The sequence below is a fragment of the Pseudomonas morbosilactucae genome, assembly GCF_023241665.1.
In the GTDB taxonomy this organism is placed as follows: Bacteria; Pseudomonadota; Gammaproteobacteria; order Pseudomonadales; family Pseudomonadaceae; genus Aquipseudomonas; species Aquipseudomonas morbosilactucae.
In genome coordinates this window covers 1-55,371 of sequence record NZ_JALQCX010000015.1, presented here as the reverse complement: position 1 = coordinate 55,371, position 55,371 = coordinate 1, and the positions used below count along the sequence as shown (strand labels likewise).

The 55,371-nt window shown below is 62.3% G+C and carries 55 protein-coding genes and 2 pseudogenes (1 of these 57 only partly in view); 26 read left to right on the top strand and 31 right to left on the bottom strand.

Going from position 1 to position 55,371, the window contains the following annotated elements:
* On the bottom strand, positions 1–38 hold the 5' portion of the coding sequence (locus tag M1B35_RS10275; RefSeq protein ID WP_268261860.1) for a beta strand repeat-containing protein. 5,779 nt of this gene lie to the left of the window's left edge; the window shows 38 of its 5,817 coding nt (coding positions 1–38); it begins with the start codon at positions 36–38; the stop codon falls past the left edge of the window.
* A gap of 334 nt (positions 39–372) precedes the next feature.
* On the opposite strand from M1B35_RS10275, the gene M1B35_RS10270 reads away from it, so the two are divergent.
* Positions 373–594 carry a DUF6021 family protein gene (locus M1B35_RS10270; RefSeq protein WP_123331164.1) on the top strand — a complete coding sequence of 74 codons (222 nt, stop codon included), beginning with the start codon at positions 373–375 and terminating at the stop codon, positions 592–594.
* Positions 595–642: 48 nt separating this feature from the next.
* Here the strand turns inward: M1B35_RS10270 and M1B35_RS10265 are convergent, their stop codons facing one another.
* The 5 genes from M1B35_RS10265 to M1B35_RS10245 form a co-directional block, all read right to left on the bottom strand.
* Positions 643–1,254, bottom strand: coding sequence for a hypothetical protein (locus M1B35_RS10265; protein ID WP_268261859.1), 612 nt, complete (start codon positions 1,252–1,254; stop codon positions 643–645).
* Positions 1,255–1,366: 112 nt separating this feature from the next.
* On the bottom strand, positions 1,367–1,981 hold the full coding sequence (locus tag M1B35_RS10260; RefSeq protein WP_123331167.1) for a hypothetical protein: 615 nt from the start codon (positions 1,979–1,981) through the stop codon (positions 1,367–1,369).
* Positions 1,982–2,052: 71 nt separating this feature from the next.
* On the bottom strand, positions 2,053–2,460 hold the full coding sequence (locus tag M1B35_RS10255) for an LIC_13387 family protein (protein ID WP_123331169.1): 408 nt from the start codon (positions 2,458–2,460) through the stop codon (positions 2,053–2,055).
* A gap of 147 nt (positions 2,461–2,607) precedes the next feature.
* Positions 2,608–4,380, bottom strand: coding sequence for an acyl-CoA dehydrogenase C-terminal domain-containing protein (locus tag M1B35_RS10250; protein ID WP_268261858.1), 1,773 nt, complete (start codon positions 4,378–4,380; stop codon positions 2,608–2,610).
* Between the two features lie 188 nt (positions 4,381–4,568).
* A complete protein-coding gene (locus tag M1B35_RS10245; protein WP_268261857.1) occupies positions 4,569–6,191 on the bottom strand; it encodes an acyl-CoA synthetase in 1,623 nt (540 codons plus the stop codon).
* 305 nt (positions 6,192–6,496) lie between these two features.
* Between M1B35_RS10245 and M1B35_RS10240 the strand changes: the two genes are divergently transcribed.
* Together M1B35_RS10240 and M1B35_RS10235 are read left to right on the top strand one after the other, a co-directional pair.
* Positions 6,497–8,386 carry a PAS domain-containing sensor histidine kinase gene (locus M1B35_RS10240; RefSeq protein WP_268261856.1) on the top strand — a complete coding sequence of 630 codons (1,890 nt, stop codon included), beginning with the start codon at positions 6,497–6,499 and terminating at the stop codon, positions 8,384–8,386.
* A complete protein-coding gene (locus M1B35_RS10235; protein WP_123331177.1) occupies positions 8,383–9,018 on the top strand; it encodes a response regulator transcription factor in 636 nt (211 codons plus the stop codon). Before M1B35_RS10240 ends, M1B35_RS10235 begins: the two co-directional genes overlap by 4 nt.
* 3 nt (positions 9,019–9,021) lie before the next feature.
* On the opposite strand, the gene M1B35_RS10230 is transcribed toward M1B35_RS10235, so the two are convergent.
* Both M1B35_RS10230 and M1B35_RS10225 read right to left on the bottom strand, forming a co-directional pair.
* Positions 9,022–9,618, bottom strand: coding sequence for a TetR/AcrR family transcriptional regulator (locus tag M1B35_RS10230; protein ID WP_268261855.1), 597 nt, complete (start codon positions 9,616–9,618; stop codon positions 9,022–9,024).
* Positions 9,611–10,462, bottom strand: a complete 852-nt coding sequence (locus M1B35_RS10225; RefSeq protein WP_268261854.1) for a 3-hydroxybutyryl-CoA dehydrogenase — start codon at positions 10,460–10,462, stop codon at positions 9,611–9,613. The genes M1B35_RS10230 and M1B35_RS10225 overlap by 8 nt, the downstream gene beginning before the upstream one ends.
* Before the next feature lie 173 nt (positions 10,463–10,635).
* On the opposite strand from M1B35_RS10225, the gene M1B35_RS10220 reads away from it, so the two are divergent.
* Entirely contained in the window at positions 10,636–11,652 is a 1,017-nt protein-coding gene (locus M1B35_RS10220; RefSeq protein WP_268261853.1) for an AraC family transcriptional regulator, read from the top strand.
* A 96-nt stretch (positions 11,653–11,748) separates the two neighbouring features.
* Here the strand turns inward: M1B35_RS10220 and M1B35_RS10215 are convergent, their stop codons facing one another.
* Positions 11,749–13,608, bottom strand: coding sequence for a sigma-54-dependent Fis family transcriptional regulator (locus tag M1B35_RS10215; RefSeq protein WP_268261852.1), 1,860 nt, complete (start codon positions 13,606–13,608; stop codon positions 11,749–11,751).
* Positions 13,609–13,967: 359 nt separating this feature from the next.
* Between M1B35_RS10215 and M1B35_RS10210 the strand changes: the two genes are divergently transcribed.
* The 6 genes and pseudogenes from M1B35_RS10210 to M1B35_RS10185 all read left to right on the top strand — a co-directional run bounded on the left by M1B35_RS10210 (position 13,968) and on the right by M1B35_RS10185 (position 20,226).
* Entirely contained in the window at positions 13,968–15,080 is a 1,113-nt protein-coding gene (locus tag M1B35_RS10210; RefSeq protein ID WP_268261851.1) for an ATP-NAD kinase family protein, read from the top strand.
* Positions 15,058–16,034, top strand: a pseudogene (locus tag M1B35_RS10205) (thiamine pyrophosphate-dependent dehydrogenase E1 component subunit alpha). Before M1B35_RS10210 ends, M1B35_RS10205 begins: the two are co-directional and overlap by 23 nt.
* A 33-nt stretch (positions 16,035–16,067) precedes the next feature.
* The gene (locus M1B35_RS10200) at positions 16,068–17,084 is read left to right on the top strand and encodes an alpha-ketoacid dehydrogenase subunit beta (protein ID WP_268261850.1); all 1,017 of its coding nucleotides are present in this window, start codon (positions 16,068–16,070) and stop codon (positions 17,082–17,084) included.
* A complete protein-coding gene (locus M1B35_RS10195; RefSeq protein ID WP_268261849.1) occupies positions 17,084–18,196 on the top strand; it encodes an acetoin dehydrogenase dihydrolipoyllysine-residue acetyltransferase subunit in 1,113 nt (370 codons plus the stop codon). Before M1B35_RS10200 ends, M1B35_RS10195 begins: the two co-directional genes overlap by 1 nt.
* Positions 18,197–18,284: 88 nt before the next feature.
* Complete coding sequence (locus M1B35_RS10190; protein WP_268261908.1) at positions 18,285–19,349, top strand: 2,3-butanediol dehydrogenase; 1,065 nt, start codon at positions 18,285–18,287, stop codon at positions 19,347–19,349.
* Positions 19,350–19,500: 151 nt separating this feature from the next.
* Complete coding sequence (locus tag M1B35_RS10185) at positions 19,501–20,226, top strand: hypothetical protein (RefSeq protein ID WP_185039294.1); 726 nt, start codon at positions 19,501–19,503, stop codon at positions 20,224–20,226.
* Positions 20,227–20,290: 64 nt separating this feature from the next.
* Here M1B35_RS10185 and M1B35_RS10180 read toward each other — a convergent pair whose 3' ends face one another.
* Together M1B35_RS10180 and M1B35_RS10175 are read right to left on the bottom strand one after the other, a co-directional pair.
* Entirely contained in the window at positions 20,291–20,713 is a 423-nt protein-coding gene (locus M1B35_RS10180) for a type II toxin-antitoxin system HicB family antitoxin (RefSeq protein WP_123331197.1), read from the bottom strand.
* A gap of 27 nt (positions 20,714–20,740) precedes the next feature.
* Positions 20,741–20,923, bottom strand: coding sequence for a type II toxin-antitoxin system HicA family toxin (locus M1B35_RS10175; protein ID WP_123331199.1), 183 nt, complete (start codon positions 20,921–20,923; stop codon positions 20,741–20,743).
* Positions 20,924–21,509: 586 nt separating this feature from the next.
* On the opposite strand from M1B35_RS10175, the gene M1B35_RS10170 reads away from it, so the two are divergent.
* The 5 genes from M1B35_RS10170 (at position 21,510) to M1B35_RS10150 (ending at position 27,027) form a co-directional block, all read left to right on the top strand.
* Positions 21,510–21,941 (top strand): hypothetical protein, encoded by a 432-nt coding sequence (locus M1B35_RS10170; RefSeq protein WP_268261848.1) that lies wholly within the window; start codon positions 21,510–21,512, stop codon positions 21,939–21,941.
* A 157-nt stretch (positions 21,942–22,098) separates the two neighbouring features.
* Positions 22,099–22,620 (top strand): sigma-70 family RNA polymerase sigma factor, encoded by a 522-nt coding sequence (locus tag M1B35_RS10165; protein ID WP_123331203.1) that lies wholly within the window; start codon positions 22,099–22,101, stop codon positions 22,618–22,620.
* Positions 22,617–23,579, top strand: a complete 963-nt coding sequence (locus tag M1B35_RS10160) for a FecR family protein (RefSeq protein WP_123331205.1) — start codon at positions 22,617–22,619, stop codon at positions 23,577–23,579. The genes M1B35_RS10165 and M1B35_RS10160 overlap by 4 nt, the downstream gene beginning before the upstream one ends.
* Before the next feature lie 116 nt (positions 23,580–23,695).
* On the top strand, positions 23,696–26,152 hold the full coding sequence (locus M1B35_RS10155) for a TonB-dependent siderophore receptor (protein WP_268261847.1): 2,457 nt from the start codon (positions 23,696–23,698) through the stop codon (positions 26,150–26,152).
* A 320-nt stretch (positions 26,153–26,472) separates the two neighbouring features.
* A complete protein-coding gene (locus tag M1B35_RS10150) occupies positions 26,473–27,027 on the top strand; it encodes a hypothetical protein (RefSeq protein ID WP_268261846.1) in 555 nt (184 codons plus the stop codon).
* A 113-nt stretch (positions 27,028–27,140) separates the two neighbouring features.
* Here M1B35_RS10150 and M1B35_RS10145 read toward each other — a convergent pair whose 3' ends face one another.
* Positions 27,141–27,542, bottom strand: coding sequence for a type II toxin-antitoxin system HicB family antitoxin (locus tag M1B35_RS10145; protein ID WP_268261845.1), 402 nt, complete (start codon positions 27,540–27,542; stop codon positions 27,141–27,143).
* 32 nt (positions 27,543–27,574) lie between these two features.
* Entirely contained in the window at positions 27,575–27,757 is a 183-nt protein-coding gene (locus M1B35_RS10140) for a type II toxin-antitoxin system HicA family toxin (protein ID WP_268261844.1), read from the bottom strand.
* Positions 27,758–28,035: 278 nt separating this feature from the next.
* Between M1B35_RS10140 and M1B35_RS10135 the strand changes: the two genes are divergently transcribed.
* Complete coding sequence (locus M1B35_RS10135) at positions 28,036–28,518, top strand: VOC family protein (protein WP_268261843.1); 483 nt, start codon at positions 28,036–28,038, stop codon at positions 28,516–28,518.
* Positions 28,519–28,954: 436 nt separating this feature from the next.
* On the opposite strand, the gene M1B35_RS10130 is transcribed toward M1B35_RS10135, so the two are convergent.
* From M1B35_RS10130 to M1B35_RS10105, 6 genes are all read right to left on the bottom strand, one after another.
* Positions 28,955–29,236: a hypothetical protein gene (locus M1B35_RS10130; RefSeq protein ID WP_268261842.1), complete on the bottom strand. Its 282-nt coding sequence runs from the start codon at positions 29,234–29,236 to the stop codon at positions 28,955–28,957.
* Between the two features lie 552 nt (positions 29,237–29,788).
* Positions 29,789–30,256 carry a hypothetical protein gene (locus M1B35_RS10125; RefSeq protein WP_268261841.1) on the bottom strand — a complete coding sequence of 156 codons (468 nt, stop codon included), beginning with the start codon at positions 30,254–30,256 and terminating at the stop codon, positions 29,789–29,791.
* 13 nt (positions 30,257–30,269) lie between these two features.
* Positions 30,270–30,995 carry a hypothetical protein gene (locus M1B35_RS10120; protein ID WP_268261840.1) on the bottom strand — a complete coding sequence of 242 codons (726 nt, stop codon included), beginning with the start codon at positions 30,993–30,995 and terminating at the stop codon, positions 30,270–30,272.
* 189 nt (positions 30,996–31,184) lie between these two features.
* Positions 31,185–31,607: a hypothetical protein gene (locus tag M1B35_RS10115; protein WP_268261839.1), complete on the bottom strand. Its 423-nt coding sequence runs from the start codon at positions 31,605–31,607 to the stop codon at positions 31,185–31,187.
* A complete protein-coding gene (locus M1B35_RS10110; protein ID WP_268261838.1) occupies positions 31,558–32,079 on the bottom strand; it encodes a DUF4435 domain-containing protein in 522 nt (173 codons plus the stop codon). Before M1B35_RS10110 ends, M1B35_RS10115 begins: the two co-directional genes overlap by 50 nt.
* Positions 32,076–33,503, bottom strand: a complete 1,428-nt coding sequence (locus tag M1B35_RS10105) for an AAA family ATPase (protein ID WP_268261837.1) — start codon at positions 33,501–33,503, stop codon at positions 32,076–32,078. Before M1B35_RS10105 ends, M1B35_RS10110 begins: the two co-directional genes overlap by 4 nt.
* Positions 33,504–33,975: 472 nt before the next feature.
* On the opposite strand from M1B35_RS10105, the gene M1B35_RS10100 reads away from it, so the two are divergent.
* Positions 33,976–34,530, top strand: coding sequence for a hypothetical protein (locus tag M1B35_RS10100; RefSeq protein WP_268261836.1), 555 nt, complete (start codon positions 33,976–33,978; stop codon positions 34,528–34,530).
* A 448-nt stretch (positions 34,531–34,978) separates the two neighbouring features.
* On the opposite strand, the gene M1B35_RS10095 is transcribed toward M1B35_RS10100, so the two are convergent.
* From M1B35_RS10095 to M1B35_RS10070, 6 genes are all read right to left on the bottom strand, one after another.
* Entirely contained in the window at positions 34,979–35,767 is a 789-nt protein-coding gene (locus M1B35_RS10095) for an amino acid ABC transporter ATP-binding protein (protein WP_279653758.1), read from the bottom strand.
* A 17-nt stretch (positions 35,768–35,784) separates the two neighbouring features.
* Entirely contained in the window at positions 35,785–37,026 is a 1,242-nt protein-coding gene (locus M1B35_RS10090; protein WP_268261835.1) for an NAD(P)/FAD-dependent oxidoreductase, read from the bottom strand.
* Positions 37,027–37,076: 50 nt separating this feature from the next.
* Entirely contained in the window at positions 37,077–37,787 is a 711-nt protein-coding gene (locus tag M1B35_RS10085; RefSeq protein ID WP_268261834.1) for an ABC transporter permease, read from the bottom strand.
* Entirely contained in the window at positions 37,784–38,503 is a 720-nt protein-coding gene (locus tag M1B35_RS10080; RefSeq protein ID WP_123331229.1) for an ABC transporter permease, read from the bottom strand. Before M1B35_RS10080 ends, M1B35_RS10085 begins: the two co-directional genes overlap by 4 nt.
* 107 nt (positions 38,504–38,610) lie before the next feature.
* A complete protein-coding gene (locus tag M1B35_RS10075; protein WP_268261833.1) occupies positions 38,611–39,366 on the bottom strand; it encodes a transporter substrate-binding domain-containing protein in 756 nt (251 codons plus the stop codon).
* 12 nt (positions 39,367–39,378) lie between these two features.
* Entirely contained in the window at positions 39,379–40,254 is an 876-nt protein-coding gene (locus M1B35_RS10070; protein ID WP_123331233.1) for a MurR/RpiR family transcriptional regulator, read from the bottom strand.
* A 133-nt stretch (positions 40,255–40,387) separates the two neighbouring features.
* On the opposite strand from M1B35_RS10070, the gene M1B35_RS10065 reads away from it, so the two are divergent.
* The 4 genes from M1B35_RS10065 (at position 40,388) to nahK (ending at position 47,063) form a co-directional block, all read left to right on the top strand.
* Positions 40,388–41,419: an Ldh family oxidoreductase gene (locus M1B35_RS10065; RefSeq protein ID WP_268261832.1), complete on the top strand. Its 1,032-nt coding sequence runs from the start codon at positions 40,388–40,390 to the stop codon at positions 41,417–41,419.
* 204 nt (positions 41,420–41,623) lie between these two features.
* Positions 41,624–42,808 (top strand): porin, encoded by a 1,185-nt coding sequence (locus tag M1B35_RS10060; RefSeq protein WP_268261831.1) that lies wholly within the window; start codon positions 41,624–41,626, stop codon positions 42,806–42,808.
* Between the two features lie 522 nt (positions 42,809–43,330).
* Positions 43,331–44,494 carry a nitric oxide-sensing protein NosP gene (gene nosP / locus M1B35_RS10055; protein WP_123331239.1) on the top strand — a complete coding sequence of 388 codons (1,164 nt, stop codon included), beginning with the start codon at positions 43,331–43,333 and terminating at the stop codon, positions 44,492–44,494.
* A complete protein-coding gene (gene nahK, locus M1B35_RS10050) occupies positions 44,424–47,063 on the top strand; it encodes a hybrid sensor histidine kinase/response regulator NahK/ErcS' (RefSeq protein WP_268261830.1) in 2,640 nt (879 codons plus the stop codon). Before nosP ends, nahK begins: the two co-directional genes overlap by 71 nt.
* Positions 47,064–47,233: 170 nt before the next feature.
* On the opposite strand, the gene M1B35_RS10045 is transcribed toward nahK, so the two are convergent.
* The 6 genes from M1B35_RS10045 to M1B35_RS10020 all read right to left on the bottom strand — a co-directional run bounded on the left by M1B35_RS10045 (position 47,234) and on the right by M1B35_RS10020 (position 52,358).
* Positions 47,234–47,899 carry a response regulator transcription factor gene (locus M1B35_RS10045; RefSeq protein ID WP_123331243.1) on the bottom strand — a complete coding sequence of 222 codons (666 nt, stop codon included), beginning with the start codon at positions 47,897–47,899 and terminating at the stop codon, positions 47,234–47,236.
* A 56-nt stretch (positions 47,900–47,955) separates the two neighbouring features.
* The gene (locus M1B35_RS10040; RefSeq protein ID WP_123331245.1) at positions 47,956–48,513 is read right to left on the bottom strand and encodes a PQQ-dependent catabolism-associated CXXCW motif protein; all 558 of its coding nucleotides are present in this window, start codon (positions 48,511–48,513) and stop codon (positions 47,956–47,958) included.
* A gap of 142 nt (positions 48,514–48,655) precedes the next feature.
* Positions 48,656–49,447, bottom strand: coding sequence for an ABC transporter permease (locus M1B35_RS10035; protein ID WP_268261829.1), 792 nt, complete (start codon positions 49,445–49,447; stop codon positions 48,656–48,658).
* Positions 49,444–50,187 carry an ABC transporter ATP-binding protein gene (locus M1B35_RS10030; protein WP_268261828.1) on the bottom strand — a complete coding sequence of 248 codons (744 nt, stop codon included), beginning with the start codon at positions 50,185–50,187 and terminating at the stop codon, positions 49,444–49,446. Before M1B35_RS10030 ends, M1B35_RS10035 begins: the two co-directional genes overlap by 4 nt.
* Positions 50,184–51,143, bottom strand: coding sequence for a YVTN family beta-propeller repeat protein (locus M1B35_RS10025; RefSeq protein ID WP_268261827.1), 960 nt, complete (start codon positions 51,141–51,143; stop codon positions 50,184–50,186). The genes M1B35_RS10030 and M1B35_RS10025 overlap by 4 nt, the downstream gene beginning before the upstream one ends.
* Positions 51,144–51,173: 30 nt before the next feature.
* Positions 51,174–52,358 carry an ABC transporter substrate-binding protein gene (locus tag M1B35_RS10020; RefSeq protein ID WP_268261826.1) on the bottom strand — a complete coding sequence of 395 codons (1,185 nt, stop codon included), beginning with the start codon at positions 52,356–52,358 and terminating at the stop codon, positions 51,174–51,176.
* Between the two features lie 158 nt (positions 52,359–52,516).
* Here M1B35_RS10020 and M1B35_RS10015 point away from each other — a divergent pair, with 158 nt between their 5' ends.
* From M1B35_RS10015 to M1B35_RS09995, 5 genes and pseudogenes are all read left to right on the top strand, one after another.
* Positions 52,517–52,639 (top strand): hypothetical protein, encoded by a 123-nt coding sequence (locus M1B35_RS10015; protein WP_268261825.1) that lies wholly within the window; start codon positions 52,517–52,519, stop codon positions 52,637–52,639.
* 2 nt (positions 52,640–52,641) lie between these two features.
* The gene (locus tag M1B35_RS10010) at positions 52,642–53,901 is read left to right on the top strand and encodes a HAMP domain-containing sensor histidine kinase (RefSeq protein ID WP_268261824.1); all 1,260 of its coding nucleotides are present in this window, start codon (positions 52,642–52,644) and stop codon (positions 53,899–53,901) included.
* Positions 53,901–54,539: a response regulator gene (locus tag M1B35_RS10005; RefSeq protein ID WP_123331257.1), complete on the top strand. Its 639-nt coding sequence runs from the start codon at positions 53,901–53,903 to the stop codon at positions 54,537–54,539. The genes M1B35_RS10010 and M1B35_RS10005 overlap by 1 nt, the downstream gene beginning before the upstream one ends.
* 43 nt (positions 54,540–54,582) lie before the next feature.
* Positions 54,583–54,819, top strand: coding sequence for a type II toxin-antitoxin system ParD family antitoxin (locus M1B35_RS10000; RefSeq protein WP_159897652.1), 237 nt, complete (start codon positions 54,583–54,585; stop codon positions 54,817–54,819).
* Positions 54,816–55,146, top strand: a pseudogene (locus M1B35_RS09995) (type II toxin-antitoxin system RelE/ParE family toxin). The gene M1B35_RS10000 and the pseudogene M1B35_RS09995 overlap by 4 nt, the downstream one beginning before the upstream one ends.
* The last annotated feature ends 225 nt before the right edge of the window (positions 55,147–55,371 follow it).

Genomic DNA, 55,371 nt, shown 5'->3' with positions numbered 1-55,371 from the left:
CTGTAGTCCGATTCCGGTCCGTCAAAAGTGGTTTGCATGACCATGGTCCTGTTCCTTGTCTGGGGTAATGAGGCGCGGCGGGTTGGCCGGCTGGAGCATCAATGAGGCGCGCAGATACGGCCGCGCCGGGAATCCGGGCGGCGACTTATCTGATGATCCTTATCAAAAATTTCAATCTTGTAACAAAGCGTACAAATAATGGCAATGCGCCATTTTGCTGGCTTTGAAATATATATTTATCGGGTTGTCGGCCGTCATAGCCGGAGTGTTAATCGGTGTGTGGCCGTTTGTCCGGGCAGTCGCACGCGGGCGCGCAGGAGGGATCTCAGGTGACAGGCCCGCGGCTTTGCGGGAACTGCCCAGGAGGCACCGATGAACAATAAGACACCGAACAGCCAGACACCGAGCGGGCCGAGCTCTTCGGAGCATGCATCCGGCCAGGACGAGCTGGGATTTGATCCGGATTCTCCGGACCTGGCCGATCCCCAGGTCGACCCCATTGGCCCGGCCAAAGCGCCGCTGGACCCGGCCCCGCAACCGGGCAAGACAGAACGGCCGAAGGCCTACGATCCACTGGCCAATCTGCGTCGTTAGCCGCGCAGGGCTGGCCGGTGGCAGGAGAAAAATCGGGATGTTGGAGGGCTAATCGACAATCACCCGCTCATTCAGGCCATCCCCCAGGCAGATCGACAACTGCTGCCCGGCCTTGTTGAACGCGCACGTCGGCAGCGGCGGCTGTAGCAGTTTCAGCATTACGAAGAGGGCGCAGCCGGCGATGCAGGCCGCCAACAGGGTCCTGATGGCCAGCATCAGGCCGGGCACCGGCTTGACCCGGGGCATGGCCCGGCGCCGACGCCAAAGCACCCAGCTGCCGTAGAACAGCGCCGCGCCGATCATCAGCATCAAGTCGATTTCCCGAGGGCTCGGGCTATAGAGCCGGTTGCCGTCGGAGTCGTCCGGATAGAACAGCCGCCAGCCGGCGCTGATGCCCAGCAGCAGCGCTCCGCTGACCAGGCTGCCGAGGGTGGCCCCGGGCAGGCGCAACAGCAGGCACAGCATCAGGCTCGTAAAGACGATGGCCCACCCCATCAATTGCGCCGCGGCGCCCATGCCACCGCCGAACAGGGTGCCGCCGACGTCAATGGGTTTGATCAGGTCCCAGTTGATGTAGCCCAGGCCCAGCACCAGGGCGCAGATTGCCAGTGCGCTGGCGCAGTAATAGAACCCTAACCACAGGGAGAAGTAGCGAGGCATCGGAGTACTCATGTGCTAAAGAAAAGGGCTCGCCGGTCGTCGGCGCCGGAGCGGTTCTGGCCTGCTGCCGACGCTCGTCCAACGGGCTGGAGAGTGCCGGAAGCGACGCGATTCAATCGACGATTATGTGTTCTTCCGAGTCATGCCCGATGCACACGCTCAATTGCTGGCCGGCCTTGTTGAAGGCACAGGTGGGCAGGGTCAGCTCCTTGTAGATCGTCCAGGGCACCAGGGTGAAAACGCTCACCAAGAGGCCCGCGACCAGGGTCCGGAGCAGCAGCAAGAAACCGGCCTTGGGCGGCGCCACGGGCTTTTTCAGCCGGCGTCGGCGCAGGTATTCGCCGCTGAGCAGGAAGGCGGCCCCCACCAGCATCGCCACGCCGATCTCATGTTGTTGCGGGCTGAACATCAGGTGGCCGTCGGCATCGTCCGGGTAGAACAGCAGCCAACCGGCGCCCATGACCAGGGGCATGATGCCGGCGCCGATCCAGGCCAGGGTCGATCCCGGCAGACGAAACACCAGGGTCACGGCCAGGGCAACCGTGGCCACGGCCCAGCCCGACAGGTACATCTGGGTGCCCATGGCGCCGCCGAACAGGGTGCCGCTGACTTCCGAGGGGGTGATCAGGCACCAGTCGAAAAAGCCCAGCAGCAGCAACGGAATCGCGCAAGCGATCCAGCTTAGGGCGGTGAACATCCATAACCACAGGGTCAACGGGCGAGGCATTGTCGTTCTCATCAAAGGGTGAGGGGGAATCACGCCCCGAGGCGGCTCGGAGCGTTGAATAGCGTGCGGCGCTACAGCAGGCTCAGGCCGCTGAGGTACAGCACCAGGGCGCAGCTGATGCCGATCAACGGCACCCTGAACCAGTAGCGGCGGGCGAGCAGCAACAGGCTGGCCAGGAACAGCGCGCCGAGCCCAAGCAAAAAGCTTGAGTGTTGCAGCAGCAGTGGCTGGAACAGTGCCAGGTAGCCGTAGATCAGGCCGAACAGCATGGCCCCCAGGCTATGGCTGGCGTTGAAGCCAACCCAGGCTCGCCACATGCTGGTCTGGTCGGTGATGCGCGGCGAAACGACTTTCATCTGCGCGCCCAAGGCGGTGTCGCGGGGCTGGAAGCGGGTGCTAAAGAAGGTGAAAAACAGGTGCAGGAGCCCCAGTGCGAGCACGATGGCGGCGCTGAGGGCGATCAGAAGTTGGGCTGACACAGGAAGTCCTTTTGCTGGTTCGGGCGGCAGTATGCAGCGAGCGTCGGCCTGCTGCATGGGCTTCTTGTGTGATTTGTGTGGGGTTTCCCCGACTGCGATGGCGCGCCAGGCGTCGCCATCGTCGGTAGAGGAGAGGCCGCAGGCGCCTCAGAACTGCTCGGCGTCCAGCTCGAACAACGGGTCACTGCCCGCGCGGATGCTTTGTTCCAGGCTGAGGATGCGCGGCAGCAAACGGCTGAAGTAGAAGCGCGCGGTGGCCTGCTTGGCGCGGTAAAACGCCGGGTCGGCACTTTGCTGTTGCTCGGCGACCTGGGCCATGCGCGCCCACAGGTAGGCATAGGCCACGTAGCCGAACAGGTGCAGGTATTCCACACAGGCGCTGCCAATGGCGTGGGGATTGAGGCGTGCCTGTTCCTGCAGCCAGTCGCTGAGGCTTTCCAGGCGCTGCACCGCATCCAGCAGCTCGGTGCTGTAGGCCGCGCCGGCCTGCTGGGCGTAGTCGCGGATTTCCCCGGTGAACAGGCGCAGGGCCACGCCGCCGTTGCCCACCACTTTGCGCCCCAGCAAATCCAGGGCCTGGATGCCGTTGGTGCCTTCGTAGATCTGCGCGATGCGCACGTCGCGCACCAGTTGTTCCTGGCCCCATTCGCGGATGTAGCCGTGGCCGCCGAACACTTGCTGGCCGTGCACGCAGCTGTCCAGGCCGGTGTCGGTGAAAAACGCCTTGGCCACCGGGGTCAACAGCGCCACCAGGGCTTCGGCGTTGTGCCGCTCCTGAGGCTGGTCGGCGAATTTGGCCAGGTCCAGTTGTTGCCCCACGTAGCTGGCAAAGGCGCGGCCGCCTTCGGTCATGGCTTTCATGCTGAGCAGCATGCGCCGCACATCGGGGTGGACGATGATCGGGTCGGCCACCTTGTCCTTGGCCACGGCGCCGGCCGGGGAGCGGCTTTGCAGCCGTTCCCGGGCGTAGGTGCGGGCGTTCTGGTAAGAGGTTTCGGCGCAACCGATGCCCTGGATGCCGATCGACAGGCGCTCGTAATTCATCATGGTGAACATCGCCGCCAGGCCCTTGTTGGCCTCGCCGATCAGCCAGCCGGTGGCGCCGTCGAAGTTCATCACGCAGGTGGCCGAGGCCTTGATGCCCATCTTGTGTTCGATGGAACCGCAGCCTACGGCGTTGGCCGCACCCAGGGCGCCGTTCTGGTCCACCAGGATTTTCGGCACCAGGAACAGCGAGATGCCTTTGGGCCCGGCGGGGGCGTCCGGCAGCTTGGCCAGCACCAGGTGGATGATGTTTTCGGTCAGGTCCTGGTCGCCGCCGGTGATGAAGATCTTGCTGCCGCTGATGCGGTAGCTGCCGTCGGCCTGGGGTTCGGCGCGGGTGCGGATAATCCCCAGGTCGGTGCCGGCGTGGGCCTCGGTCAGGCACATGGAGCCGGCCCAGCGGCCTTCGTACATCGGCGGCAGGTACAGCGCCTTGAGGGTTTCACTGGCGTGGGCGTCGATGGCCAGGCAGGCCCCGGAACTCAGGGCCGAGTACAGGGCGAAGCTGGAGTTGGCGGCGTAGAGCATTTCTTCGAACTGCACCGCGAGCATCTTCGGCATGCCCATGCCGCCGTAGGCCGGGTTGCCGCTGAGGCCGACCCAGCCGCCTTGGATGTAGGTGCTGTAGGCCTCTTTGAAACCTTGCGGCGTGCTGACCTGGCCAGCCTGCCACTGCGCGCCTTCCTCGTCGCCGCTGCGGTTGAGCGGGGCGATCAGGTTGGCGGTGACCTTGGCCGCCTCTTCGAGAATCGCATCGGCGGTGTCGGCGTCCACGGTGTCGGCCAGGGCCGGCAAACGGGCCCAGAGCTTGGGCGCGTTGAACACTTCATGCAGAACGAAGCGCATATCGCGCAGCGGAGCATTGAATTCGGGCATTGCAGGAACCTCGGGCAAAAGGGGAGGTTGAACGGCCGTGGCCGCGTGAATAAAAACGCAGACCCCGCCACCTGGTAGGAGCCGGCCGGGCGGCGCTCCGCTTGTCGGCGAAGGGGCCCATAAGCCTGGCGTCGCACGGGTGGACGCCATCGCCGGCAAGCCAGCTCCTACAGGGGCGTGTATGCAGGCTAGAGGTTTTTCGCCATGTCGCGCAGGACGAATTTCTGGATCTTGCCGGTGGAGGTCTTGGGTAATTGGCTGAACACCACGGTGCGCGGCACTTTGAAGCCCGCCAAGTGCTCGCGGCAGAAGGCGATGATGTCTGCTTCGCGCACGTCCTGGTGATCGGCCTTGAGGGTAATGAAGGCGCAGGGTGTCTCGCCCCATTTTTCGTCGGGCCGGGCCACCACGGCCGCTTCCAGCACCGCCGGGTGGCGATAGAGCACGCCTTCCAACTCGATGGTGGAGATGTTCTCGCCGCCGGAAATGATGATGTCCTTGAGCCGGTCGCGGATCTCAATGTAGCCGTCCGGGTGGGTCACCCCCAGGTCGCCGGTGTGGAACCAGCCGCCCTCGAAGGCCTCGGCGGTGGCGCTGGGGTTCTTCAGGTAACCCTTCATCACGGTGTTGCCGCGCATGAAGATCTCGCCGATGGTCTGGCCGTCCCGCGGTGTCGGTTCAAGGGTTTTCGGGTCGGCCACCATCACCCCTTCCAGTGTGGGGTAGCGCACGCCCTGGCGTGACTTGATCTGGGCCCGCTGCTCCAGGGGCAACTCGTCCCAGGCCGCGTGCCAGGCGCACAGGGTGACCGGGCCATAGACCTCGGTCAGGCCGTAGACGTGGGTCACCTTGATGCCCATTTCTTCCACCGCACCGATCACCTTGGCCGGTGGCGCGGCGCCGGCCACCATGGCGTTGACCGGGTGGTCGATGGCGGCCTTAGCCGACTCCGGCATGTTCACCAGGGCATTGAGCACAATGGGCGCGCCGCACAGGTGGGTGACCTGATGCTCGCGAATCAGGTTGAGGATCTTCTGCGGATCGACCCGGCGCAAAAACACATGCACCCCGGCCAGGGCGGTGACGGTCCAGGGGTAGCACCAGCCGTTGCAGTGGAACATCGGCAGGGTCCACAGGTACACGGGGTGGTTGCCCATGGCCCAGGTCATTTGGTTGCCCAGGGCATTGAGGTAGGCGCCGCGGTGGTGGTAGACCACGCCCTTGGGGTTGCCGGTGGTGCCCGAGGTGTAGTTGAGGGCGATGGCTTGCCACTCGTCATCCGGCCACTGCCAGGCAAATTCGGGATCGCCCTCGGCAAGAAAGGCCTCGTAGTCCAGGTCGCTGACTGGCTGGCCTTCGCCGTATTCCGGGTCGTCCAGGTCGATCACCAGGGGCGGGTGGTCGAGCATGGCCACGGCAGCGTGGATCACCTCGGAGAATTCGCGATCGGCGATCAGCACCTTGGCTTCGCCGTGGGCCAGCATAAAGGCGATGGCCTCGGCGTCCAGGCGCACGTTGAGGGCATTGAGCACGGCGCCGATCATCGGCACGCCGAAGTGCGCTTCGAGCATCGCCGGGATGTTCGGCAGCATCACCGCCACGGTGTCGTTCTTGCCGATGCCGCGTCCGGCCAGGGCCGAGGCCAGGCGCCGGCAGCGGCGGTAGGTCTGGGCCCAGGTGCGACGGATCGAACCGTGGATCACCGCCGGGTAATCGGGGTAAACCGCAGCGGTACGTTCGATGAAGCTCAAGGGGGAGAGGGCGATATGGTTGACGGCAGTCGGCGCCAGGCCTTGCTCGTAGATGGACATGGTTCGGGTACCCGGTGGCTGATTATTAGCTCTATTGGCCGAGTCGTTCGTTGCGTGTTCTGCATACGCTGAAAACGGCCCTATCAATCCCCGTGTAGGAGCCGGCTTGCCGGCGATGGCGATCGCAAGGGCGCCATTTCCCATAGGGCGTAGGTCCAGGTACGCAGCACACCCAGCGAAAGCTCGGTGACTTATCCGGGGTCTTTTATATACTGTTTGTCGATTGATATGGAAGTACTACCTGAGTTGTATGGTATTTATACTATAAAAATAATTCGCTGCTTTGGCCCACAGGTTGACCGACCATGCCCAGCTCCACCCACTTGAGCCGCTGGCTGCACCTGCAGCGCGAAGGCCGCTTGCCGGACTCACCCTGGCTTGGCCATGACCCGCAACCCAGCCTGTTGCTGGACGCCGAAGCGCGGCCGCTGGACCTCAATCCAGCCTTGCGCCAATGGCTGGACGGCGTGGCCAGCGGCGAGGTCGCGGCGCTGTTGCCGGTCAATCACCCAGCCCTGGTCCGGGCCTGCCTGGAGCAGCAGCGGGCCATCGAACAAGTGGAGGCCCAGTGGGGCGAGCGGATCCTGCTCTGGACCTTTATCCCTGACCCGCACCGGCAGCGGGTATTGGCCCGCTGCCAAGAGGCCACGACCCAGGTCCTGGCCGAGCGTGAGTCAGCCAAGGCGCGGCGCCTGTACCGGCTGATCACCGAAAACACCACCGACCTGATTTCCCGGCACACCCCGGACGGCAGCTTTCTCGACGCCTCGCCGGCCTCCTGGACCCTGCTCGGCTACTGGCCCGAAGAACTGCGCGGCCTGCTGGCCCGCAGCCTGTTCCACAGCCAGGACCTGGCCGGGCTGATGCAGCGCACCCAGGATGCCCTGGAGCAGGACGGTTACCACACCATGACGTACCGCATCCGCCACCGCGACGGCCATTACCTGTGGTTCGAGACCGCCTGCCGGGGGATTCGCGACACCTACACCGGCACCGTGGTGGAAGTGGTGGCGGTGTCCCGGGACATCACCGCCCGGGTCCAGGCTGAAGAGAACAAACGGCGGCTGGCGGAAGTGGTGGAGGCCAACCCCGACCCGGTGCTGTTTATCCAGCCCGGCGGCGCGGTGACTTACCTCAACCCGGCCGCCCGGCACACCCTGGGCCTGGGGGCCGAGCAGCCGATGCCCGAGTTGGTCGCGATCCTCAGCCAAGAGGTGCTGGGCCGCTTGCAACGGGAGGGTTGGGAGCGCGCTGAGCGCAGCGGCCGCTGGAGCATCGAGGCGCGCCTGCAACCCCCGGCCGGCGGCGCCTCGGTGCCGGTGTCGCTGATGCTCCTGGCCCATCGCGCCGCCAGTGGCGAGCGCTTCTATTCCCTGGTGGCCCATGACCAGAGCGAGCGCGAATTGCGCGAAGCCCAGCAGCGCCATCACCAGGACGAACTGGCCCACACCGCGCGCCTGGTGACCCTGGGTGAACTGGCCTCGGGCATCGCCCATGAGATCAACCAGCCGTTGGCGGCGGTGGTCAATTACGCCAACGCCAGCCAGCGCTATTTGCAGAACCTGGACACTCAGCCTGAGGCGGTCCGCAAGGTCGCCCAGGGCCTGGAGCGGATTGCCGAACAGGCGACCCACGCCGCCGAAGTGATCAAGCGTTTGCGCGCTTTTCTGCGCAAGGGCAGGCGCCAGGTCCAGGCCCTGGACATGGCCGACGTGGCCCGGGAAACCGTGCGCCTGTGTGCCTGGGAGGCCCAGGCCTGCCAGGTGACGATCGAGCTGCGCCTGGCGGATAATCTGCCGCCGGTGTACGCCGACCGGGTGCTGCTGGAGCAGGTGTTGCTGAACCTGCTGCGCAACGCCATCGAGGCCAATCGTGAGGTGCATCCGCAGCAGGCCTCCCACATTGTCCTGGGGGCCGAAGCGGCTGCCGGGGGCGGGGTGCAGGTCAGCGTCAGCGACCAGGGCCCCGGGGTGTCTGTCGAGCAGTTGCCGCAGTTGTTCACCCCGTTCTTCACCAGCAAGGCCAACGGCCTGGGGTTGGGGCTGTCCATGAGTCGCAGCATCGTCGAAGGTTTCGGCGGCGACTTGCAGGCCCAGCCCCAGGACCGTGGCTTGACGATGTGCTGTCGGCTACCGGCCAGCGCCCCGGCCGACCCCGATTCAACGTCCCACCCAACAACAGGAGCAAGGCAATGACCCCCATGGCGCAGCAGGTGGTGTACGTGGTCGACGACGACCCGGGCATGCTCGACTCCACCGTCTGGCTGCTGGAGTCGGTGGGCCTCAAGGCGCTGCCTTTCACCAGTGGCCGGGCGTTTCTCGAACACTGCGATCCCAGCCTCAATGCCTGCGTGCTGCTGGATGTGCGCATGCCCGGCATGGGCGGCTTGAATGTCCAGGAGGAACTGCGCCAGCGCGATATCCAGTTGCCGCTGATCTTTGTCAGCGGCCACGCCGACGTGCCCATCGTGGTCCGGGCGTTCAAGGCCGGGGCAGTGGACTTCATCGAAAAGCCCTACAACGAACAGCTGTTGCTGGACAGCGTGCAGCAGGCCTTGAGCCGCGCCGACCGCCACCAGAGCCAGAGCGCCGGGCAGGCCCGGGTGCACGGTTTGCTGGAGAGCCTGACGCCACGGGAGAAGGACGTATTGCTGCCGCTGGTGCAGGGCTACACCAATCGGGACATTGCCGAGCAGTTGGGGGTCAGCGTCAAGACCATCGACCTGTATCGCTCACGGGTGATGAAGCGCATGCAGGCCGAACACCTGCCGGAACTGGTGGGCATGGCCATCGCCGCCGGCCTGGTGGACCCGCTGCAACTGCGCTGAGGCTCAGGCCACCGCACTGCGCACTGGAGCGCCGGCCAACAGGCGCTCGATGGCCCCGGTCAGCAGGTTTTCCAGCAGGGTTTCCCGCTCCCGCTCGGCCAGGGATTGCCCATTGAACCAACTGGGGGCGCTGTTCAACAGGTTGGCCAGTGCATGGCCGGTGGCCCGTCGTGCGCCTTCGCCAAGGTCGGGCGGGGTGTGCAGAAGGTCCAGCAGTTGCTGTTCGTAGCTTTGGCGCAACTGCTCGACCCGCGCTTGCTGGTCGGGGTTCAGGCAGCCGCTGTCGCGCTCCACCAAACGGAAATGCCGCGGCAGTTCCCGGTGCAGCTTGAGGTGGGCGCGGATCAGCGCCGGCAGGCAGTCGCCTTGCCGCTTGCGCCGCTGCAGGCGCTTGAGGGTGCTGTGCAGTTCGTCGTAGAACTCTTCGATCAGGTCCAGCAACAGGTGCTGTTTGCTCGGGTAATGGTGGTACAGCGAACCCGGGGTCAGGCCCAGGTGGCTGGCCAGCTCACGCATGCCGACCTGGCCAAAGCCCTTGCTGGCGAACAGCTCCAGGGCCTTGTCGCGGCTTTCGGCGAAGCGTGAGCAGCGCTCAGCCATAGGTATGGAAGCCTCGCCCGGTCTTGCGGCCCAGGTAGCCGGCGGCGACCATTTCCTTGAGCAGCGGCGCGGGGCGGTATTTGCTGTCGTTGAAGCCGTCGTAGAAGGCTTGGAGGATCGCCAGCAGGGTGTCGAGGCCGATCAGGTCGGCCAGGGCCAGGGGGCCGATGGGCTGGTTGCAGCCCAGGCGCATGCCGGCGTCGATGTCCTCGGCGCTGGCAAGGCCTTCCTGAAACACCAGGATCGCCTCGTTGATCATCGGCACCAGGATGCGGTTAACCACGAAGCCCGGGCGGTTGCCGGCGGTGATTGCGGTTTTGCCCAGGCGTTGGGCCAGGTCCAGGGCCAGGGCGTGTGTCCCGTCGCTGGTCTGCAGGCCGCGGATCACTTCAATCAGGCCCATCACCGGCACCGGGTTGAAGAAGTGCAGGCCGATAAAACGCTCGGGCTGGCTGACGCTGGCGGCCAATTGGGTGATCGACAGCGACGAGGTGTTGGAGGCGATCACGCACTCCGGGCTGACCTGGGCGGCGATCTGTTGCAGCACCCGCAGCTTGAGGTCGAGGTTTTCGGTGGCGGCTTCGATCACCAGTTGCACGTCACGCAGGGCGCTGTAATCGGTGCTGGTGCGGATCAGCGCCAGGGCGGCGTTTTTTTGCGCCTCGCTCAGGGTGTCCTTGGCCACTTGGCGGTCGAGGTTTTTGGCCACGGTGGCCAGGGCCTTGTCCAGGGCACCTTCGGAGATGTCCAGCAGGGTCACGTTGATGCCCGCTTGGGCACAGACCTGGGCGATGCCGTTGCCCATGGTGCCGGCCCCGATAACCGCGATAGTGTGCAGATTCATCTTCAACGCTCTTCCTTTGTTCGACGCCTTCGCAGAGCATGGCGCTTTCGCCAGGCAATGCGCTGTATGGGGGCCGAGTCTAGAGCCCGTCGGCGCTTGGCGCCTATGCCGAAAGCGGTCAACCGCGCTGGCGTTTTTTGCCATGTCCACAGCCACTAGAGGGCCCAACCTTGATGCGGGAAAAGGATTCGGTCGCGGTCTATTTCGTCCAGGTGATGACCCACGCCATGCGCGATCAGCCCGAGCGCCTGGCGGCGGTGCTGGCCGAGGCGGGCATCGAACCGGCACTGCTGCAGGACCCGTTGGCGCGGGTGCCGGCCAGCGCCTTTGCAGCGTTGTGGCTGATCCAGATTCGGCAGTTGCAGGACGAGTTTTTCCAGCTCGATTCCCATGGCATGCCGCCGGGCAGTTTCGCCCTGATCTGCCGAGGGCTGATCCAGGAACCCACCCTGGAAAAAGCCCTGCGCCAGTGCCTGGCCAATTTCAGCCTGTTCCTGCGTGACTTTAGCGGCAGCTTCAGTGTGCGCGGCAAGCGCGCGGTGATCAGCCTCGACAGCCGGGCCGGCGACCCGGACAGCGGGCGCTATGGCGAAGAAACTTTCCTGGTGCTGATCATCAGCTTGCTGTGCTGGTTGGGCGGGCGGCGGATAGCCATCGACCGGGCGGACTTTCGCCATGGGCGGCCGGCCCTGAGTGACGATCCGCTGCTGTGGGGGCCGAACCTGACCTTTGCCGCCGGGCGCACGGAAATCGAGTTTGCCAGCCGGTTTCTGCGTTTGCCGGTGGTGCAGGATCTGGCCTCGCTGAAAGTCTTTTTGCGCAGTGCGCCGCAGTGGCTGGTGATTCGGTTTCGCAACCAGCACGGGTTGGCGACCCAGGTGTATCAGCGTTTGCGCCAGAGCCATTACAGCCAGTGGCCGACCCTGGAGGCCTTTGCCGCCGAGGTGCAGATCAGCCCCAGCACCTGCCGGCGGCGCCTGGAGCGCGAGGGTTGCTCCTTCCAGGAAATCAAGGACGAGGTGCGCCGAGGGTTGGCGGTGGACCTGCTGCGCCGCAGCGGCAGCAGCATCGTCGAGATTGCCGAACGCACCGGCTTCCAGGAGCCCAGCGCCTTCCACCGCGCCTTCAAGAAATGGACCGGTGAAAGCCCCGGCCGCTACCGCGCGCGCTTCCAGCCCGCCCCGCGTTAGCCGGGGGCCGTGTGGGAGCTGGCTCGCCAGCGACGGGGCCCCTGAGACCGCCATCGCCGGCAAGCCGGCTCCTACAGGGTGGGGCTGTTTAGGGTTTCAGGCGGGGCGGCGGCCGGGCATTTCGATGCCGTGCTGGTGCACGCGGCGATACAGGGTGGCGCGGGAGATGCCCAGGGCGTTGGCCGCTGCCGTGGGCTTCCAGCGGTGCCGCACCAGGGCGTCCAGCAGGGCCTGGCGTTCGGGGCTGGCGCCCGGTTCCCGCAGCAGTTGTTCCGGCTCGGCGCCGCGCAGTTGTTCGGGTAGGTCATTGAGCTGAATCAGCTCGGCCTCGCACACCGCGCAGGCATAGCGCAGCACATGTCGCAATTGTCGGACATTGCCCGGCCAGCGATACCCCAGCAGGCACTCCAAGGCGGCGCCGGCCAGTTGCACCGGCACGCCGCACAGGGCCGACTCCTCCTCAAGAATCCGCTGAATCAGGCGCAGCCGATCACTGCGTTCGCGCAGCGGCGGCAACTGAAACCGCGCGCCGCCCAGGCGGAAATACAGGTCTTCGCGAAAGCTGCCTTCCGCCACCTGGGTTTCCAGGTCGCGGTGTGTGGCGCAGATCACTTGGATGTCCACCGCCTTGCGCTGGGACGCGCCCAAGGGCGCCACTTCACCCTCGGCCAACACCCGCAGCAAGCGGGTCTGCAAGGCCAGGGGCATATCACCAATTTCATCGAGAAACAGGGTGCCGCCATCGGCCTGTTGCAACAGCCCCTGCATGCCTTTGCTGGAGGCTCCGGTAAAGGCCCCGGCGACGTAGCCGAACAGCTCGCTCTCGATCAGGCTTTCGGGAATCGCCGCGCAGTTCACCGCGACAAAGGGCCGGTCCCGGCGCTGGCTGGCCAGGTGCAGTTGCCGGGCGAATACTTCCTTGCCGGAGCCGGTTTCACCCTGGATCAGCACCGGCAGGTGACGGTCCTTGACCCGCACCGCCAGGCGCAGGCTGTCGGCGACCCGTGGGTCTTCCTCGTTCGGCAGTAAGTGGCGCTGACGCGTCGGGTTCGGGCGCCGGGGCGCGCTGAGGCGGGCATGCAGGTCGTTAAGCAGGCACAGCGATGCGTCGCCGGCGCGGTGCAGCAGTTGTGGGTCGAACACTTGGCCGATGTGCTGGGGCAGTTGCCCGTAGCGTTGCAGCAGGTAGTGCCGCGCCGCGGGGTTCAGCGCCTGCAGGCAGCCGTCGTCGTCCCAGGCGAACAGGTAGTCCGGCTGGCTGTCGACGTAGCCCGGGCTGCCGTGAGCCCGCAGCACCCAATAGCCCTGGGCGCTGCTCATGAAAAACGCCTGTTCGATCTCCCGCGCGCTCTGCACCACCATCTGCCGGATCAGGTGTTGGGAGCGGCGGTCATCGGGGGAGCGCACGGCCGACACATCCAGTACCCCGAGCAGTTCGCCCTGGGGGTCGAACACCGGTGCGGCGGAGCAGGTCAGGCCGATAAAGGCGGCGCGGAAGTGGTCGCGCTTGTGCACCGTGACCGGCGCCTTGGCAGTCAGCACCGCGGCCACGCCGCAGGTGCCTTCTTCGCCTTCCGACCAGCAGGTGCCCAGGTACAGCCCGGCCTTGCGGCAGTCATTGCGGATGGCGCTTTCCACCCGGTAGTCGATGGTCTGGCCCTGGGCGTCGGTGAGCAGCACGCAGTAGTCGGCGTCGCGCACGCGGCCGTGGAGGCGGGCCACTTCTTCGCTGGCAATGCGCAGGAACAGTTCGGAGCGCTCGCGGCATTCCTTGAGCACGTTGTGGGAAAGGATCCGCGGCCCTTGCAGCGAGCCCGGGTCCAGGTGGTGCTGGTCCATGGAGCGGCGCCAGGAATCGAGAATCAGGCTGGGAACAGGCAACTGCGGCAGGTGCGCAGCGTTTTTCAAGACACGGCTGACGCAATCCACATGCGCCTTCGAGTGTGCGGAAAGCATTCAGGCCTCCGGTTCAGCTTCTTATCGTTGTGGGCGCATTAAGCGCCGATCCTCGGGTGGCGACAAGCGCCGCCTGCCCGAACGGCCACCCTGAGACGCCACGTCTCAAGGTCTCGCCGTTGGCCCGTGCAGGCTGAGATGCCACGTCTCAGCGGCGGCTGGCATCAAGCGGTTTGCCATCGGCAAGCAACCGCTCTGCAACGGGCTTTTTCAAGTGTTTTTGCGCAACTGGCATCGGCCTTGCTCTAGGCCTGGTAACCCGTTCTGGCCACCCGCCCGACTGGCCACCCAATAATAAAAAAGAGGTGCCCTATGTCCTCCTGCCGAGGCTTGTTTCCTGTCCTGCCCGGGCTTGTGTCATGAGCCGTGTCATCAGCCGCCCGCCCTTGACCGTGGGCATCATCGCCAACCCAGCGTCGGGGCGCGATGTGCGCCGCCTGACTGCCAACGCCGGGCTGTTTTCCAGCACCGACAAGGTCTCGGTGATTCAGCGCCTGCTGGCGGCCTTTGGCGCCACCGGCATCGAGCGGGTGCTGATGCCCACCGATATGACCGGCATCGCCGCCGCCGTGCTGAAGAACAGCACCAGCCGCCAGGCCCGGGACAATCACTGGCCGGCCCTGGAGTTTCTCGACCTGACCCTGCGCCAGACCGTCGAAGACACCCGCCAGGCCGCACGCTGGATGGCCGAGCACGGGGTGTCCCTGATTGCCGTGCTGGGCGGCGATGGCACCCATAAGGCGGTGGCCGCCGAGGTCGGTGATGTTCCGCTGCTGACCCTGTCCACCGGCACCAACAACGCCTTCCCGGAACTGCGCGAAGCCACCAGCGCCGGGCTGGCTGGCGGCCTCTATGCCAGTGGCCGGGTGCCGCCCGAGATTGCCCTGCGGCGTAATAAACGGCTGCTGGTGCGCGAGCCGGCGAGGGGCCTGTGTGAAGTGGCTTTGGTGGATGTGGCGGTGTCGCCCCTGGCCTTTGTCGGCGCCCGGGCCATCAGCCGCGGGGCGGACCTGGCCGAGGTTTTCGTGACCTTTGCCGAGCCCCAGTCCATTGGGATTTCCGCCCTGTGCGGGTTGTGGCTGCCGGTCACCCGCCAAGACCCCCACGGCGCCTGGATGCGCCTGGACCCGAACGCCCCCGAGGCGCTGCTGGTGCCCCTGGCGCCCGGCCTGTTACAGGGCTGCGGGGTGCTGGACGCCGGCTACCTGGCGCCTGATGTGCCTCAGCCCCTGGCGCTGGCCAGCGGCACCCTGGCCCTGGATGGCGAGCGCGAAATCGAATTCAACGCCCATGACCGGCCCACGGTCACCCTGGATGCCGGCGGCCCGCTGAGCATCGACGTCAACGCGGTCCTGGCCCACGCGGCGCAGCAACGCCTGCTGGCCATCGACCGCCACCACCGGCAACACCCCGTGAACCTTCAGCCCCAAGACACCCTGGAGAATAAAAATGTCGATACCGTTAACCACTGAACAACTGCTGCACGCCTACCAGGTGATGCGCACCATCCGCGCCTTCGAAGAACGCCTGCACGTGGAGTTCGCCACCGGCGAGATCCCCGGTTTCGTCCACCTGTATGCCGGTGAGGAGGCCTCCGCCGCTGGGGTCATGGCCCACCTGCGAGACGACGACTGCATCGCCTCCAACCACCGTGGCCACGGCCATTGCATCGCCAAGGGCGTGGACGTGTACGGGATGATGGCGGAGATCTACGGCAAGAAAACCGGGGTCTGCCAGGGCAAGGGCGGCTCCATGCACATCGCCGATTTCGAGAAGGGCATGCTCGGCGCCAACGGCATTGTCGGCGCCGGTGCGCCGCTGGTGGTGGGGGCGGCCCTGGCGGCCCGGCTGCAAGGCACCGACGGCGTGTCCGTGGTGTTCTTCGGCGACGGCGGCTCCAACGAAGGCGCGGTGTTCGAGGCCATGAACATGGCCTCGGTGTGGAACCTGCCGTGCCTGTTCATCGCCGAGAACAACGGCTACGCCGAGGCCACGGCGTCCAACTGGTCGGTGGCCTGCGACCACATCGCTGACCGCGCCGCCGGCTTCGGCATGCCCGGGGTCACAGTGGACGGCTTCGACTTCTTTGCCGTGCACGAAGCCGCCGGTGCCGCCGTGGAACGGCCCGGGCCGGGGAGGGGCCGTCGCTGATCGAGGTCAAGCTGACCCGCTACTACGGGCACTTCGAGGGGGATGCACAAACCTACCGCGCCCCCGACGAGGTCAAGCATTTCCGCGAGCACCAGGACTGCCTGATGCAGTTCCGCGAGCGCACCGTCCGCTCTGGCCTGGTCCAGGCCAGCCAGCTCGATCAGATCGACAAGGACGTGGACACCCTGATCGAAAACGCCGTGCGCAAGGCCAAGTCCGACCCCAAGCCGAGCGCGGCCGACCTGCTGAGCGACGTTTACGTCTCCTACCCCTGAATACTCCCTATAACAAGAATCGAGACCTCTATCATGGCGAGAAAAATCAGTTACCAGCAGGCCATCAACGAAGCCCTGGCCCAGGAAATGCGCCGCGACCCCAGCGTGTTCATCATGGGTGAAGACGTCGCCGGCGGTGCCGGTGCCCCCGGTGAAAACGATGCCTGGGGCGGCGTGCTGGGCGTGACCAAGGGCCTGTACCACCAATTCCCCGGGCGAGTGCTGGATACGCCACTGTCGGAGATCGGCTACGTCGGCGCCGCCGTGGGCGCGGCCACTCGCGGCGTGCGCCCGGTGTGCGAGTTGATGTTCGTCGACTTCGCCGGCTGCTGCCTGGACCAGATCCTCAACCAGGCGGCCAAATTCCGCTACATGTTCGGCGGCAAGGCCCAGACCCCGCTGGTGATCCGCACCATGGTCGGTGCCGGCTTGCGCGCCGCGGCCCAGCATTCGCAGATGCTCACCTCACTGTGGACCCACATCCCCGGCTTGAAGGTGGTCTGCCCGTCGTCGCCCTACGACGCCAAGGGCTTGCTGATCCAGGCCATTCGCGACAATGACCCGGTGATTTTCTGCGAGCACAAAATGCTCTACAGCCTGCAGGGCGAGGTGCCGGAAGAGCTCTACACCATCCCTTTCGGTGAGGCCAACTTCCTGCGCGACGGCAAGGACGTGACTCTGGTGTCCTACGGGCGCACGGTCAATACCGCGATGGACGCGGCGCGTAGCCTGGCGGGGCGCGGCATCGATTGCGAGGTCATCGACCTGCGCACCACCAGCCCGCTGGATGAGGACAGCATCCTTGAAAGCGTGGAGAAAACCGGGCGTCTTGTCGTGATCGACGAAGCCAACCCGCGCTGTTCCATGGCCACTGACATCTCGGCCCTGGTGGCGCAAAAAGCCTTCGCCGCCCTCAAGGCCCCGATTGAAATGGTCACCGCGCCCCACACCCCGGTGCCGTTCTCCGACGCTCTGGAAGACCTGTACATCCCCGACGCGGCGAAGATCGAAAACGCCGTGCTCAAGGTCATCGAATGGAGCAAGCGCTGATGAGCCAGATTCATACCCTGACCATGCCCAAGTGGGGCTTGTCCATGACCGAGGGCCGGGTCGATGCCTGGCTCAAGGAAGAAGGCCAAGCCATCACCAAGGGCGATGAAGTGCTGGACGTGGAGACCGACAAGATCTCCAGCAGCGTCGAGGCGCCGTTCTCCGGCATTCTGCGGCGGCAGATCGCTCGCCAGGACGAAACCCTGTCCGTCGGCGCCTTGCTCGGCATCGTGGTTGAGGGCGAGGCCAGCGATGCCGAAGTCGACGCGGTGATCGAGGCGTTCCAGGCGTCCTTTGTGCCCGGTGATGCGGCGGACGAAGACAGCGGGCCGGCGCCGCAGAAAATCGAACTGGACGGCCGGGTGATCCGTTACTTCGAGCGCGGCGAGGGCGACGTCCCCCTGATGCTGGTGCACGGCTTTGGCGGCGACCTGAACAACTGGCTGTTCAACCACGAAGCCCTGGCCGCCGGGCGCCGGGTGATTGCCCTTGACCTGCCGGGCCATGGCGAGTCGGGCAAGGTGTTGCAACGGGGCGACCTGGATGAGCTGAGCGGGGTGCTGTTGGCCTTGCTCGATCACTTGGACATTCCCGTCGTCCACCTGGTGGGCCACTCCATGGGCGGTGCGGTGTCCCTCAATACCGCGCGCCTGGCGCCGCAGCGAGTGCGCTCCCTGACCTTGATCGGCAGCGCTGGCCTGGGCACGGAAATCAACGGCGGCTACCTGCAAGGGTTTGTCGAGGCGGCCAACCGCAACGCCCTCAAGCCGCAGCTGGTGCAGCTGTTCTCCAATGCCGACTTGGTGAACCGGCAGATGCTCGACGACATGCTCAAGTACAAACGCCTGGAAGGGGTGGACGCGGCCCTCGGCCAGTTGGCCGCGCACCTGTTCGCCGACGGCCGCCAGCAAGCCGACCTGCGCGCCGTGGTGCAGGACGGGCAGCAGCCGGTGCTGGTGATCTGGGGCAGCGACGACGGGATTATCCCGGTCAGCCACAGCGCCGGTCTCAAGGCCCAGGTCGAGGTGCTGCCGGGGCAGGGGCACATGGTGCAGATGGAAGCGGCGGAGCAGGTCAACCGCCTGATCCTCGAATTTATTCGCCAGCACTGAGGTTCACTGCGGCGGCCAGCGGGCCATCGCAGCCATACAGGATCCAGGAGAAGCCAAGATGAGTGTTTCCCTTAAATCGACCCAAAGCATGCGTGCCGCCGTGTGGCATGGCCGCAACGATATCCGCGTTGAAGACGTGCCCCTGCCGGGCACGCCACCGGCCGGCTGGGTGCAGATCCGCGTCGAGTGGTGCGGCATCTGTGGTTCCGACTTGCATGAGTACGTGGCCGGCCCGGTGTTCATTCCGGTGGACGCGCCGCACCCCCTGACCGGGATCAAGGGCCAGTGCATCCTCGGCCATGAGTTCTGCGGCGAGATCGTCGAGTTGGGCGCCGGGGTCGAGGGTTTCAGCGTCGGCGAGCCGGTGGCGGCCGATGCCTGCCAGCACTGCGGCACCTGTTATTACTGCACCCACGGCCTGTACAACATCTGCGAAAACCTGGCCTTCACCGGGTTGATGAACAACGGCGCCTTTGCCGAATGGGTCAACGTACCGGCCAACCTGCTGTACAAATTGCCGGCCAATTTCCCGGCCGAAGCCGGGGCGCTGATCGAGCCCCTGGCGGTGGGCATGCACGCGGTGAAAAAGGCCGGCAACCTGCTGGGGCAGAACGTGGTGGTGGTCGGTGCCGGGACCATCGGCTTGTGCACCATCATGTGCGCCAAGGCCGCCGGCGCGGCCCAGGTCATCGCCCTGGAAATGTCCGGCGCGCGCAAGGCCAAGGCCCTGGAAGTCGGCGCCACCCATGTACTCGACCCCAAAGAATGCGACGCCCTGGCCGAGGTCAAGCGCCTCACCGGCGGCCTGGGGGCCGATGTTAGCTTTGAGTGCATCGGCAACAAACGCACGGCCAAGCTGGCCATCGACCTGATCCGCAAGGCCGGCAAATGCGTGCTGGTGGGTATCTTCGAAGAGCCCAGCGAGTTCAACTTCTTCGAACTGGTGGCCACCGAGAAACAGGTGCTGGGCTCCCTGGCCTACAACGGCGAATTCGCCGACGTCATCGCCTTTATCGCCGACGGCCGCCTGGACATCACGCCGCTGGTGACCGGGCGCATCCAACTGGAAGAGATCGTTGGCCAGGGCTTTGAAGAGCTGGTCAACAACAAGGAACACAACGTGAAAATCATCGTGTCACCGAGTCGCGTGTAGCACGCCCAAGCGGGCGATTTGGCGATGGCCGTGGGTGGCCATCGCACTTTTTTGGTTTTTTGCGTTCTATCACCAGGCCTGGCCGCGTTGATCCCCAATGCCGCCCGTGAATCCAGACCCGGTGCCGATGGCCTACGCTCCCTCTTCTTGCATGATGCAAACCCGACTTCGGCCCCTGTTTCTGGCGGGCTTCCTGATGCTTTGCGTCACCGCCTGCACCCAGCAGCAGGGGCGTGATATTGCCGAGCAGTTCCGCAAGGGCAAGCCCGACGAATTCTTCCAGACCAGCGTCGACCGCATGGCCACCCTGGGCATGCGTGACAACCTGCAGAGCCTGTACCTGTTGATGGGCAAGCTCTACCTGCGTAACCCGGTGCAGTGGCGCAAATCCGGCTACCCCGACGCCACCACGGCCCAGCGCGAAATCCGCAACGCCATCGAACAGCGCAAGCCACTGCCGTCCCTCGGCGATCGCCGCGACCTGGCGGCCTTGAGCTATTCCCTGAGCCCGGAATTTACCGGCGACCGGGTGGGGGCCTTTATCTACGCCATCGGCAGCATGCTGGTCACCGCCCACGGCGGGCGCACCGAGTTCTACATGACCGATGCGATTGACCCGCTGTTCGTCAACAACGCCGCGCGCAACATTGAAAAGGCCACCTGGTTGCTGGGCCAGCGGCAGGATGCCAATGGGGTGCTGTTGCTGTTTTCCAATGAGATTTCGGAGGAGGGCAGCAACCTGAGTTTTGCGGTGGAGTTTGGCAAGATTGTGGCGCGCTTGGATTTGCTGAGCCAGATGCTGGATGAGCGGTATCGGCGGATTGGGCTGAACTATGCGCAGAGCCTGCTGTTCATGAATTTCTTGCCGGTGCAGTAGGGGGGCATAAGCCACACGGGGACCTACTGGCTGGCCTGGTTTTGGCCAGCTTGGGTAGGGGGACCTAGGCGGCTACCACCGAAAGTTCGATGCGCTGACCCAGGGTGCGCAAGGCACGCTCAACGTGTTCGATCTTGGATCGATGGAGCAAATCGACCAAGCGGTCGACTTGCGGCCGGTTCACTCCCAGGCGCTTTGCAAGCTCCGTTTTGCTGACCTGTTGCTTGAGCATCGTGTTCCAGAGGGCCGCTTTGGCGACGGTCAGTGCGGGTAGCCGGACCAGGGGTTGGCCGGGTGCCGCCGGGGAGGGCTGTGGAATGGCCAACCGCTGATCGACGTACAGCGACAGCGCTGACTCCAGGGCGTCGACCGCTTCAGCCAACGCTTGCTCCACGGTATCGCCGGCGCTGGCCATTTCAGGCACATCCGCGCAACTGACCCAAGGGCCGCCCTCTTCCAGGTGTAGGGTCACCGGGTATTCATACATGTTTTTCGCCTCCCATCAGCCTGGGTCTCAATGATTAAGCCCCAGGTCCTTAATGATCTTCTTTCTCAGGCCTTCGCTTATTTCCTTGGCGCCATGGTCTGGGAAGATCGTTTGACGGTTGCCCAGGTACACCTTGAAGTGGCTGCCCTTGGCCGGTGCAAACGTCACGCCTTGCGCTCGTAACCAGCGTCGAAACTCGCTGTACTTCATGCACAGTCCTTAGTGTCTCGACGGCGGCATTATGCAACATTTTTGTTGCGCATCAATGGCCGTCAGGACAGTCGTCATCCATGGAAAGATCCGGACAGAAAACCGCTGCTGTTGGCCTGTTCGATAGGCAGCGCTTGAGTGTCGAGGTAGCAGCGCAGGTGCTCGACATTCTGTCGTTAGCACTGACGAAGCGATGGCCGGGTTGTTCGCAGGTTGGGCGGCGAGGGCGAACTATAGGAACGACGCCAAGACGCTGCAACAGACGCTGGCCCGCAATGTTTGAGCGGTTATTTCGGGAGGCTGTGGAGGCCCAGGCGGCTAACCCGGCATCCCCGCCGGGGTTACCCACGGCTCAATGCCTGCGTTCGGCCATCCTGGTTAACGAGGCGCTTCAAATCAAAATCAAAAAGCCGGACGGCGACCTGCGTGTGCCCTGTGGCAGGTCCTTCTTCGGCTGCGGTAACGGAACGGTCCAGGGCCGATAGGGGGGGCTTGAACACGGCGACTGGTACAGCCCTCATCCTGTCTATAGTCACTGTAAAGGCCATCAGCGTTAGCGAATGTCGACGTGCAGGGAGCGTGTGACGTGATAACTCGATTGCAAACACTCAAGTTGCTCCAGATAGCCATCGCCCTTCCGGCCTACACCGTGCCTGCAAGCACGACGGTCGCCTTTACTTTGTGGTTTGTCATCACGTCGACGATGAGTCTGTTCACTGCTCAGTCCATGACGGGCTGGGGGTGGATTCTGTTAGGGCTGGTGTTGTTGCTGTTCTCGCAATGGGCATGCTGGAGCATTTTCGCCGATGCGCTGGAAGACCGCCCCTCTGTACGGCACCTGCCGCTGCTTTTACTGGGGGTTTTGTTGACGCTGGTATTGGGGCTCAGTGCCTGGATTCTGTTTCATATAGGCCTCATCTGGCTTATGTGCGGATCGCAAGGGATTGCGGCCGGCGTCCTGTTGCTGATCAATTGGCTGCGAAAAAAACCTCAGGCAGGCGACATGTTCAGTCCATGAGTTCGCCCTGCTGTACGCCCTGTGTTCGGCGGGCGACGTGGGAGCAGATGATCGCTATTGGCCCAAAGCAGGCCTGTTGCAAACGCCGGCGTTCACGATTGCATTTCGGGCGTTCTATCCTCTAAAGTAGAACAATTCCCATTTGCGAATTATCTCGATGCAAGCGTCTCACTCCTCCCAAGCTGATAGCCTGGACGCCCTTTACAAGGGCTATCACAGTTGGTTGCTGAGTTGGTTGCGGCGTCGTTTGGACTGTCCGCAGAATGCGGCAGACATGGCGCAGGACACCTTCGTTCGTCTGCTTGCCGTCGGCGCTTACACGGTTCCGCGAGAGCCGCGGGCGTTTCTCGCCACCATCGCTCGCCGTTTACTGGTTGATCGCAGCCGGCGTCAGAAACTCGAACAGGCGTACCGCGAAGAGCTTGAACGCCACGCCGAATACATGGAACTGGCTCCCTCTCCCGAACAAGTACTCGCGGCGGTGCAAGCACTGGAGCAAATCGCTCGGGCGTTGTCCCGGATGAGTGCCCGCGCTCAACAGGCGTTCATCCTTCGCCACTTGGAAGGCTATAGCCATGCTCAGATCGCGGAGCAGTTGCAGGTCTCGGTCAAGAGTGTGCAGAAATATCTGGTGCAGGCCCTGCTGCATTGCCACGCAGCGGCGGACCCTCTGTCTTGAGCGCAAGCCCGGCATCCCCCCTGACACCCAAAGTGTTGCAGCAGGCGGCCTCGTGGCTGGTGTGCATCGACGGGCAACCGGATGACGCCCAGCTGCGCGAATACAACACCTGGCTGGAGGCTAGCGAGTTGCATCGCGAAGCCGTCCGGCAACTGCAGGGCAGCCTGGCACCCTTGCGTACGTTGCCCCGCGCTCCAACTCGCGCCGCCTTGAGCAGCATTACGCGCAAACCCGCACGCTTCCCGGTAAAAGCCCTGGTGCTGGCACTGACGCTTTTGCTGCCCGCAAGCCTGATGCTACAGCGGGCACCGGCGGCTTACTGGTTTGCGGACATTCGCACGGGCACAGGCCAATGGCATACCCAGCAACTGCCTGACGGCAGCCGTATCAGCCTGAATGGGCGCTCTGCCGTCGATGTGGATTTCGACGCCCACTCACGTACGTTGCATTTGCGTGGCGGTGAAATCCTGGTTGAAGTGGCCAAGGACGCCCAGCGCCCGTTCCTGGTCGTTACAGACGAAGGCAGCATCAGGGCTTTGGGCACGCGGTTTACCGTGGAACGTTTGGGCGGTTCGACGCGCTTGGCGATGATCGAGTCGAGCACACAGGTGATCAGCGCCGGTGACCGTCTGGATGTCCATGCCAGTCAGCAGGTGATGCTGGATGCGGGCGGCATTCATCCATTGAACGACGTCGACGGAGTCGGGATTGAGCAGGCGTGGGAACACCATAAACTGGTGGTCAGGCGCATGCCGTTAGCCCAGGTACTTGAACGCCTGAACCGCTTCCATAGCGGCTGGCTGATGTACGACGCCACGGCACTGGCTGGCCTGGAAGTCACCGCCGTCCTCCCGGCGGATGACAGTGAGCGTGCGCTGCGCCTGCTCGCCCGCAGTCTGCCGATCAAGGTCGAAAAAATGACGCCTTGGGTTACCCGTATCGCCCTGAAAAAGCCGTGACCAGAGGCATAGTTTCTGGTCCGCTCAGTGCGCCGATAAAAAATATTCTCCTTTGGTTCCAGTTCTCATTTCTTGGCCGTCCTTGTACTAGCCAACACAACTAGAGACCTAGGAACATGCCTTCATCCACACGCTTTCGTCTTACCCTTGGTCAGCCCCGCGCACTGGCGTTGACCCTTCATTTGGGGATTTTCACCGCCCCCCTGCTCATTGCTCCGCCGGTATTGGCGCAGCAGCAGGCCAAGCATTACGCCATACCTGCCGGCCCCTTGGGCGATGTGTTAAGCCGCTATGCCCGAGAGGCTGGGGTGGATATTTCCTTTGCGGCTGCCCAGGTGAGCACCCTCAAAAGCCAAGGGTTACAAGGTCACTTTAGTGTCGATGAAGGCTTTGCCGTGCTGTTGCGCGGTCATGCGTTGCGCGCCCAATCCAGTGTCGATGGCTATCTGTTGGTCAGCACGCCGACCACGGGGCTGGAGTTAGGCCCAACCACCATCAGTGAATACCAGGACAGCGGCACCACAGAAGGCACGGGCTCATACACCACCGGTGCCACCCGCACGGCAACCAAGTTGCCTTTGTCACTGCGTGAGACGCCACAGTCGGTGAGTGTCATCACCCGTCAGCTGATGGATGACCAGCAACTGTCGACCATCAACCAAGTGCTGGCCTTTACCCCGGGTATCAGCACCAACCACCGCGACAGTGAGCGTTACACGTTTTATTCCCGTGGCTTTGCGATTCAGAACTTCCAGTACGACGGTGTGCCGTCACAAGTGGCCAACGAATCCCAGCAGTACACCAGCGCACTGTCAGACATGGCCATCTATGACCGTGTCGAAGTGCTGCGAGGGGCCACCGGCCTGATGAGTGGTGCGGGTACGCCGTCGGCCACCATCAACCTGGTGCGCAAGCGTCCGACCAAGGACTTCCAGGGTTACGTTTCCGGCGAGGCGGGGACGTGGGACAAGTACCGCTCCGAAGTTGACGTATCCGGCCCACTGACGGAAACCAGCAACGTGCGCGGGCGTTTTGTGGCGGCCTACCAGAAGCAGAACTCGTTCATTGATTGGTACAAGCAGGAAAAACGCGTGGTTTACGGTGCGTTGGACATCGACTTGAACGACGACACGACGTTACGCACCAGCCTGGATTACCAGAACAACGATGCCGATGGCACGACCTACGGCCATATCCCGTTGTTCTACAGCACCGGCAAGCAGACTCATTTCTCCCGGTCGTTCAACCCTGCCAGCCGTTGGGCATTCCAGGACAACACCAGCTACAACTTCAGCACCCTGCTGGATCACACGTTGGGTAACGACTGGAGCTGGAAAACCGCCTATAGCCACCAATACAGCTATCGCAAAGGGGAAGGGGCTTCCGCCAGTAATGGCGCGCCTGACCCGGTGACAGGCGCTGGCGCCAACGCCTACATCAGTCGCCTGGATAGCTACCAGACTCAAGACACCCTGGACACCTATGCCTCCGGCCCGTTCACCTTGGGGGGGCGCCAGCATGAGCTGGTCGTAGGTGCCAGCACCTCGCGCACGCACCTGAACTTCCCCGACTACACCAGCACCGGAGCGGATGGGGACTTTGCGCCGGTGGACAATATTTTCACCTGGGACGGTCGTCAGTTCGCTCGACCGAACTTTATAGAGAATGGCGGAACCGTTACGACCCTGCAGCAAACCGGGGTTTACACCGCACTGCGTCTGAAACCCATCGATCCGTTGACCGTGATTCTTGGCACCCGCGTCAGTTGGTGGGACCAGGAAGATCGCGTCACCAGCCTTTCAAATCAGACCCAAGCCACCGACAAGACCCGTAAAACCGGGGTGGTCACGCCCTATGCAGGGATTGTCTATGACCTGAACGACACGTACTCGGCGTATGCCAGCTACACCAACATCTTCTTGCCGCAGACGTTCTACAAAACCGTCGACAACAAGTCCCTTGAGCCCTTGCAGGGCGACAACTACGAGATTGGCCTGAAAGGCGAATTCTTCAACGGCGCGTTGAACGCCAGCATCGCGTTGTTTGATGTCGAGCAGAAGAACAGCCCTCAGGAAGTCGCCAACCCGAACTCCAATAAGGCGGCGTATAAAGCCATCAGCGGTACCAGCACGCGCGGTGTCGAGACCGAGATTTCGGGCGAACTGGCCACCGGTTGGAACATATTCGGTGGCTATACCTACCGTGAGTCCCACGATAAGGATGGCAAGCGTGTTGAGACCAACCAGCCTTTCAACCTCTTCAAGCTCGGTACCACTTACCGCTTGCAGGGAGACCTGGAGCGCCTGACCCTCGGCGGCAACGTGACTTGGCAAAGCAAGATATACGCCGAGGGGCAAATTCCTCAGTACACCGGTCCAACCTACAAGGCGACACAGGACCCGTTTGCCGTGGTTGGCCTGCTGGCGAACTACAAAGTGGATGAGCACCTGACAGTCGGCCTGAATGTGAACAACCTGTTCGATCAGAAGTATTACGACGGCATAGGTACCTTCGCGTCGGGCTCCTATGGCGAACCCCGCAACGCCGTGGTCAACGCCAAGTGGACTTTCTGAGGCGCTGATAGACCCGGTGTAGGCACTGATGCCGGGGCCCTCCAGACACAAAAAAACCGCTGGGCGTTTGCCTGGCGGTTTTTTATGGCGCCGATCTCAGCGCGCGGTGGCGCTCGGCTGCTACCGGCCGCGTGCCTAAAGGTTTTGTGCCGCGCGATACTCGCCCGTACCAGGCGCAGCGGCACATCAAAGCTTGATCGGCTTTCCATGGACGCTTCCGTGCCGGTCGATGCAATATTGCGCCGACCGTTCAGTCACTCATCACCCTCTCGTCGAAGGCCGCCCCATCGACGGGCCATGCTAAGGAAGCAACCTGATTTATGACCGTCTCCGAACTGCTCGCCGCCATTCGTAAACCCTATGTGGAGACGCTTGTGCGTATCGCTGCACAGGGCGCGCTGCACCTTGAACCTGCCTATAGAAACAGCGAGGGCTCATTGGCGACAGAAGGTGCAATGGACACCCCCTGCCGGGTCGATGTGATCGCGGCGGAGGGGGAGAGCGCTGGGCAGCCGGTTCAGGTTGACTCCGAGTCCGAGCTGGCGTTTGAGCCCATCCATTTTGAGCTTGGGCCAACGGCGGTGGTCATCTCTCCCTTTGGTTGGGACTGGTTGCCCCTGGACGTGCGTGGCTTGAGTCTGGAGGTGGCCTCGCAGGTTCTCCGCACCTGGTTCTTCGAGTGGTTCGATGGGGAGGACGAGAACCCACCGACCGAAGAAGGACTGCAAGGCGTGGTGCACTTTGTCTCGGACCCGGAGCCAACGGGGGAGGGCTATAAGGTGAAGATTGATTTGGGCTCTGCGCCAGGTGTTGCGGTAGAGAGCCTGCTTTTTGCGTTGGCCGATGCCGGCGCGACTGGGGTCTTTCTAGGATAAAGAGGGGGGCGTTCAGAGCGGCCGACTTGATGTCGCACCCGCCCCCTCTGTAGGCGCTGGCTTGCCAGCGATGCTCACTAACGACAACGCAAACCGCAGAATATCCTTAACCTTCAACGCCCCAATTTCTCCATCGCCGCATCCGCCAGAAAAGACGACCGGCTCTTGATGTTGTGCTCGCGCACGAACCGGTCGATCCGCTGAATCACGTAGCCGGGCAAGGTCACGTTGACCTTCTCGGTTTTGCCCAGGTAAGGCGCGACGTCGATGTCCAGCATGCCCCAGCCCATCCCTGCAAAATCGGTGTTGGCGCGGTGCTGGCCGATGGAGGTGGGCAGGGGAATGGCGTGCCCTGCACGAGCCAGTTCTTCGAGCATGATGTGGGCGATTTCCATGGCGGCGCCGTACGCAGACTCGAAGGTGTCGCCAGCGGTGACGGCTCCAGGAATGTCGGGAATCTGGATGCCGGTGGCCGTGTGTTCGTCGCCCCACTCGATGCAGATGGGATATTGCACGGGGATTTCCTCAATAGATGAAGGCTGAAGGGCTACATCAGTCCAGCCAGTTTCCGGATGGCCCTGACCGTGCCCCGTGGCAGGTCCTTCTTCGGGTGCGACACCGGAAAGGTCTCTGGCCGGTAGGGATGCTTGAAAAGATGGTGGCTTCCGGTAACCCGGTCCAGTACCCATCCTGCTGCTTCAAGCTCCTTGATCAGCTGTCTGCTTTGCACCTCCCTCTCCTTATCGGGGTGAGGGGTGCTTTATAACTCCAGGCGCATAGTAATGCAGGTTAAATTGTGTGTCTGGAGTTATGTTTCGGAAAGTGTCGTTCAGGCGTCTTGGCAAGCATGAAAGCGCTTTCGGCCAACGGCTGCCGGTCGCAAGGGGCTGCAAGGGGGCGATTTTTGAAAAAACCGCGCTTTGTACAACACTTAGGGTTCGCCTGTGGATGTGCCTAGGTTCAGCGCGGCTGGAATGAAGGCATCAGGCCTGATTCTGGAGAAGAAAAATGCTCAACAAAAACACCATCTGCCTCTGGTACGACGGCACCGCGCAAGACGCTGCGCAGTTCTACGCCCAGACCTTCCCGGACAGCGCTGTACTCGCCGTTCATCACGCGCCTGGCGACTACCCGGCGGGCAAGCAGGGCGATGTCATAACGGTCGAGTTCACGGTCATGGGCCTCCCCTGCCTCGGATTGAACGGCGGGGCGGGGATCACACATAACGAGGCTTTTTCATTCCAGGTGGCGACCGACGACCAGGCCGAAACGGACCGCTTGTGGAACGCGATTGTCACCAACGGAGGCCAGGCAAGCGTCTGCGGCTGGTGCAAGGACAAGTGGGGCGTGTCCTGGCAGATCACGCCCCGGGTGTTGACCGCCGCGATCATCGACCCCGATCCCGCGGCGGCCAAGCGCGCTTTCGACGCCATGATGACCATGACCAAGATAGACATTGCCGCCATCGAAGCCGCACTGCGCCCCGCCTGATGGCGCACCCATCCCCCCTGTAGGAGCTGGCTTGCCAGCGATGCTCGCCAACGATGACGCGCAGGCACCTGCTTACCCCGTGCACTTGGAAGCGGGTGGTGTACATAGCCGTTGCGGCGGGTGTAGCCACTGGCGGTTTTGCTCTTACAGCGAGTCACGTTGGGAGCCCAAAGTAACCAAAGGCCTCTGCCCCTGCATCCGGCCCCTCGCTAAGGCTCGGCGTTCCCTCACTCCGGCATTGCTCCAGGGGCACGCCGCCACAGGCCATCCATGGCCTGATGGCGGCTAGCCCGGCATCCATGCCGAGCTGCCCCCTGCGCAACGCCTGCGTTCGGCTTCCTGAAGGGGCAGGCAGATCAAAAGCCAAAGCCAATGCCAGATCAAAGGCCAAAGCAAAGCCGAGCGTGTTTTACGCGCTTCTTGAACTCAATACCGCTCAGGCCTCCAGCGCCGTGCGCCACTGAATCACCTCCAGCACCGCGCAACCCTCGCGGGTCAACAGATGCACCCCACGGGTGACCCGCGTCAGATCGCAGTCGGCAATATCTTTCAGATTAAGCGTGGACAGCGTGTCCATCAGATCCCGCACCACGGTGAAACGATGGGCCGCGCTGCTGGCCAGATCGTTCAGAGAAGCTTGGGTGTCGAGGTAGAAAACGGATTGGTGGGCGTCGTGGGTGTCGACGGCGGTAAAGCGCGAGAGAGGCTGGTCAATCATCGGTACAGCTCCTGTGAGTGGAGCAATCACCTGAGGTTCCGGCTACGAGGAAAATGATGGTTGTGCGGGTATGTGACGACCGGGGATCCACCGCGCACAGCCGTCATAACATCCTGTCGCGGGCACCTGATAGGCGACTGCAAGAGTGTGTCGAACGCTGATGCTGCGTTGTAATCCCGACCGGCCAAGGTCGTTCGCGATTTTGCTGCGAGGGCGAACTATAGGGTGGGTGATTGAGAGCGACAACCGGGTATCGGTTTAGATTGTTTGAGGAGGTGTGTCTTGGAAGCAGCGGAAACAGTGGCGACGGTACATAGGTGATTAAGCTGTGGTTTGTCCTTGGGTATTAAATACATACAAGAGAGACTGCTATCGGCCAAGAGCAGACGGTTGGTAGAGGGAGCTATAGGCAAGTCGAAGACATTGGTAACCGTCTAGAGATAAATATCGGCACCGCACATCCGTACAGCAAGCAGAAATTTTGAGGAGAGCAAGCACTCAAGTATCATCTAGTCAAGGCATCTAACGAATACCTTGCCTAGATTAAGATAGCTAGTTGGACAAATGATCCAGGGGGCGTTCCTCCATCACTGCTTCTATCTTGTGTCGTCCCGTCTGGACACTCACCCTCGAAACTTTGATAAAGTCATCTGCTTCGGAGTCTGCGTTGTTCAAATCAGTTACAGAAATATCCAAATAACCGCATAGGCTCTCAATTTCCGCAAGGATGTTCGCGAGCTGATCCAAAGACATTTTTCGGATATCTGCGAGGCCACAATCCTCCAAACGACGAGTCTGGTAAATTGCATTCCGAGAGAGAGATAGATATCTGCTCTCAATATCTTGGATCTGCGTATCACTCAGCGATGGCCTGAGTTCCTCGATCGTTCGCTGGCGAATGCTGATCTCAGTTAACGCTTGATAGGCGTCTCGAAGCAAACGAATTCCGCTTTCGATATAAAGATTGGTGAGAGCTCTTTCGTGTGCGGAAAGGGAGTGTCCAATTCTGTATCGATCCATTTGACCACGTCGCTCAGTTTTCTTTTTTTTTGTCCCTATGTGCTTGGAACGGAATGGCAAAAACTTGCGGAATGGCGGCGATGATAAGGATCCCAACAAAGAATAGAAACGTGTAGGCAAGCCCACGCAAGCCCTGAACCCACCAACGCTCAGCGTAAAACAGATCCTTTATCACGCCTGATTTGGTTTTGTCCTCAGAGCTTCGCACATCTATCTCTGACATCCCGGCGATCTTTCCCGTGGGGATGATTTTCGGTTTGATTGCATCGTTGCCCAGTACCAGAAGATTGAAAGTCAGCGACTCACCCGGCTCAATGATGATGGGAGAAAAGTGGACACTATTGTTGTCCCGAGTGAGATCTAAGTTTTTACTGATGTAGATGCTTTCAGATTGAACGGTGGGCTGTTCAAGAAGTTGGCCATTTTTCAGTGCCAAGCCTACTGGATCTCGGTCGTCATAGTCGCCTATTCGGACTTCGGCATTTCCCTCATTCCTCAAGACCACGGTCATCACCCAGAGATTGTTTTGGCCTCCACGCAGGCTCTCGCCGGCGTATGAGATTTCTAAGCCGCCAATGGGCTGATGAATATCGAACACCTTAGCGGGCTGCGAAGCAGTGAAAATTAGGTGCGGCTTTTTCTCGTAGAAGAACGCGGTATAGATCGCCAACCCAAAACCTACGAGGGCCAAGAGCGCCATAAATCCTTGCCCCTTAATTAGCAACCACAATTTTTGCATCAGAATCCCTAGTGTGAACAATATTTTTCCTGTCAAGTTCGGTCTGGATTGAAAGCGTTTCCATATTCGTCGTGGACAGAGAAAACGTAGATTTCAGCGAGACCCTATAAAACAAGGTGTCCGCTTATGACCGCTCTAGCCTATCCCAGATAAATAAGATGAAAAATAAATATCCTAGGACGAAACTGCTCAGCGTTGAAACTGCGTTATAAACACAGATAGTGATGTAGGAATAGCGGATAGCGATGCGAGCGAACGGATGATCTCGCCGTTTGGATCAAATTTTACCCCGGCTTTTTTTGCAAAGATTTTAGGAATGTCAGAAGTTCTATCATTTTTAAGTTGATGCAAAAACTTAATAAATAGCTCAAATATAAATTTTCCTCGCCATTGCATGTGAGGATCCATTTTTAAAAAAACACCTTCGACAGAACTTATATCTCTCTCAATATCTTCAGGCCATCCGATCAGTTCAAAATAATCTGAATTTTTATCAGTTATACTGTCTAAAGTAACTAGAAAATACTCTCCGATTTTATCTTCAATGTTTCTGAGTTTTACGTTATGAGTTCGCGCGTAAAAAATAGCTTGATTTACCGGGCGCATAATCACAAAAAAAAACTTCAAGAAATTCATCAAATAAAGCGTTAACTTTATTTATTGATTCTTCATCTTCATCTGCGTGGCACTTGAATTCTGAATTTAGCAATGATGATAGGATTTTCGCATCTGCCAAGTGATTTTCTATAGAGTAACCCTCAGTCATATATATATCTTCGCCTGAAGAATATCCTTTCAATCCATCAAAATCTTGGTCTACGAAAAATCGAACTTTGTCATCTTGATAGTGGTTGTTTTGAAGAGCCTGGCGAAGTGATAGAACCTGATCTTTTCCCTTGGCAATAATAGAGGCAAAAGCTATGCGATTGCCAACTCTATTGAAAATGGTTTCGTAATATGGGAGATCTTCGTATCCTTCAAATACACAGATTAATTTTTCTGGGTTTTTGCCTCGGACAGTTGTATAAGAAATTAACGCGACTTGAGAGTTGTTTCGGGAGGCTCGCATCTTTTCAAGGTTCATTTTTCACTCCTTTCATAAGAAACGAAAAGAGGTTGTGCATATTGATCTAGGGCGTTTTCAAAAATGAATGGAGAGTGTGTAATCGCTACAAGCTGCTCGCAGCTTGGTGCTTCCAGCAAATCTGGTAGAAAAAGTTTTTGCCATGCCATTGAAAGTGAAAGTTCAGGCTCGTCAATCAGCACAATGAACTTTTTATCTTTTTGAAGGTGCAATTTAGCAAAAATGGATACTATTTGCTTTTCCCCAGAAGATAGTTGAGATAGTTCAATGGGGGCAGAGCTATATGGTGTTCTGATTTCAATGTCAAGAGACATTTTATCAAAGATAAATGTTTTCTCGGCTTGTGAACTTGACTCGAAAGCTGAGGCGGTCCAGTATTTATTTATGACTTTTACAAAGCCTTCAATAGATTGCTCGTCTTTTTGAGTTGATGTATAAATTTCAAGCATCTGAAATAGATAAGATCGAAGGTTGTCGTAGTGATGAAGATTTATTTCACTAGTATCAATTAAATCAAGAATTTTTGCTCCTGCTTGTCCCTCGGCTTGCCCAAGTCGAGCGAGCACTAATCGCAACTGATTACCTAGTATTTTATTGTCCGAAGGAATTGGCTCAGGTTTTTTCGTCTCTGGTGATAAGAGATCCTCAAGCGACCTAACGCTCAAATGAGAATAGGCGGTAAAGGTTTCTGACTGAATTGTTGCTTTTATATTTTCTAATTGCGCTTCAACATCGCTCATGCCAAACCACATAAGAGTCTCATCTGAATCACTTTGTGGTGTGCGCTCCCAAGATTCTCGATGTCGTGGCTGACGCTTTTCAAAATTGGTGTTTTCAACTTCGATTCGTCTAAATGTTGGAAGGTATAAAACCTCTAATCCACCCATGCCCTTGTTTATATAATTTAGGAAGCCGTTGTATACTTGAGTTCTTTCCAGTGAAGGCATTGCTCTTCGAAATAATCGAGTTGTTTCAGGCGGATCATAGGGGCATTCATTATAAACAGTGTGGTAAATTTGATGCATTCGAACCTTTCGTACATCGAAAACGGGCCCGACCTCGGTGAAGAACTCATAAAGTTGGGCTTCAGTGACGCCGTACTCAGTTAGCTCAGAAAACGCTGCTGCACTTTGAGGCTTAGCATCTGACGGAAAAAGCTCACTTTTAGAAACTATAAATTTTTCAAAGCCTTCAAATTGGATAGTGATTGTATCAAAGTGCAAGTTGTAGAGTTTTGCAATTCTACGTGACAAAATCATGTACAGGGTGTTGAGAAGAGTTGTTTTGCCAGTTCCATTTTCCGCAACAACAATTCTTACGCACGTTGGCGTATGAAGGGTTAAAGTCTTGAATCCGTTAAGTCCGGAAATCTGGAAAAGTTTTATAATGGGTTTGGTGCTTATAACATCTTCAATCTTAGGCATTCTGCTTTCCATGCATTTACTGACCGTTAAAAAGGGATACAACGCCCGGCCAAGAGTCAAAACGCTATCAGACGCTTTCTGAGCTGTCGAGAGGTAGTTAGCTAGCTGTATACGAATGACTCAAATCTGATTTAGTAAATCCTCAAAGGACCGCATTTTGTCTCCTACCACCAGTTTCGAATGACTGCTTCTGGCCGGAAGCAGTCAATTGTGAACGGCTGCTTTCGGCTCTAAGCCTTCATTCTCGTAGAGGGCTATTGATCAGAAGCTGCTGGTCAACGTTTCTCAAAGTTCGCGCACAATCGCATCCCGCGAGACTCCCAATATTTCCTACACCAGAAAACCCCAACCGGCTTTTCATGGACGCCCCCATGCCGTCCATTGCACTATTGCGCCGACCTTTCAGTCACCCACCATCCTCCGGTCAATGGCCGCCCCATCAACGGCCCACGCTAAGGAAGCAACCCGTTTTATGACCGTCTCCGAGTTGTTTGCCGCTATTCGTAAACCCTATGTTGAAACGCTTTCACGTGTCGCTGCGCAGGGCGCGTCACACATTGAGCCGGCTTATAGAAACAGCGATGGCTCATTGGCCACTGAAGGCGCAATGGACACGCCCTGTCGGGTGGATGTCATTGCAGCGGAGGGCGTTTCGGCTGGGCAGCTGGTTCAGGTCGATTCTGAAACCGAGCTGGCCTTTGAGCCTGTACGTTTTGAGCTTGGGCAGACGGCGGTGGTCATTTCTCCGTTTGGTTGGGACTGGTTGCCGTTGGAGGTGCGGGGCTTGAGTGGGGAGGTGGCCTCACAGGTGATTCGGGCCTGGTTCTTTGAGTGGTTCGATGGGGAGGATGAGAACCCGCCTACCGAAGAAGGGCTGCAAGGTGTGGTGCACTTTGTGTCGGACCCGGAGGCGGCGGAGGAGGGGGACAGGGTGAAGATTGATTTGGGGTCGTCTCCGGGGGAGGCGGTGGAGAACCTTCTTTTTGCGTTGGCCGATTCCGGCGCGACTGGCGTTTTTCTCGGATAAATCTTTGTGCCGGTTGTGGATTGAATCCGATAAATAAACGCCACCCTTGAGAACGCTGCGCCCGCTTCGCGGGCGTTCGCAGCCTTCGGCAGCTCCTACAGGGACCGCGAACGGCGATAAAACAGGCCGGCCGGTAGGCCGCCGTCTTGCTCTAAATTTTGATCTGTAGCGCCCCGTTAACCACGATGGCCGAACGCAGGCATTGAGCCGTGGGTAACCCGGCAGGGATGCCGGGTTAGCCGCCATCAGGCCATGGATGGCCTGTGGCGGCGGCCTACGGATCAATGCCGGAGTGAGGGCATGCCGAGCCTAGGCGAGGCACCAAGTGGAGGGGCAAGAGCCTTTGGTTACTTTGGGTTGGGCCGGCATTCCGGCTTTTCCAAAGTGACCCGCTGTAAGAGCGGAACCCATATCCGTCACACCCGCAGCAACGGATCTGCCCCCAACCTCAATGCACAATCTGCGCAAGAAATGCCTTAGCCCGCTCACTCTTCGGCGCCCCAAAAAACGCCTCCGGCGGCGCATCTTCCACAATCCGCCCCCCATCCAAAAACAACACCCGCTCTGCCACCTGCCGCGCAAACCCCATCTCATGGGTCACACACAGCATGGTCATGCCACTCCCCGCCAGCTTCACCATCACATCAAGCACCTCACTGACCATCTCAGGGTCCAGCGCCGAGGTCGGCTCATCGAACAACATGATCTTGGGCTCCATGCACAACGCCCGGGCAATCGCCACGCGCTGCTGCTGTCCGCCGGACAGTTGGCTCGGGTATTTGTCGGCCTGGTTCTCGATCCCCACCTTGACCAGAAACCCCCGGGCCAGTTCCTCGGCTTTTTTGCGCGACAGGCCGCGGACGGTGATCGGCGCCAGGGTGCAGTTGTCGAGCACGCTCATGTGCGGGAACAGGTTGAAGTGCTGGAACACCATGCCCACTTCGCTGCGCACGCGGGCCGCTTCGCGGGTGGTTTGGGAGAGGTCGGTGTTGTCGATGAGGATCCGGCCTTTCTCGGCGATTTCCAGGCGGTTGATGCAGCGGATCAGTGTGGATTTGCCCGAGCCGGAAGGGCCGCAGAGGACGATGCGTTCGCCCTCGCGCACTTTGAGGTCGATGTCGTGCAGCACGTGGAACGCGCCATAGAATTTGTTCAGGCCGCTGATCTCCACCACCACTTTGCGGGTGTCGGTGGCGATGATCGGCGCGGTGGTCAACGGGGCAGTCTGGGTCAGCATGGTCGGGTCTCCGGCGATCAGTGGAAGCGGTCGGCGCTGTAGGGCGCCGGGTCGGTGAACGGCGCGGCGCCGGTGAGCATTTCCGCCAGCAGGCGGCCGCTGACCGGGCCCAGGGTCAGGCCGTGGTGGGCGTGGCCGAAGTTGAACCACAGGCCTTTATGGCGCGCGGCCGGGCCGATCACCGGGCACATGTCGGGCAGGCACGGGCGACGGCCGAGCCAGGGTTCGGCGTCGACCCGTTCGCCCAGGGGGTAGAAGCGGCGGGCCAGGGCTTCGCAGCGGCGCAGTTGGATTTCATTGATCGGGTCGTCGCGGTCGGCGAATTCAATGCCGGTGGTCAGGCGAATGCCGCCGACCATCGGCGCCAGCACGTAGCCGCCCACCGGGTCCAGCAGCGGGTGCTGCAAACGGGTGCCCGGCAGCGCCGCGTAGTGCATGTGGTAACCGCGCTTGATCGCCAAGGGAATCTGGTAGCCCAGGGGTTCGAAAATCCCCCGTGCTTCAGGGCCCAGGGCGACCACCGCCTGTTCGGCGCTGATCACCCCGGCCTCGCTCTGCACCTGCCACTGGCCGTCGACCTGGCGCAGGCTCAGGGCATCGCCGATCACGAAGCGGCCACCGCGCTGCTTGAACAGTTCGGCGTAGCCGCGGGTCAGGCCGCCCGGGTCGGTGACGGTCTTGGGGTCGAGCCAGTGCAGGCCGCCCACCACGTCGGGGTGCAGCCCGCTTTCCAGTTGGTGGATCTGCTGGCGGTCGAGCACCCGGTAGTTCAGGCCGTATTCCGCCAGGGCCAGCGCGTCGGCCTGGGCCTTGGCGAAGGCGGCCGGGTCGTTGAAGGCTTCGATCCAGCCTTCACCCTGGATCAGGCCCTGCATCCCGGCGGGTTCGGCCAGTTGCATATGTTCGCTGACGCAGCGCTCGATCAGCGGCAGCATGGCGCGGGTGGCGCGGGCCAGGCCTTTGGGCGCGGAATGGCGCCAGTATTGCAGCAGCCAGGGGCCGGCCTTGGGCAGGTGGCTGAGGCTGTAGCGCACGTCCGATTGCTGATTGAGGCCATAGCGCAGCAGCTTCGACACGTCCCGGGGGAAGGCGTAGGGGATCACGCTGGCGCGCTCGATCAGCCCGGCGTTGCCGTGGCTGGTGCCGTTGCCCGGTGGCTGGCGGTCGAGCAGGATCACCTGCTGGCCGCGCGCTTGCAGGTGCAGGGCGGTGCTGACGCCGACGATCCCGGCGCCCAGAACGATGGTTTGGCAATGCATGGGGTCAATCCTTGGTACGCGGGCCGCCAGGGCGTCCCGCTGGAGTTCGGTCAGTTGAGGTGGCGGCTGAGGCGGCCTTCGAGAAGTTTCAGGCTGCGCCGCACTACTTCAACGATCACCAGGTACAGCACCGCGGCCCAGAGGTAGATCTGGAAGTCGAAGCTGCGGGAGAAGGCCAGTTTGGTCACGCCCATCAGGTCGTAGATGGTCACCAGGGAGGCGATGGCGCTGGCCTTGATCATCAGGATCAGCTCGTTGCCCAGGGGCCCGATGGCCACCAGCAACGACTGCGGCAGGACCACTTTGCGAAAGCTGGTCCAGCGCGACAGGCTCAAGGCCTTGCACGCTTCGCGCTGCCCCTGGGCCACCGCCAGCAGGCTGCCCCGCAGGATCTCGGCCTGGTAGGCGGCGGTGTTCAGGGTGAACGCCAGCAGCGTGCACAGCCAGGCATCGCGGAAGAACCACCACAGCCCCACGTCCTGCCAGAAGCCTTTGAACGAGCCCAGGCCGTAATACAGCATGAACAGCTGGGCCAGCAGCGGCGAGCCCCGGAAGAAGTACACATAGGCGCCGCTGAAGTGGCGCAGCAGACGGTTGTTGGACAGGCGGGCGAGGGCGATCAGCAGGCCGAGCACGGCGCCCAGGCTGAAGGAGATCGCCACCAGTTTGCCGGTGACCAGCAGGCCGTCGATAAAGCGCGCGCCGTAGCGGTCCAGCAACTCGGGGCTGAGGAACAGGTTGAGCAATTCATCCAGGCTCATGGGCGCACGCTCCGTTGATGACGGTTGAAGTACTGCTCAAGGAAGCGGAACAGTTGCCCGGACAACGCCGAGAAAAACAGATAGCCGAAGCAGGCCACGGCGTAGAACAGCATCGGCTCCTTGGTCACGCTGACGGCCAGGTTGGTCTGGCGCATCAGGTCCACCAGGGAGATGGTCGAGACCAGCGAGGTGTCCTTGAGCAGTGACAGCCAGTTGTTCGACAGGCCCGGCAGGGCGATGCGGGTCAACTGCGGCAGCACCACCTTGGTGAAGGTGGTACGGCGCGACAGGCTCAGGGCCGAGGCGGCTTCGTACTGGCCCTTGGAAATGGTTTTGAAGGCGCCCAGCCAGATCTCGCTGGAGAACGCGGCGAACACCAGGCTGAAGGCGATCATCGCGGCGACAAAGGTGTTGATCGCCACTTCGCCGGGGTAGCCCATGGCGCCGAGGATCTTCTGTGCCGCAATCTGGCAGCCGTAGTAGATGATCAGCAGCGTCAACAGCTCCGGCAGGCCGCGAAATACGGTGGAGAAGGTGGTGGCCCAGGCCCGCACCCAGCGATTTTTCGAGCGGGCGGCCAGGGCTACGGCGAGCCCCAGGGGCAGGCCGATGGGCACGCAGCTCAGGGCCAGGGCGATGGTGACCAGGGCCCCGGCCAGCAAGGCCGAACCCCAGCCGCCGCTGGCGAACGATAACAGTGACAGATGTTCGAACATGCTCGAACCCTCAGGACAAATTGAGCCTGCACGCCGGCGCCGCACTCAAGGGTGAGTGCAGGGCAGGGGTACTCGAAAGAGGCGGGCCGCCAAGCAGCCCGGGGCGGTCAGTAGATATCGAAGGCGAAGTAGCGGCTGGAGATCTTCTTGTAGGTGCCGTCGGCCACGATCTCGTCCAGGGCCTTGTTCAGGCGCTCGCGCAGGGCGTTGTCTTCCTTGCGCACGGCAATCGAGGCGTCGGCGGTGGTGCCATTGACGTCACCGATGATCTTGCAGCAGTCCTTGCCGGCGGTTTCGGCCCAGGCCAGCAGCGGAAACTTGTCGGCGATCACGCCGTCGACACGGCCGGCGGCCAGGTCGCTGTTGGCTTCGTCCAGGGTCGGGTAGAACTTCACGTCGGCACCGGCCGGGCCGTAATGGTCTTCGGCGTAGATGGCCTGGGTCGAGGACGACTGGGCGCCGACGGTGCGGCCCTTGAAGTCGGTCTGGGCATCGGTGATGTCCGAGTCCTTGGCCACGGCGACCGACAGCGGGGTGCGGTAGTAGTGGTTGGTGAAGGCGATTTTCTTCTTGCGCTCGTCGGTGGCGATCATCGAGGCCACCACGGCGTCGTATTTCTTCGCCAGCAGGGCCGGGATGATGCCTTCCCAATCCTGGGCGACGACGGTGCATTGGACCTTCATGCGTTCGCACAGGGCGTTGGTGATGTCGACGTCAAAGCCGTGCAGCTTGTTGTCCGAGTCCACGTAGTTGAAGGGCGGGTAGGCGCCTTCGGTGGCGATTTTCAGCACTTCAGCCTGGGCGCCGGTAGCACCGGCGAGGACCATGGCACATGCACTGGCAAAGCGAACGACATTCTTCATTTGGCACCTCGATTATTGTTTTGGTCTGGCGGAGGATGTGTAACCCACGAACTCGTTATGCAGGGCGGCGGTGGCTTCCAGGCGGCGCTCGACGTCCGGGCCCAGTTGCTTGCACACCTCGTTCACCAGCAGGTGCACCAGCGACAGCATGGCTGCGGTGGACTCCCAGAACAGGTTGAACTCGGTGGGCACGCGGAACACTTCATCGGCGTTCTGCTCGGCCCAATCACAGAAGGTGTCGGTGACCAGGGTCACCGCAATGCCAGCCTCGCGGGCCTTGTGGCAGAGGTTGAGGGCGTGGCGCGAATAGCGCCGTGCCTCGAACACCACCAGGGCGCAATCTTCCGGCTGGCTCAGCAGCACCTCGGCGTAGTGCCCGGCGGCACCGTCCACCAGGTGCACGTCATCACGCAGGTATTGCAGCAGGTGGACCATGGACGCGGCGATACCGCGCTCGGTCTGGAACCCGGCGACAAACACCTTGCGCCGGGTCGCCAGGCGCTGGGCCACGGTGAGCCAGGCCGGGGTCAGGCTGTATTCATAGACTTTCATCAGGGCGCCGACTTCCAGCTCGAAGCTGCGCGGCAAGCCCTGGGGCGCCTGGTTCGGCTGCTGACGGAATTCCTGCAAGCGATCGCCGACCAGCCATGGGCCTTCGCCGAGGTCGTTTTTCAGGTCGTTTTTAAGGTCTTTGAAATGGCTGTAGCCGATGGCACGGCAGAAGCGCCCGACGCTGGATTCGCTGACGCCGAGCTTGTCGGCAATGTCGGCGGCGGTCTGGAAGGGCAGCTCGTAGAGGTTGGCCAGCATGTAGCTGGCAATCGCCCGGCCCGAAGCGGTGGCGTTGGGCAAGCTGCTTTCAAGGCGTTGTTTGATGGGCTGGCTCAAGGCTCGGTCCTCTGCTGGGGTGCCACTGGAGAGCGAAAGTGAATGTTTTCTGTCATTAAGTCAATATTTGACAGATAACTGGCGTGACGCGATAGTCAGGCCACGTCCAATAATCACTCCACTGGAGCCCGCGATGTCCGAAGCCACCCCCGTGCACGCCGAAATCGAGCACCTTGAGCTGTCCGAATTGACCCAGTTGCTGCAGCGCATTTTTCTGCGTCACGGCACCCGCGTTGAGGTCGCCCAGGTGCTGGCCGACAACTGCGCCCGGGCCCAGCGGGACGGCTCCCACAGCCATGGGGTGTTTCGTATTCCGGGTTACCTGGCGTCCCTGGCCAGCGGCTGGGTCGATGGCCAGGCGCTGCCGGTGGTGGAGGATGTTGCCAGTGGTTTTATTGCTGTGGATGCGGCCAACGGCTTTGCCCAGCCGGCCCTGGCGGCGGCCCGCGAGGCCCTGATCGAGAAGGCGCGCAGTGCCGGGATCGCGGTGTTGGCGATTCGCAATTCCCACCACTTCGCGGCGCTCTGGCCAGACGTCGAGCCCTTTGCCGAAGCCGGCCTGGTGGCCCTGAGCGTGGTCAATAGCATGACCTGCGTGGTGCCCCACGGCGCCCAGCGGCCGCTGTTCGGCACCAACCCGATTGCCTTTGCCGCGCCGCGGGCCGGCGCCGAACCGATTGTGTTTGACCTGGCCACCAGTGCCATCGCCCATGGCGATGTGCAAATCGCCGCGCGCCAGGGCCAGCAATTGCCACCGGGCATGGGGGTGGACAGCCAGGGCCAGCCGACCTGCGACCCTAAGGCGATTCTCGATGGCGGCGCCTTGCTGCCGTTTGGCGGGCACAAGGGCTCGGCGCTGTCGATGATGGTCGAGCTGCTGGCGGCGGCGCTGACCGGCGGCAATTTCTCCTTTGAGTTCGACTGGTCCCAACACCCCGGCGCACAAACCCCCTGGACCGGCCAGTTGCTGATCGTCATTGACCCGAGCAAGTCTGGGGGCGGGCGCTTTGCCAGCCGCAGTGACGAGCTGGTGCGGCAGATGCAGGCGGTGGGGCTGGAGCGTTTGCCGGGGGACCGGCGCTACCGCAGTCGGGCCCAATCCCTGGTCCAGGGCATCCCCCTGGCCGCCGCCGAGCTGGCCAAACTGCGCCAGTTGGCGGGTTGAGCCGCAAGTCGTTCATCCTCTCGGGCCGGGGTCTGTAGGCCTTAAGTTTTGCTCCCGGTAGGGGCCCGGTCTTACGTCGAGTTTGCCGGGCCTTGCCCGCCACTCCAAAGCAGCCGCCGTTTAGCGCCAAGGCAGCATGGGCTGGGCCCCAGGTCCTTTTGATAATCGCCTCCGACATCTCGTCCCCCGTTTGCGGAGCGCGCCATGCACAACAATAAGAACTGCCAGCACCGTCTGTTTCCGGCCTTGATCGCCGGCCTGTCTGCCTTTGGCCTGAGCACCGTCGCCGAGGCGGAAATCATGCTCTACGACAAAGACCAGACGACCTTTTCCACCGACGGCTACATCAACGCCTTTTACGTCAACAGCGACGTCGACCGTGCCGGCGACCAATTCGACCGGCGCCAGGCGCGGGTAAAGATGGGCTTTCTGCCCAACTACCTGGGCTTCAACATGAGCAAGCAGGTGGACGACCTCAAGCTCGGCGCCCGGGCGTCGTTCTGGGTGACCATCAACGACAGCGAAACCAACGGCACCGACACCGCCATCGATGTGCGCCAGTTCTATGGCACCGTGGCCAACCCGGAGTGGGGTGAGGTGTTAATCGGTAAGGACTTCGGTCTGTTTGCCCGTTCCAACATCCTGCTTGACGAGTTGCTCGCCGGTTACGGCCAGGTCAGCGACACCCTGGGGTTGGTGGACGGCGGCGGGGTATCGTTCGGCAATATCGGCAGCGGCTACCCGTACCCGTTCCCCACCTCGCAGATCACCTACCGCACCCCGGTGATGGATGGCCTGCGGGTGGCGGTGGGGATCATGGACCCGGTGGACACCAACGACAGCAGCGCCCTGGGCAAGGCCTACCAGAAGAACCCGCGCACCGAGAGCGAGGTGACCTACCAGTTCGACCTGGGCGGGGCGAAAATCTACAGCTGGCTCAACGGCAGCTACCAGACCTCCGACAACACCGATTCCACCGTGGCCTCGGTGACCTCCAAGGGCCTGGGCTACGGGGTGCAGGCCAAGATGGGTGGCTTGTCCCTGACCGGTTCCGGGTTCCAGGCTAAGGGCATCAACCCGTTCTTCACCAACAACGCCGGCGAGGCGACCCTGCGTAACGTCGACAGCAAGGGCTATCTGCTGCAGGGCTCGTACAAACTCGGCAAGAACCGCCTGGCCCTGTCCTATGGCAAGACCAAGGACGACGGCAACGGCGTGGTCGGCAGCGGCGCCGACTATGAAACCCGCGGCATTGCCCTGTTTCACGACATCAACGACAACCTCAAGCTGGTGGCCGAGTACAACCAGTTCGAGATTGATGGGCATGAGACCAGCGCCCAGAACGAAAACACCGACACCTTTGCCGTAGGTGCCGTGCTCACCTGGTAACCCCCGCCGCCGGCCCCGGCACGCGCATCCCGCCCGGGCCGGCGGCGTCTGTGCACCCACCGTGTAGGAGCCGGCTTGCCGGCGATAGCGATCTCACGGGCCCCATCGCTGGCAAGCCAGCTCCTACAAAGATGTCGGCACCAACAAGGCAGGTAGGCCCGGGCTGGCGGCGTCTGTGGACTCACCTTGTAGGAGCCGGCTTGCCGGCGATGGCGATCTTGCGGGCCCCATCGCTGGCAAGCCAGCTCCTACAAAGATGTCGGCACCAACAAGGCAGGTAGGCCCCGGCACGCGCATCGCGCCCGGGCCGACGGCGTCTATGGACTCACCTTGTAGGAGCCGGCTTGCCGGCGATGGCGATCTTGCGGGCCCTATCGCTGGCAAGCCAGCTCCTACAGATGTCTGCACCAACGGGGCAACACCTACGTCCATGGGACTGCCTACCCGCTACCCAAGTAGCATTCGTCCCCCGGGGCGGCCTTCGTACACTCATCCCTTACCCAACCCGCGCCGGAGGCGACGATGCAGCAAGCCCAGAGCGAGGGCGTGGTCAGTGCCATGTCCCAGGCCGTCGACCCACAACAGGTGGCCCAGGAACTGGCGCGCCAGCTGCTGCACCCGCACCTGGGCTTCGTGCTGTTTTTCTGTTCCGCCGAATATGACCTGCAAGCCTTGGGCGCAGCCCTGCAGCAAAGCTTCGGCGGCATTCGCCTAGTGGGTTGCACCAGCGCCGGGGAAATCACCCCCTTGGGCTACGGGCGCAATTGCGTCACCGCCATTGGTTTTGATCACCGGCACTTCTCCATCGCCACCGAACTCATCGACCAGATGGAACATTTCAGCTTGATCGACGCCCAGCAGATGGTCGAGCGCCTGGTGAGCGACTGTCGCAGCAACACCCTGGCGCCGATCAAGGGCAACAGCTTCGCCCTGACCCTGCTCGACGGCCTGTCGAGCCGCGAAGAGATGGTGCTGACCGCCCTCAGCGCAGCCTTGGGCGACATTCCGCATTTCGGCGGTTCGGCCGGCGACGACAATTACCTGACCCACACCCACGTCTATTTCGGCGGCGAGTTCCACAGCGGCGCGGCGGTGGTGGTGCTGGTCAACACCTGGCTGGATTTCGAGGTGTTCACCACCCACCACATCCTGCCCCGGGAAGAAAAGCTGGTGGTCACCGGTGCCGACAGCGCCTCGCGGCGGGTCTATGAGCTCAACGCCGAGCCGGCCGCCGAAGAGTACGCACGGTTGATCGGCGTGCCCCTGGCCGAGCTCGATCACCGGGTGTTTGCCGCCAACCCGCTGGCGGTGCGGATCAACGAGCACTACTACGTGCGCGCCATCCAGCAGGTGCACCCGGACCTGAGCCTGAGTTTTTACTGCGCCGTGGAAAACGGCATCGTCCTTACCGCCATGACCCCCGGGCCCTTGCTGCCCAACCTCGAACAGTTGTTCGACGGCCTGCAACAGCGCCTTGGCGGGCTGCTGCTGACCATTGGCTGCGACTGCTTCCTGCGCCGCCTGGAGCTGGAGGATCGTGGCAGCCTGGAGCAGATCGGCGCCTTCCTGCGGGAACAACGGGTGATGGGCTTCAACACCTACGGAGAACAGTTCAATGGCATGCACATCAACCAGACCTTTACCGGGGTCGCCATTGCCCGTAGCCGAGCCCCGGTCAGTCGCTGAGCTGCAAGCGCAGATCGCCGGCCTTGAGCGCGACAACCACAAGTTGCGGCGGATCAACGCCGCGCTGATCGAGCGGGTCGAGTCCGGGGCCACCCGGGGCAATGACCCGTACGCGGCGTTCCAACATTCGGTGGTGCTGGCCGAGCAGGTGCGCGAACGCACCGACGCCCTGAACCAGGCCATGGCTGAGCTCAAGGCTGGCAACCATCTGCTCAGTGAGGCGCGGCTGCGGGCCGAGACCGCTCACCAGCACCTGATCGATGCCATCGAGAGCATTTCCGACGCCTTTGTGCTGTTCGACGAAGACCAGCGCATTGTTCTGTTCAACAGCCGCTTCAAGGCGTTTTGGGCCAACAGCCGGGTGCGCATCATCGCCGGCATGCGCCTGGCCGAGGTCAAGCGCATGATGACCAGCACCGGGCTGTTCAGTGAAGAACCCCGGGGCCACGCCGACGAGCACCTGCTGTATCGCCTGCAGAACGGCCGCTGGCTGCAGGTCAGCGAACGGCCGACCCGGGAAGGCGGGCGGGTGATCCTGTTCACCGACATCACCGAGGTCAAGATCAGCGAAACCATGCGCCGCGAGCAGGCGGTGGCGCAGAAATCCCACCTGTTGCAACGGGCCGTGGACAACCTGTCCCAGGGCGTGGCCATGGTCAACGCCGACGGCATCCTCGAGCTGTGGAACCGGCGCTTCCTGGAACTCAGCGGCCTGGCCCCGGTGGCGGCCCATCGACCCTTCGCCGAGGTCATCGGCGACAGCGAGCTGAGCCTGCTGACCCCGGCCAGCCGCGATGCCAACGGGCGCATCATCCACGAGTGCGAGCAGCGCCTGTACGATGGCCGGGTCCTGGAAATCCGCACCCATCCGCTGCCCACCGGCGGATTCGTCAACACCTTCACCGACATCACCGAGCGCTATCAGCACGCCGAGGCCCTGAGCGAAAGTGAGCGCTGGATCCGCCTGATCACCGACCATGTGCCGGCGCTGATCGCTTACTTGAATGCCGACCTGGTCTACGAGTTCACCAACAAGGTCTACGAGGAATGGTACTGCTGGCCCCGTGGGGTGATGCTCGGCCAGAGCCTGCGCGAGGTGCACAGCGAGCAGCACTACCAGCGCCTGGAAGCCTATGTGGCTCGGGCCCTGGCGGGGGAGAGCGTGACCTTCGAGTTCCCGGAAACCAACATCAACAATCAGGAGCGCTACATGCTGCGCTCTTACGTGCCCAACCGCCTGGCCAGTGGCGAAGTGGTGGGGATTTTTGTGTTGATTCGCGACATCACCGAGCGGCGGCGCACCGCCGAGGCCCTGCATCAGGCCTACCAGAACCTGGAGCTGCGGGTCCGCGAACGCACCGCCGAACTGACCACCCTCAACGGACAACTGCGCCTGGAAATCGATGAGCGCAGCCGGGTCGAGTCACGGCTGCGGGAAGCCAAACTGGAGGCCGAGCAGGCCAACCTGTCGAAAACCAAGTTCCTCGCAGCGGTCAGCCACGACTTGCTGCAACCCTTGAATGCGGCGCGGCTGTTCACCAGTGCGCTGCTGGAACGCCGCGAACCCCAGGCCTGCCAGGTGCTGGTACGCAATGTCAGCAATTCCCTGGAAGATGTGGAAAACCTGCTGGGCACCCTGGTGGATATTTCCAAGCTGGATGCCGGGGTGATCAAGGCCGATATCGCGCCGTTTGCCCTGAGCGAACTGCTGGACAACCTGGCGGCGGAATATGCCCAGGTGGCCCGCAGCGAAGGGCTGGAACTGCACTTTGTCGCCTGCTCGGCGCTGGTGCGCAGCGACATCCAGTTGCTGGCGCGGATTCTGCGCAACCTGCTGAGCAACGCCATTCGCTACACCCCGGGCGGGCGCGTGGTGCTGGGCTGTCGGCGCCATCGTCAACGGCTGTCGATCGAGGTCTGGGACAGCGGCGTGGGCATCGCGGAAAACCGCCTGGAAGAGATCTTCCAGGAGTTCAAGCGTGGCGACGTGCAGCGCCCCGATCAGGATCGCGGCCTGGGCCTGGGGCTGGCGATTGTGGAGAAAATCGCACGGATTCTCGGGCACCGGATTCGCGTGCGTTCCTGGCCGGGCCGGGGTTCGATGTTTGCCGTGGAAGTGCCCCTGAGTGCCACCGCGCCCAAGGCGCTGCCGAGCCTGAGCATGAGTGAACCGATGCTGGAGCGCCTGCGCGGGGCGCGGGTCTGGGTGCTGGATAACGATGCGGCAATCTGCGCCGGCATGCGCACCCTGCTAGAGGGTTGGGGTTGCCGGGTGGTCACGGCGTTGTCCGAGGACGACCTGGCACGCCAGGTGGACAACTACCACGCCGAGGCTGACCTGTTGATTGCCGACTATCACCTGGATCACGACATCAATGGCGTCGACGCGGTGGCGCGGATCAATGGCCGGCGCGGCGCGGCAATCCCGGCCTTGATGATCACCGCCAACTACAGCAACGAACTCAAGCAGCAGATTCGCTTGCTGGGCCACACCCTGATGCACAAACCCGTGCGCCCGATGAAACTCAAGACCGCCATGAGCCACCTGCTGGCCCGCCCTGGTCCTTGAGTGACGCAGAGCGTCACTGGCAGCGGGAACGATCACTGCGCCTGACGCCCCTCGTTCCCACGGTCCCCGTGGGAATGCCTCTTGGGACGCTCCGCGTCCCGCTGTTGCCATGGCAGAGCCGTGTGGGCGCTGGCTTGCCAGCGATGGAACCGAGGGGATTGGCGTGTGGATCAGCGCCGTAGGTAGGCGCCGAAGTCGATGTCGCCGGCGCTGAGGATGGCTTGCACTCGGTTGTGCACATTGAGCTTGCGCAGGATCGCCGAGACGTGGGCCTTAACCGTGGTTTCGGCGATGTCCAGGGTGTAGGCGATCTGCTTGTTCGACTCGCCTTTGGTCATCCGTTCCAGCACCAGCAACTGCTTGCGGGTCAGGGCCTGGAGCAGTTCCGGCGGGAAGCTCGGGGCTTCGTGGTTGCGGCGGCCGGTGAGGTTTTTCTGGGTGCGGATGATGTCTGGCGGCAGGTAGACGTTGCCATTGAGAATCTGCTCGATGGCCTCGGTCATCTGCGAGCGCGGCGAAGACTTGGTGATAAAACCCACAGCGCCGTAGGTGATGGCCTGTAGCACGATCTGCTTGTCCTGCTCGGCCGAGACGATCACCACCGGAATGGTCGGCGCTTCGTTGCGCAGGGTGATCAGGCCGTTGAGGCCGTGCATGCCAGGCATGTTCAGGTCCAGCAGGATCAGGTCCAGGTCGTCGTGCTCCTGGGTCAGCGCCAGGGCGCTGTCCAGGTCGGCGGTTTCCATGACCTCGCTGCCGGCAAAGCCGTCGCTGATGACGTTGTGGATGGCTTCGCGAAACAGTGGGTGATCGTCGGCAATCAGAATTTTATACATGGCCTTTCACCTCGTTATTGTGAGTGGGGCGGGGTTACGGCAAGCCGCTCCCGGGGTCAGGGAAAGGGTTCGGGTTGGGCCGGCTGCACCGGCAGGTTCGCGGCTTGCCAGGCATCCAGGCCATCGCGATACCAGTACAGGTTGTTATAGCCCAGGGCTGCGGCGCGTTTTACCGCGTTCCAGCTCAACCAGCAATCGGAGCGGCAATAAAAGACCAACGGTTGGGCCCGGTTGCCGGCGCTGAAACGTTGCAGGTGGTCGGCAAAATAAGCCTGCCAGGCAGCGCTCAACTCGCCGTCACCGGTATTGGCCAGCCAGTGGCTGCCGGGGAGGTTGGCGTGGGGTTCGTCTTCGATGAAACGGTCTTGCAGCCATTGTCGGCGATAGACGTCGATCAGCACTGGGCGCGGACTCTGTTCCAGCAGCTGTTGCAGGGTTGGGGTGTCGATGATCCGCGCGCCGTCCACCTGGGTCGGCGTGGGGCTGCGATAGAGGCTGGTGCGGTAGCCGTCGCTGGAAAACAGCGGCGTTTCGGCATGGGCCTGGCCCATCAGCACGCTCAGGGACAGGGCCGCGAGGGCAGGGCGCAGCAGGCAACGCAAGGCGCGAGGCATAGGGTTTTTATCCTTCTTGTTATAGGCCCATTACATGCCAGGACGGGGCATTTGTGAATGCGACCATCGACAGCAAAAGCAGTACCAAAGTCGTAGGCACCGGCTGGCTGGCGCGGGTGGTCTGGGCTGGAGGGCCGCGGGCTCAGGTGCTTTTGCGCAGGGCGGCGTGCTGGGGGTTGAAGGTCAGCACGGCGAGCACCGAGAACAGCACGGTCAGCCCCAGGCACACGGCCAGGGCCAAGGGGTTGAAGCGTTCGTACAGGGCAAAGCGCACCAGTTCCACGGCGTGGGTAAAGGGGTTGAGGGCGCACAGCCAGTACAGCCACTGGCTGGCTTCGAGCATCTTCCACAGCGGGTACAGCGCCGAGGACAGGAAGAACAGCGGGAAGATCACGAAATTCATCACCCCGGCGAAGTTCTCCAACTGGCGAATGGCGTTGGACAACAACAGGCCCAGGGCACTGAGCATCAGCGCCACCAGCAACAACGCTGGCAACGCCACCAGCAGGCCCATGGCTGGCGGTTGCACGCCGTACAGCCAGGCAATGGCGAGGAAGGCATACACCTGCAACAGCGAGATCAGCGAGGTGGCTAACAGCTTGCTGGCCAGCAGGAAGGCCCGGGGCAGGGGGCTGGTGAGCAGCACGCGCATGCTGCCCATTTCCCGGTCATAGACCATCGACAGCGAGCCCTGCATGCCGTTGAACAGCAGGATCATGCAGGCCAGCCCGGGGATGATGTAGACCTCGTAGGGGATGTAGGTGTCGTAGGGCTCGATGATGGCGATGCCCAGGGCCGCGCGAAACCCGGCGGCGAACACCAGCAACCACAGCAGTGGGCGCACCAGGGCGCTGAGAAAGCGCGTGCGCTGCAACACGAAGCGCAGCCATTCGCGCAGCACGATGCCGCTGAAACAATGCCAGTAGGCGCTCATGGGTGGGCGACTCCAGAAGGGGTTGGGCGGGTCAGGCGGGCAAAGACTGAGTCCAGGTCGCCGCCGTGTTCCAGGCTCAGGGCGGCCGCTTCCGCGCTGGCCACCAGGCGCCCTTGGTGGAGGATCAACAGGTCGTCGCTCGGCTGCACTTCATCCAGCAGGTGCGTGGTCCACAGCACGCTGATGCCCTGCTCGCGGCACAGGCTGCGCAGGTGCTGGTTGAGCGCCAGGCGGCTGGCCGGGTCGAGGCCGACGCTGGCTTCGTCCAGCAGCAACAGGCGCGGCTCATGCAGCAGGGCCCGGGCGATTTCCACCCGCCGCCGATGGCCACCGTTGAGGGCGCGTACCCGCTCGCGGCGGCGCTCGGTCAAGCCCTGGCGCGCCAGCTCGGTCTCGACCCGGGCCTGGCTCTCGCGCCGTGACAGGCCGTGCAGCGCCGCGTGGTAGTGCAGGTTTTGCTCGATGCTCAGGTCCAGGTCCAGGGTGCTTTGCTGGAACACCACGCCGAGCTGGCGCAGGGCCGCGCCGGGCGCTTGGCTCAGGGAGCGGCCGCCCACCAGGATCTGCCCGTGTTGCAGGTTGTAGAGCCGGGTCAGCAGGGCGATCAGGGTCGACTTGCCGGCGCCGTTGGGGCCCAGCAACGCCGCAAAACGCCCGGGCGCCAGGCTGAAACTCACCTGCTTCAGGGCTTCACGCTGACCGTAGGCGAAGCTCACCTCGTTGACCTCCAGGGCGTTCATGGGGTTACCACCACGCCCCAGGGGTAGCGCCCGACCTTGATCGACTTCAAGACCTTGAGGCTCTTCACGTCGATCACCGAGACATCCCCGCTGACCCCGTTGGTGGCCAGCAACTGGCTCTGGTCCGGGGTGAACGCCAGTTGCCAGACCCGCCGCCCCACCAGCAGGTAGTCGAGGATTTCGAAGGTCTGGGCGTCGATCACCGCGATGTGGTTGGCCGGGCCCAGGGCGACAAAGGCGTACTTGCCGTCGGCGCTGAGCTTGATGCCCACCGGCTGCACCTTGTCCGGGTGCACGCCCTTGATCTTGAAGTTCAGGGTCTTGAGGATGCCGCGCGTGGCCACGTCGAGAATGGTCACCGTGCCGCCGATTTCCGCCGAGGCCCAGAGGCGCGAGCCGTCCTGGTTGAACTCGACAAAACGCGGGCGCTGGTCCACCAGGGTGCTGTCGGCCAGGGTCTGGGTGCTGGTGTCGATCCAGTGCAGCATGTTGGTGGTTTCGCTGGTGTTCACCGCCCACTTGCCGTCGGGGCTGACCGCCATGCCTTCGGGCTCGACCCCAACGTTGATCTGCCCCAGGACCTTGGAGGTCTCGGTGTCGATCACCGTGACCAGCGCATCGTCCTCGTTGGACACGTAGAGCCAGCGGTTATTGGGGTGCAGGGCGAACTGCTCGGGGTCTTTGCCGGAGGGCAGTTCCTTGATGATCTTGCGGGTGGCCACGTCCATCACCTGGACCCGGTCCGAGTCGCTGGCGCAGATGTACAGCAGCTTGTTGTCATGGGACAGCAGCAGCCCGCGCGGGCGCTGGCCCACGGGCAGGGTCTCGGTGACGGTCAGGGTCTGCATGTCGATCAGACTCAGGCTGTTGTCCTTCTCGTTGGAGACCCAGGCGGTGCTGGCCGCGGCGTGCCCGGCGGCAAGCAGCAGGGCGCATGAAAGCAGGGTGCGGCGCATGGTGGATTCCTTGTTTTTGTTGTGGGGGGATCAGGGGTAGCGGCAGGTCACCTCGGGCTGGTCGTAGCCCAGGCTGTCCATTTCATTGAACGGGTGCAGGAAGCCTTCCTGGGGCGACGTGCTGACCAGCGCCCGCGGCTGCACCAGCGGGATGGGCTGGCGCAGTTCGCCATTCCAGGGCCGGTAGCTGAGCTTGCGGCCCTTGAAACCGTCCAGGGGCATCTGGTCGCTGAGCAGCAGTTGTTGCAGGGCCCGGGGTTCGGTCTGGCGCAGCTTGCCCACGGCGCTGGCGACACTGCGCACCGCCATCCAGGCGGCGAAGTCGCGGTCATTCATCCAGCGTCCGGCCAGGGCTTCAAAGCGTTTTTGCAATTGCGCGGCGCCGAAGGTTTCCACGGTCTTGTGCCAGCCGGTGGCGATCAGGCCCTGGGTGCCGGCCACGGGGCGTGGGTACCAGGTCTGGTAGGGCACGTACTCGCCGAAGTCGCCGCGCTCGTCGGCCACCAGCACCACGTCGTACTCGGCGGTCTGGGTGAACAGCGGCATGTCGGCCTGGGCGCTGCGGCGTTGGTCGTTGTCGAAGCTCCAGGGTTTTTCCGCGACGATTTTCATGCCGAAGCGTTTCATCGCCCGGCGCAGGGCGGCGGCGTAGGCCTCGTCCTCTGGCGTCTGGCCGACGATCAGCAGTGCGCGCGACCATTTGCGCAGCACCATGAATTGCACCAAGGCGTCGGCGAGCATGGCGCGGCTGGGCAGGCTGTGCAGCACGTTGGGCAGGCATTGGGTGCTGCGCAGGGCGTCGTCGGCGCTGCCGGCATTGAACAGCAGGCTGTCGGGCAGGGCCGCGCTGAGTTGGCGCAGGCTGGCGCCCGGGGCGTTCACCACAAACAGTCGCAAGCCCTGGGCGTGCTGGGCCTGGGCGGCTTGCAGCAGGGCTTCGGGGCTGTCGACGCTGGCGCTGCTCAGTTGGTAGTCGTGCTTGAGAAAACGCCCGGTGCTGTTGCTGTCGATGATCGCCAGTTCGGCACCCCGCAGCCCGGCGTCGGCGGGCTCGGCGATGACATTGGACAGCAGCGGCCCCGGGTCCGGGCGGTAGCCCAGGTAGCCGATGCGAATCTGCAACGGGCCCTCGTCGGCCTGGCTCTGGGTGGCCAGTAACGCGGCGCTGGCAATCGCCAGCAGGTAGAACAGGGCGTAAGGGGCGAGCTGGCGCATGGGGCACTCCACTGCAGGTAGCGCCAGCATAGGAACCGCGCCGGGTCGGGGGAATATGCAGAAAGTAGCGCCCGGCCAGTACCAAGGTAGTAGCCCGCCCCGGGCGGTGCGGTTTTAGCATGGGTTTCGACAGCCATCATCCACAGCGAGGACGGACCATGCGCATTCTGAAAACCCTGCTCTTGCCGTTGCTGTTGATCCTCAGCCTGATCGGTGTCGACCGCCAGCAGCCGCCACGCCCAGCGCAGCCGTCGAACCTGCCGCTGGTTCCGGTGCGCTAGGCATGTCGGCGCTGTGGCGGATCAACCTCTGGGTAACGGCGTTCTTTGCCTTGGTGACCCTGGCCTGCACCGGTTTGCTGCTGCACCAGGCGGTGGCCGACGTGGAGCGCGAACTGCAATCGGCCGAGGCCGTGGTGCAGTACCTCAGCGAGACCGCCGAGCGCGACCCCGCCAGCCTGCAACCGCACCTGACCCAAAGCCTGCGCCATGTGCGGGTGCACTGGCTGCAGCCGGGGCAGCAGATGATCCTGGCTCCGGAGGAAGGCCTGGATGCCTGGCTCGGCCGCCAGCTGTTCAGCGACAGCCGGCACAGCGCCCGTGTCCTCGACCTGAAGGACGGCCGGCGGGTGCTGATCGCCGTCGACCCGGGTGACGAGATCGATGAAGTCTGGGATTCCCTGCAACAGTTGCTGAGCCTGTGCGGGCTGGCCCTGTTGCTGAGCCTGTTGACCATCCGCTGGGCCGTGGGGCGCGGCATGGGGCTGCTGGCGGAGCTGCTCCAGGCCTTGCGCCAGGTGTCCGGCGGCCAGTTGGCGGTGCGCCTGCGGGCCGCTGGCCTGCCGGAAGCGCGGCAACTGGCCGAACACTTCAACCGCATGACCACCACCCTGGAACAGACCCGCGCCGACAATGCCCAACTGACCCAGACCCTGCTGGCGGTGCAGGAACAGGAGCGTACCCACCTGGCCCAGACCCTGCACGACGACCTCGGCCAATACCTGGCGGGCATCCGTGCCCAGGCGTGCCTGCTGCGGGTCGCGGCCGACCAGCCGACGGTGGTGGCGCAGACCGTCCAGGCCCTGGAACTCAATTGCGAACACCTGCAGCAAGGCTTCCGGGCCCTGGTCCACGACCTGTACCCGGTGGTGCTGCAACACCTGCCGCTGCCCGAAGCCCTGGGGTTGCTGGTCAGTCAGTGGCAAGGCAGCCAGGGCATTGCCTGCCGGTTGCAAGTGGGCCAGCACCTGCCGACCCTGCCTGGCGCCAGCAAGACCCACCTCTACCGCCTGTTGCAGGAAGCCCTGACCAACGTCGCCCGGCACGCCGGCGCCAGCCAGGTGCGGGTGCGCCTGCAACACAATGCCGGGCGCTTGCGCCTGCTGATTCGTGACAACGGCCGCGGCGCGCCACAGCCCCAGCGGCCGGGGGTGGGCTTGTATTCGATGTTTGAGCGGGCCCGCAGCCTGGGGGGTGAGTTGCGCATCATCAGCCGCCCCGGCGCCGGCTGGGCCCTGGCCTTGAGCATTCCTTTGGAGGCGTGATGAATATTTTGTTGGTGGATGACCATGCGGTGGTGCGTCAGGGCTATGCCAGCCTGTTGCGGGCCTTGCTGCCGGCGATCCAGGTTCGCGAGGCGGCCACCGGTGAAGAGGCCCTGACCCGGGTGCAAGAGGAAGTGCCGAACCTGGTGATCATGGATTTTGGCCTGCCGGGCATCAGCGGCCTGGAGACCACTCGACGCTTGCGCCAGCGTTTACCGCAGCTGCGGGTGCTGTTTTTCAGCATGCACGATGAGCTGCCCCTGGTGCGCCAGGCGCTGGACGCGGGGGCTTCGGGCTACCTGACCAAAAACTCGGCGCCGGAAGTACTGATCGAGGCGGTGCGGCGGATTCTCGCGGGGCACGCCTACATCGAACAGCCCCTGGCAACGCAGCTGGCCTGTGCCCCGCAACGCAACGCCAGCGACCCGCGCTTGCAAAGCATGACCCAGCGGGAACTGGAGATCTTCGTGATGCTGGCCAAAGGCACGCCCGCCCGATTGATTGCCGAACAGCTGTGCATCAGCGGCAAGACCGTGTCGAACTATTTGACCTTGTTGAAGAGCAAGTTGCAGGTCAGCTCCCATGCCGAGCTGGTGCACCTGGGGATTGATATGGGGGTGGTGCGAGTGGCGGGGTGAGGGGGGTATAGTTTGGCAAATTTTGTCAAAAGTGGACAAAGCCATGAGCACCATGAACATCTCCCTGCCGGATGCTCTCAAGTCCTTTGTCGATGATCAAGTCAGCCAGCGCGGCTACAGCACCAGCAGTGAATATGTGCGTGAGCTGATTCGCAAGGATCAGGATCGGCAACATCTTCGTGGCCTGTTGTTGGCGGGTGCTCAATCGGCGCCGGGCACTGCTGTGGAGGGTGACTATTTCGAATCCCTGCGTGCCAGGGTTCGCAAGGCGCGAGGATGAAAGCCAAGCCGGTCATTCCGCGCGCCCTTGCCAGCCAGGACGTGGAAGGCGCCATCAACTACATACCTTGACGAACAGGCCAAGCGGGCGGCGCTCGGTTTTATCGATGCTCTGGAAAAGGCCTATGCCCACATCGGCCGCCATCCGACCTTTGGTATGCCTCGCTACGCCCACGAGCTGGACCTGCCGGGGCTGCTTTGCTGGCCACTGAAGCGCTACCCCTACCTAGTGTTCTACGTTGAACGCGATGACCACATCGACGTATGGCGCGTTTTGCACGGTATGCGGGACTTTCCTGAGTGGTTGGCTGAAGGTGTTTCCCGGTAGTGGCGGGGGATGCCGGGGGCTTTTTGTGGTGAGGGGAGGGGGTATATCCGTTGCTGCGGTCACGGCCGCTGAGGGTTTCGCCCTTACGGCGACTCACTTTTTTCAAACGTCGGAGTGCCGGCCCAGCAAAAAGCAAGCAAAAACGCTTGCCCCTCCATGGGCACCTCGCTGGGGCTCGGGGTTCCCTCACTTCGGCCGGCAGGGAAGGGGCCTGAGGAGCAAAAA

Excerpts from the sequence above, each read along its gene's own strand:
- M1B35_RS10270 (WP_123331164.1), top strand. The coding sequence starts at position 373 with ATGAACAATAAGACACCGAACAGCCAGACACCGAGCGGGCCGAGCTCT.
- M1B35_RS10265 (WP_268261859.1), bottom strand. The coding sequence starts at position 1,254 with ATGCCTCGCTACTTCTCCCTGTGGTTAGGGTTCTATTACTGCGCCAGC.
- M1B35_RS10260 (WP_123331167.1), bottom strand. The coding sequence starts at position 1,981 with ATGCCTCGCCCGTTGACCCTGTGGTTATGGATGTTCACCGCCCTAAGC.
- M1B35_RS10250 (WP_268261858.1), bottom strand. The coding sequence starts at position 4,380 with ATGCCCGAATTCAATGCTCCGCTGCGCGATATGCGCTTCGTTCTGCAT.
- M1B35_RS10245 (WP_268261857.1), bottom strand. The coding sequence starts at position 6,191 with ATGTCCATCTACGAGCAAGGCCTGGCGCCGACTGCCGTCAACCATATC.
- M1B35_RS10240 (WP_268261856.1), top strand. The coding sequence starts at position 6,497 with ATGCCCAGCTCCACCCACTTGAGCCGCTGGCTGCACCTGCAGCGCGAA.
- M1B35_RS10235 (WP_123331177.1), top strand. The coding sequence starts at position 8,383 with ATGACCCCCATGGCGCAGCAGGTGGTGTACGTGGTCGACGACGACCCG.
- M1B35_RS10230 (WP_268261855.1), bottom strand. The coding sequence starts at position 9,618 with ATGGCTGAGCGCTGCTCACGCTTCGCCGAAAGCCGCGACAAGGCCCTG.
- M1B35_RS10225 (WP_268261854.1), bottom strand. The coding sequence starts at position 10,462 with ATGAATCTGCACACTATCGCGGTTATCGGGGCCGGCACCATGGGCAAC.
- M1B35_RS10220 (WP_268261853.1), top strand. The coding sequence starts at position 10,636 with ATGCGGGAAAAGGATTCGGTCGCGGTCTATTTCGTCCAGGTGATGACC.
- M1B35_RS10215 (WP_268261852.1), bottom strand. The coding sequence starts at position 13,608 with ATGCTTTCCGCACACTCGAAGGCGCATGTGGATTGCGTCAGCCGTGTC.
- M1B35_RS10210 (WP_268261851.1), top strand. The coding sequence starts at position 13,968 with ATGAGCCGTGTCATCAGCCGCCCGCCCTTGACCGTGGGCATCATCGCC.
- M1B35_RS10200 (WP_268261850.1), top strand. The coding sequence starts at position 16,068 with ATGGCGAGAAAAATCAGTTACCAGCAGGCCATCAACGAAGCCCTGGCC.
- M1B35_RS10195 (WP_268261849.1), top strand. The coding sequence starts at position 17,084 with ATGAGCCAGATTCATACCCTGACCATGCCCAAGTGGGGCTTGTCCATG.
- M1B35_RS10190 (WP_268261908.1), top strand. The coding sequence starts at position 18,285 with ATGCGTGCCGCCGTGTGGCATGGCCGCAACGATATCCGCGTTGAAGAC.
- M1B35_RS10185 (WP_185039294.1), top strand. The coding sequence starts at position 19,501 with ATGATGCAAACCCGACTTCGGCCCCTGTTTCTGGCGGGCTTCCTGATG.
- M1B35_RS10180 (WP_123331197.1), bottom strand. The coding sequence starts at position 20,713 with ATGTATGAATACCCGGTGACCCTACACCTGGAAGAGGGCGGCCCTTGG.
- M1B35_RS10175 (WP_123331199.1), bottom strand. The coding sequence starts at position 20,923 with ATGAAGTACAGCGAGTTTCGACGCTGGTTACGAGCGCAAGGCGTGACG.
- M1B35_RS10165 (WP_123331203.1), top strand. The coding sequence starts at position 22,099 with ATGCAAGCGTCTCACTCCTCCCAAGCTGATAGCCTGGACGCCCTTTAC.
- M1B35_RS10155 (WP_268261847.1), top strand. The coding sequence starts at position 23,696 with ATGCCTTCATCCACACGCTTTCGTCTTACCCTTGGTCAGCCCCGCGCA.
- M1B35_RS10150 (WP_268261846.1), top strand. The coding sequence starts at position 26,473 with ATGACCGTCTCCGAACTGCTCGCCGCCATTCGTAAACCCTATGTGGAG.
- M1B35_RS10135 (WP_268261843.1), top strand. The coding sequence starts at position 28,036 with ATGCTCAACAAAAACACCATCTGCCTCTGGTACGACGGCACCGCGCAA.
- M1B35_RS10130 (WP_268261842.1), bottom strand. The coding sequence starts at position 29,236 with ATGATTGACCAGCCTCTCTCGCGCTTTACCGCCGTCGACACCCACGAC.
- M1B35_RS10125 (WP_268261841.1), bottom strand. The coding sequence starts at position 30,256 with ATGGATCGATACAGAATTGGACACTCCCTTTCCGCACACGAAAGAGCT.
- M1B35_RS10120 (WP_268261840.1), bottom strand. The coding sequence starts at position 30,995 with ATGCAAAAATTGTGGTTGCTAATTAAGGGGCAAGGATTTATGGCGCTC.
- M1B35_RS10110 (WP_268261838.1), bottom strand. The coding sequence starts at position 32,079 with ATGAACCTTGAAAAGATGCGAGCCTCCCGAAACAACTCTCAAGTCGCG.
- M1B35_RS10105 (WP_268261837.1), bottom strand. The coding sequence starts at position 33,503 with ATGCCTAAGATTGAAGATGTTATAAGCACCAAACCCATTATAAAACTT.
- M1B35_RS10100 (WP_268261836.1), top strand. The coding sequence starts at position 33,976 with ATGACCGTCTCCGAGTTGTTTGCCGCTATTCGTAAACCCTATGTTGAA.
- M1B35_RS10095 (WP_279653758.1), bottom strand. The coding sequence starts at position 35,767 with ATGCTGACCCAGACTGCCCCGTTGACCACCGCGCCGATCATCGCCACC.
- M1B35_RS10090 (WP_268261835.1), bottom strand. The coding sequence starts at position 37,026 with ATGCATTGCCAAACCATCGTTCTGGGCGCCGGGATCGTCGGCGTCAGC.
- M1B35_RS10085 (WP_268261834.1), bottom strand. The coding sequence starts at position 37,787 with ATGAGCCTGGATGAATTGCTCAACCTGTTCCTCAGCCCCGAGTTGCTG.
- M1B35_RS10080 (WP_123331229.1), bottom strand. The coding sequence starts at position 38,503 with ATGTTCGAACATCTGTCACTGTTATCGTTCGCCAGCGGCGGCTGGGGT.
- M1B35_RS10075 (WP_268261833.1), bottom strand. The coding sequence starts at position 39,366 with ATGAAGAATGTCGTTCGCTTTGCCAGTGCATGTGCCATGGTCCTCGCC.
- M1B35_RS10065 (WP_268261832.1), top strand. The coding sequence starts at position 40,388 with ATGTCCGAAGCCACCCCCGTGCACGCCGAAATCGAGCACCTTGAGCTG.
- M1B35_RS10060 (WP_268261831.1), top strand. The coding sequence starts at position 41,624 with ATGCACAACAATAAGAACTGCCAGCACCGTCTGTTTCCGGCCTTGATC.
- nosP (WP_123331239.1), top strand. The coding sequence starts at position 43,331 with ATGCAGCAAGCCCAGAGCGAGGGCGTGGTCAGTGCCATGTCCCAGGCC.
- nahK (WP_268261830.1), top strand. The coding sequence starts at position 44,424 with ATGGCATGCACATCAACCAGACCTTTACCGGGGTCGCCATTGCCCGTA.
- M1B35_RS10045 (WP_123331243.1), bottom strand. The coding sequence starts at position 47,899 with ATGTATAAAATTCTGATTGCCGACGATCACCCACTGTTTCGCGAAGCC.
- M1B35_RS10040 (WP_123331245.1), bottom strand. The coding sequence starts at position 48,513 with ATGCCTCGCGCCTTGCGTTGCCTGCTGCGCCCTGCCCTCGCGGCCCTG.
- M1B35_RS10035 (WP_268261829.1), bottom strand. The coding sequence starts at position 49,447 with ATGAGCGCCTACTGGCATTGTTTCAGCGGCATCGTGCTGCGCGAATGG.
- M1B35_RS10030 (WP_268261828.1), bottom strand. The coding sequence starts at position 50,187 with ATGAACGCCCTGGAGGTCAACGAGGTGAGCTTCGCCTACGGTCAGCGT.
- M1B35_RS10025 (WP_268261827.1), bottom strand. The coding sequence starts at position 51,143 with ATGCGCCGCACCCTGCTTTCATGCGCCCTGCTGCTTGCCGCCGGGCAC.
- M1B35_RS10020 (WP_268261826.1), bottom strand. The coding sequence starts at position 52,358 with ATGCGCCAGCTCGCCCCTTACGCCCTGTTCTACCTGCTGGCGATTGCC.
- M1B35_RS10015 (WP_268261825.1), top strand. The coding sequence starts at position 52,517 with ATGCGCATTCTGAAAACCCTGCTCTTGCCGTTGCTGTTGATCCTCAGC.
- M1B35_RS10010 (WP_268261824.1), top strand. The coding sequence starts at position 52,642 with ATGTCGGCGCTGTGGCGGATCAACCTCTGGGTAACGGCGTTCTTTGCC.
- M1B35_RS10005 (WP_123331257.1), top strand. The coding sequence starts at position 53,901 with ATGAATATTTTGTTGGTGGATGACCATGCGGTGGTGCGTCAGGGCTAT.
- M1B35_RS10000 (WP_159897652.1), top strand. The coding sequence starts at position 54,583 with ATGAGCACCATGAACATCTCCCTGCCGGATGCTCTCAAGTCCTTTGTC.